The 56,883-nt window shown below is 66.4% G+C and carries 50 protein-coding genes and 2 tRNA genes (1 of these 52 cut by a window edge); 35 read left to right on the top strand and 17 right to left on the bottom strand.

What is annotated here, in order from left to right; translation table 11 throughout:
• The 4 genes from dprA to PKE80_RS02200 form a co-directional block, all read left to right on the top strand.
• Positions 1-665 carry the 3' portion of a DNA-processing protein DprA gene (gene dprA / locus PKE80_RS02215; protein ID WP_271181093.1) on the top strand. Its footprint begins 445 nt before the window's first position, so only the last 665 of its 1,110 coding nucleotides appear in the window; its start codon lies off the left edge, out of view; the stop codon is at positions 663-665.
• A 12-nt stretch (positions 666-677) separates the two neighbouring features.
• Positions 678-1,313, top strand: coding sequence for a hypothetical protein (locus tag PKE80_RS02210; RefSeq protein ID WP_271181092.1), 636 nt, complete (start codon positions 678-680; stop codon positions 1,311-1,313).
• Positions 1,314-1,423: 110 nt separating this feature from the next.
• Positions 1,424-4,060 carry a type I DNA topoisomerase gene (topA, locus tag PKE80_RS02205; RefSeq protein WP_271181091.1) on the top strand — a complete coding sequence of 879 codons (2,637 nt, stop codon included), beginning with the start codon at positions 1,424-1,426 and terminating at the stop codon, positions 4,058-4,060.
• A complete protein-coding gene (locus tag PKE80_RS02200) occupies positions 4,057-4,236 on the top strand; it encodes a hypothetical protein (protein WP_008828827.1) in 180 nt (59 codons plus the stop codon). The genes topA and PKE80_RS02200 overlap by 4 nt, the downstream gene beginning before the upstream one ends.
• A gap of 34 nt (positions 4,237-4,270) precedes the next feature.
• Here PKE80_RS02200 and PKE80_RS02195 read toward each other — a convergent pair whose 3' ends face one another.
• The 5 genes from PKE80_RS02195 to lepB all read right to left on the bottom strand — a co-directional run bounded on the left by PKE80_RS02195 (position 4,271) and on the right by lepB (position 9,392).
• The gene (locus tag PKE80_RS02195; protein ID WP_271181090.1) at positions 4,271-5,704 is read right to left on the bottom strand and encodes a glycosyltransferase family protein; all 1,434 of its coding nucleotides are present in this window, start codon (positions 5,702-5,704) and stop codon (positions 4,271-4,273) included.
• Between the two features lie 198 nt (positions 5,705-5,902).
• Entirely contained in the window at positions 5,903-6,994 is a 1,092-nt protein-coding gene (locus PKE80_RS02190; RefSeq protein ID WP_271181089.1) for an SGNH/GDSL hydrolase family protein, read from the bottom strand.
• Positions 6,991-7,884: a GTPase Era gene (gene era / locus PKE80_RS02185; RefSeq protein WP_008828824.1), complete on the bottom strand. Its 894-nt coding sequence runs from the start codon at positions 7,882-7,884 to the stop codon at positions 6,991-6,993. Before era ends, PKE80_RS02190 begins: the two co-directional genes overlap by 4 nt.
• Positions 7,881-8,549, bottom strand: a complete 669-nt coding sequence (rnc, locus tag PKE80_RS02180; protein ID WP_008828823.1) for a ribonuclease III — start codon at positions 8,547-8,549, stop codon at positions 7,881-7,883. Before rnc ends, era begins: the two co-directional genes overlap by 4 nt.
• Entirely contained in the window at positions 8,550-9,392 is an 843-nt protein-coding gene (gene lepB / locus PKE80_RS02175; protein WP_271181088.1) for a signal peptidase I, read from the bottom strand.
• 149 nt (positions 9,393-9,541) lie between these two features.
• On the opposite strand from lepB, the gene pgi reads away from it, so the two are divergent.
• A complete protein-coding gene (gene pgi, locus PKE80_RS02170; protein WP_271181087.1) occupies positions 9,542-11,062 on the top strand; it encodes a glucose-6-phosphate isomerase in 1,521 nt (506 codons plus the stop codon).
• A gap of 64 nt (positions 11,063-11,126) precedes the next feature.
• Here the strand turns inward: pgi and PKE80_RS02165 are convergent, their stop codons facing one another.
• Complete coding sequence (locus PKE80_RS02165; protein WP_271181086.1) at positions 11,127-11,789, bottom strand: RBBP9/YdeN family alpha/beta hydrolase; 663 nt, start codon at positions 11,787-11,789, stop codon at positions 11,127-11,129.
• 180 nt (positions 11,790-11,969) lie between these two features.
• Between PKE80_RS02165 and gor the strand changes: the two genes are divergently transcribed.
• From gor to PKE80_RS02115, 10 genes are all read left to right on the top strand, one after another.
• Positions 11,970-13,328: a glutathione-disulfide reductase gene (gor, locus tag PKE80_RS02160; protein ID WP_271181085.1), complete on the top strand. Its 1,359-nt coding sequence runs from the start codon at positions 11,970-11,972 to the stop codon at positions 13,326-13,328.
• 204 nt (positions 13,329-13,532) lie between these two features.
• A complete protein-coding gene (locus tag PKE80_RS02155) occupies positions 13,533-15,059 on the top strand; it encodes an acyl-CoA carboxylase subunit beta (protein WP_271181084.1) in 1,527 nt (508 codons plus the stop codon).
• A 93-nt stretch (positions 15,060-15,152) separates the two neighbouring features.
• Complete coding sequence (gene bktB, locus PKE80_RS02150; RefSeq protein ID WP_271181083.1) at positions 15,153-16,334, top strand: beta-ketothiolase BktB; 1,182 nt, start codon at positions 15,153-15,155, stop codon at positions 16,332-16,334.
• Between the two features lie 5 nt (positions 16,335-16,339).
• The gene (gene mce / locus PKE80_RS02145; RefSeq protein ID WP_271181082.1) at positions 16,340-16,780 is read left to right on the top strand and encodes a methylmalonyl-CoA epimerase; all 441 of its coding nucleotides are present in this window, start codon (positions 16,340-16,342) and stop codon (positions 16,778-16,780) included.
• Positions 16,781-16,831: 51 nt separating this feature from the next.
• Entirely contained in the window at positions 16,832-18,982 is a 2,151-nt protein-coding gene (scpA, locus tag PKE80_RS02140) for a methylmalonyl-CoA mutase (protein ID WP_271181081.1), read from the top strand.
• An 82-nt stretch (positions 18,983-19,064) separates the two neighbouring features.
• Entirely contained in the window at positions 19,065-20,117 is a 1,053-nt protein-coding gene (gene bioB / locus PKE80_RS02135) for a biotin synthase BioB (RefSeq protein WP_370424707.1), read from the top strand.
• Complete coding sequence (locus tag PKE80_RS02130) at positions 20,117-20,971, top strand: alpha/beta hydrolase (RefSeq protein ID WP_271181079.1); 855 nt, start codon at positions 20,117-20,119, stop codon at positions 20,969-20,971. The genes bioB and PKE80_RS02130 overlap by 1 nt, the downstream gene beginning before the upstream one ends.
• A complete protein-coding gene (locus PKE80_RS02125; RefSeq protein ID WP_271181078.1) occupies positions 20,953-22,974 on the top strand; it encodes an acetyl-CoA carboxylase biotin carboxylase subunit in 2,022 nt (673 codons plus the stop codon). The genes PKE80_RS02130 and PKE80_RS02125 overlap by 19 nt, the downstream gene beginning before the upstream one ends.
• A gap of 1 nt (position 22,975) precedes the next feature.
• Positions 22,976-23,347: a tRNA-binding protein gene (locus PKE80_RS02120; protein WP_271181077.1), complete on the top strand. Its 372-nt coding sequence runs from the start codon at positions 22,976-22,978 to the stop codon at positions 23,345-23,347.
• Positions 23,347-24,126 carry a thioesterase family protein gene (locus tag PKE80_RS02115; protein WP_271181076.1) on the top strand — a complete coding sequence of 260 codons (780 nt, stop codon included), beginning with the start codon at positions 23,347-23,349 and terminating at the stop codon, positions 24,124-24,126. The genes PKE80_RS02120 and PKE80_RS02115 overlap by 1 nt, the downstream gene beginning before the upstream one ends.
• Positions 24,127-24,130: 4 nt before the next feature.
• On the opposite strand, the gene PKE80_RS02110 is transcribed toward PKE80_RS02115, so the two are convergent.
• The 4 genes from PKE80_RS02110 to PKE80_RS02095 form a co-directional block, all read right to left on the bottom strand.
• Positions 24,131-24,307: a hypothetical protein gene (locus PKE80_RS02110; RefSeq protein WP_271181075.1), complete on the bottom strand. Its 177-nt coding sequence runs from the start codon at positions 24,305-24,307 to the stop codon at positions 24,131-24,133.
• On the bottom strand, positions 24,307-25,689 hold the full coding sequence (locus PKE80_RS02105) for a peptide MFS transporter (RefSeq protein WP_271181074.1): 1,383 nt from the start codon (positions 25,687-25,689) through the stop codon (positions 24,307-24,309). The genes PKE80_RS02110 and PKE80_RS02105 overlap by 1 nt, the downstream gene beginning before the upstream one ends.
• A 426-nt stretch (positions 25,690-26,115) precedes the next feature.
• Complete coding sequence (gene aroB, locus PKE80_RS02100) at positions 26,116-27,222, bottom strand: 3-dehydroquinate synthase (RefSeq protein ID WP_271181073.1); 1,107 nt, start codon at positions 27,220-27,222, stop codon at positions 26,116-26,118.
• Positions 27,213-27,797, bottom strand: a complete 585-nt coding sequence (locus PKE80_RS02095; protein ID WP_069707589.1) for a shikimate kinase — start codon at positions 27,795-27,797, stop codon at positions 27,213-27,215. Before PKE80_RS02095 ends, aroB begins: the two co-directional genes overlap by 10 nt.
• 57 nt (positions 27,798-27,854) lie before the next feature.
• Here PKE80_RS02095 and PKE80_RS02090 point away from each other — a divergent pair, with 57 nt between their 5' ends.
• The 4 genes from PKE80_RS02090 to PKE80_RS02075 all read left to right on the top strand — a co-directional run bounded on the left by PKE80_RS02090 (position 27,855) and on the right by PKE80_RS02075 (position 32,393).
• Positions 27,855-28,013, top strand: a complete 159-nt coding sequence (locus tag PKE80_RS02090; RefSeq protein ID WP_155986147.1) for a hypothetical protein — start codon at positions 27,855-27,857, stop codon at positions 28,011-28,013.
• A complete protein-coding gene (locus PKE80_RS02085; RefSeq protein ID WP_271181072.1) occupies positions 28,010-29,902 on the top strand; it encodes a hypothetical protein in 1,893 nt (630 codons plus the stop codon). The genes PKE80_RS02090 and PKE80_RS02085 overlap by 4 nt, the downstream gene beginning before the upstream one ends.
• A gap of 5 nt (positions 29,903-29,907) precedes the next feature.
• Positions 29,908-30,798: a tyrosine recombinase gene (locus tag PKE80_RS02080; RefSeq protein ID WP_271181071.1), complete on the top strand. Its 891-nt coding sequence runs from the start codon at positions 29,908-29,910 to the stop codon at positions 30,796-30,798.
• 89 nt (positions 30,799-30,887) lie between these two features.
• Positions 30,888-32,393: a M48 family metalloprotease gene (locus PKE80_RS02075; RefSeq protein ID WP_271181070.1), complete on the top strand. Its 1,506-nt coding sequence runs from the start codon at positions 30,888-30,890 to the stop codon at positions 32,391-32,393.
• Positions 32,394-32,498: 105 nt separating this feature from the next.
• Here the strand turns inward: PKE80_RS02075 and PKE80_RS02070 are convergent, their stop codons facing one another.
• Both PKE80_RS02070 and PKE80_RS02065 read right to left on the bottom strand, forming a co-directional pair.
• Complete coding sequence (locus PKE80_RS02070; RefSeq protein WP_271181069.1) at positions 32,499-32,672, bottom strand: Flp family type IVb pilin; 174 nt, start codon at positions 32,670-32,672, stop codon at positions 32,499-32,501.
• A gap of 122 nt (positions 32,673-32,794) precedes the next feature.
• Positions 32,795-32,983: a Flp family type IVb pilin gene (locus PKE80_RS02065; RefSeq protein WP_008829679.1), complete on the bottom strand. Its 189-nt coding sequence runs from the start codon at positions 32,981-32,983 to the stop codon at positions 32,795-32,797.
• A gap of 121 nt (positions 32,984-33,104) precedes the next feature.
• Here PKE80_RS02065 and PKE80_RS02060 point away from each other — a divergent pair, with 121 nt between their 5' ends.
• The 3 genes from PKE80_RS02060 (at position 33,105) to PKE80_RS02050 (ending at position 33,807) form a co-directional block, all read left to right on the top strand.
• A complete protein-coding gene (locus PKE80_RS02060) occupies positions 33,105-33,560 on the top strand; it encodes a (deoxy)nucleoside triphosphate pyrophosphohydrolase (protein ID WP_271181068.1) in 456 nt (151 codons plus the stop codon).
• 44 nt (positions 33,561-33,604) lie between these two features.
• Positions 33,605-33,681: transfer RNA gene (locus tag PKE80_RS02055), tRNA-Arg, on the top strand.
• A gap of 49 nt (positions 33,682-33,730) precedes the next feature.
• Positions 33,731-33,807: transfer RNA gene (locus PKE80_RS02050), tRNA-Arg, on the top strand.
• Between the two features lie 59 nt (positions 33,808-33,866).
• Here the strand turns inward: PKE80_RS02050 and PKE80_RS02045 are convergent.
• Together PKE80_RS02045 and PKE80_RS02040 are read right to left on the bottom strand one after the other, a co-directional pair.
• Positions 33,867-35,165, bottom strand: coding sequence for a chloride channel protein (locus tag PKE80_RS02045; protein ID WP_271181067.1), 1,299 nt, complete (start codon positions 35,163-35,165; stop codon positions 33,867-33,869).
• 195 nt (positions 35,166-35,360) lie between these two features.
• Positions 35,361-35,987: a hypothetical protein gene (locus PKE80_RS02040; protein ID WP_271181066.1), complete on the bottom strand. Its 627-nt coding sequence runs from the start codon at positions 35,985-35,987 to the stop codon at positions 35,361-35,363.
• Between the two features lie 561 nt (positions 35,988-36,548).
• Here PKE80_RS02040 and PKE80_RS02035 point away from each other — a divergent pair.
• From PKE80_RS02035 to PKE80_RS02020, 4 genes are all read left to right on the top strand, one after another.
• Positions 36,549-38,105, top strand: coding sequence for a phospholipase D-like domain-containing protein (locus tag PKE80_RS02035; protein ID WP_271181065.1), 1,557 nt, complete (start codon positions 36,549-36,551; stop codon positions 38,103-38,105).
• The gene (gene folE / locus PKE80_RS02030) at positions 38,080-38,700 is read left to right on the top strand and encodes a GTP cyclohydrolase I FolE (protein WP_271181064.1); all 621 of its coding nucleotides are present in this window, start codon (positions 38,080-38,082) and stop codon (positions 38,698-38,700) included. The genes PKE80_RS02035 and folE overlap by 26 nt, the downstream gene beginning before the upstream one ends.
• Positions 38,701-38,716: 16 nt before the next feature.
• On the top strand, positions 38,717-39,178 hold the full coding sequence (locus PKE80_RS02025) for a GFA family protein (RefSeq protein ID WP_036522685.1): 462 nt from the start codon (positions 38,717-38,719) through the stop codon (positions 39,176-39,178).
• Between the two features lie 220 nt (positions 39,179-39,398).
• Complete coding sequence (locus PKE80_RS02020; protein ID WP_271181063.1) at positions 39,399-40,853, top strand: hypothetical protein; 1,455 nt, start codon at positions 39,399-39,401, stop codon at positions 40,851-40,853.
• On the opposite strand, the gene PKE80_RS02015 is transcribed toward PKE80_RS02020, so the two are convergent.
• On the bottom strand, positions 40,816-41,496 hold the full coding sequence (locus PKE80_RS02015) for an SDR family NAD(P)-dependent oxidoreductase (RefSeq protein WP_008829671.1): 681 nt from the start codon (positions 41,494-41,496) through the stop codon (positions 40,816-40,818). The genes PKE80_RS02020 and PKE80_RS02015 overlap by 38 nt on opposite strands.
• A gap of 148 nt (positions 41,497-41,644) precedes the next feature.
• Positions 41,645-42,124, bottom strand: coding sequence for a peroxiredoxin (locus PKE80_RS02010; RefSeq protein ID WP_069707599.1), 480 nt, complete (start codon positions 42,122-42,124; stop codon positions 41,645-41,647).
• A 320-nt stretch (positions 42,125-42,444) separates the two neighbouring features.
• Here PKE80_RS02010 and PKE80_RS02005 point away from each other — a divergent pair, with 320 nt between their 5' ends.
• Entirely contained in the window at positions 42,445-42,957 is a 513-nt protein-coding gene (locus PKE80_RS02005; RefSeq protein WP_271181062.1) for an S-adenosyl-L-homocysteine hydrolase, read from the top strand.
• 132 nt (positions 42,958-43,089) lie between these two features.
• The gene (gene ahcY / locus PKE80_RS02000; RefSeq protein ID WP_271181061.1) at positions 43,090-44,499 is read left to right on the top strand and encodes an adenosylhomocysteinase; all 1,410 of its coding nucleotides are present in this window, start codon (positions 43,090-43,092) and stop codon (positions 44,497-44,499) included.
• 101 nt (positions 44,500-44,600) lie between these two features.
• Here ahcY and PKE80_RS01995 read toward each other — a convergent pair whose 3' ends face one another.
• A complete protein-coding gene (locus PKE80_RS01995) occupies positions 44,601-44,915 on the bottom strand; it encodes a helix-turn-helix domain-containing protein (RefSeq protein ID WP_271181060.1) in 315 nt (104 codons plus the stop codon).
• A 468-nt stretch (positions 44,916-45,383) separates the two neighbouring features.
• Here PKE80_RS01995 and PKE80_RS01990 point away from each other — a divergent pair, with 468 nt between their 5' ends.
• The 7 genes from PKE80_RS01990 to trxA all read left to right on the top strand — a co-directional run bounded on the left by PKE80_RS01990 (position 45,384) and on the right by trxA (position 56,777).
• Positions 45,384-47,735, top strand: coding sequence for a PAS domain-containing sensor histidine kinase (locus PKE80_RS01990; RefSeq protein ID WP_271181059.1), 2,352 nt, complete (start codon positions 45,384-45,386; stop codon positions 47,733-47,735).
• A 13-nt stretch (positions 47,736-47,748) separates the two neighbouring features.
• The gene (gene tsaE / locus PKE80_RS01985; RefSeq protein ID WP_069707601.1) at positions 47,749-48,195 is read left to right on the top strand and encodes a tRNA (adenosine(37)-N6)-threonylcarbamoyltransferase complex ATPase subunit type 1 TsaE; all 447 of its coding nucleotides are present in this window, start codon (positions 47,749-47,751) and stop codon (positions 48,193-48,195) included.
• Positions 48,192-49,190 (top strand): aminoglycoside phosphotransferase family protein, encoded by a 999-nt coding sequence (locus tag PKE80_RS01980; protein WP_271181058.1) that lies wholly within the window; start codon positions 48,192-48,194, stop codon positions 49,188-49,190. Before tsaE ends, PKE80_RS01980 begins: the two co-directional genes overlap by 4 nt.
• Entirely contained in the window at positions 49,187-49,906 is a 720-nt protein-coding gene (locus PKE80_RS01975; protein WP_271181057.1) for a nucleotidyltransferase family protein, read from the top strand. Before PKE80_RS01980 ends, PKE80_RS01975 begins: the two co-directional genes overlap by 4 nt.
• Positions 49,899-52,874: a PD-(D/E)XK nuclease family protein gene (locus tag PKE80_RS01970; protein ID WP_271181056.1), complete on the top strand. Its 2,976-nt coding sequence runs from the start codon at positions 49,899-49,901 to the stop codon at positions 52,872-52,874. Before PKE80_RS01975 ends, PKE80_RS01970 begins: the two co-directional genes overlap by 8 nt.
• Complete coding sequence (addA, locus tag PKE80_RS01965) at positions 52,871-56,377, top strand: double-strand break repair helicase AddA (protein ID WP_271181055.1); 3,507 nt, start codon at positions 52,871-52,873, stop codon at positions 56,375-56,377. The genes PKE80_RS01970 and addA overlap by 4 nt, the downstream gene beginning before the upstream one ends.
• Before the next feature lie 79 nt (positions 56,378-56,456).
• Entirely contained in the window at positions 56,457-56,777 is a 321-nt protein-coding gene (gene trxA, locus PKE80_RS01960) for a thioredoxin (protein WP_069707606.1), read from the top strand.
• The last annotated feature ends 106 nt before the right edge of the window (positions 56,778-56,883 follow it).

Raw genomic sequence — 56,883 nt, 5'->3', positions numbered from 1 at the left:
TTGCCCGAGGCATAGACGGCGCTGCACATCAGGGGGCGCTCGCGACGGACGGAGCGACGGTCGGCGTCATCGCCAGTGGCATCGACATCACGTACCCGCCGGAACATGGAGCCTTGCAGGAAAATGTCGCCACACGCGGCCTGCTGCTGGCGGAGCAGCCGCCCCGGGCAGAGCCGCTCGCCCGCCATTTTCCTGCGCGAAACCGGATCATCGCCGGGCTGTGCCTGGGGACCGTGGTGGTCGAGGCCGCGCCAAGGTCCGGCTCACTCATTACTGCCCGTTTGGCGGGCGAAATGGGGCGGCAGGTCATGGCAATTCCCGGATCGCCGCTCGATGCCCGATCGCACGGCTGCAACCAGCTTATCCGGGACGGCGCGACGCTGGTGCAGGGCGCGCAGGACGTGATTGAGGAACTAACCGACTTTTCGGGCATAGCGCCGACGAGCCTGCGCGAACCGCCTCGTCACTGGGCTGAGGAGATGTCGATCGCGCAATCGGGCGAGCCCGCCGATGTCGCGGGGCTGCTGACGACGGCCCCGGTCGGGGTGGATGAACTGATCCGTCAATCGGGGGCTGCCGCGTCCGCCGTACAACTGGCCCTGGTCGAATTGGAACTGGCGGGGAAACTGGTGCGCCATGCAGGCGGACGGGTCAGTCTGGGGTAAGGGGGGAATGGAGTGAATTCACGTTTCAGCGTTGGCGACCTGCTAGGCGAAATGGGTTTCGTTGCAAGACAACACCTGCCGTTCCTGGGACTGGTCGGCATCCTGCAAGTGGCGACCTACACTGCCTCGGACATGGTTTCACCAACGGCTTCGATATTCATCGGCGGCGTGGTCGGGCTGATTTTCGATTACGCTGTGCTGCAACGTCTACTGGGGCATTGGGGCGAGAGATGGCGGCTTGGCTCGCTGTTCGTGGCGCAACTGCTGTCTGGCCTCGGCATCATGTTCGGTTTTCTGTTGCTGGTGCTGCCGGGGCTGTTCCTCATGGCGCGCTGGTCGCTCGTTCCCACCTTCATCATCGTCGAGGATAACCGCTCGCAGGAATCGCTGTCGTCGAGTTGGAGCGCCACGGCGCAATGCTGGCTCCCCATCGCCGTCGCCTACGCGATCAATGCCGCGATTCTCGGCTCTGCTTTGGTGGCGCTTGAATTTGGGCAGGAACAGTTTGCCCAACTGCCGCCTTTTGCGGCGGCTGTGACGCCGAACCTTTTCGCGGCATTCTATGGCATCGTCGCCTCGCTGGTGGCGGTCGCTGCCTTCCGATTGTCAAGAACCGAGGCCAGTGACCTCGACAACGTCTTCGCCTGAATGCAGGGCGTAAGACGCACAAGGCTTGACGAACGCCCCCAAGCCTTCCCACCCTATGCGCATACACATGTGTGCGTACGTGCACGTGAGGGGCAGTAAGAAAGTCTGAAATGCAGTTAGTCATCGTAGAATCGCCCGCCAAGGCCAAGACCATCGAGAAGTACCTGGGCAAGGACTACAAGGTCCTCGCCAGCTACGGCCACGTTCGCGACCTGCCGCCCAAGGACGGCTCCGTCCGCCCGGACGAGGAGTTCGCGATGGACTGGGAACTCTACGGCGACAAGCAGCGCCAGGTGAAGGCGATCACCGATGCCGCCAAGACCGCCGACCGCCTGATCCTCGCGACCGACCCTGATCGCGAGGGCGAGGCGATCTCGTGGCACGTGCGCGAACTGCTGGCCAAGCGCAAGGCGCTGCCCAAGGACGTGCAGCGCGTCACCTTCAACGCAATCACCAAGGAAACCGTCACCAAGGCGATGACCCAGCCGCGCGAGCTGGATCAGGACCTGATCGACGCTTACCTCGCCCGCCGTGCGCTGGACTACTTGTTCGGCTTCACGCTTTCGCCGGTTCTGTGGCGCAAGCTGCCCGGCGCCAAGTCGGCGGGCCGCGTGCAGTCGGTGGCACTGCGCCTGATCGTCGATCGCGAGCGCGAGATCGAGGCGTTCACGCCGCAGGAGTACTGGTCCGTTGCCGCGCAGATGGCGCATGACGGGACCGACTTCACCGCCAAGCTGGTGACGTTCGAGGGCCAGAAGCTCGATCGCCTGAGCCTGGGCGAAGAGGGCATCGCCATGCGGGCCAAGACCGCGGTGGAGCAGGGCGCCTTCAAGGTCGAGGGCGTCGAGACCAAGCCGCATCGCCGCAACCCGCAGCCGCCGTTCACCACCTCGACTTTGCAGCAGGAGGCCGCACGCAAGCTGGGCTTCTCGGCCAGCCAGACGATGCGCGTGGCGCAGACGCTCTATGAAGCGGGTGCGATCACCTACATGCGTACCGATGGCGTGCAGATGGACCCGAGTGCGATCTCGGCCGCCCGCGCCGCCATCGCCGAGCGCTTCTCTGGCCACTTCGTTCCCGAAAAGCCGCGCCACTACGAGACCAAGGCCAAGAACGCGCAGGAAGCGCACGAGGCGATCCGTCCCACCGAGTTCACCAAGGACCGCTTCGGTTCAGGGGACGAGGCGCGCCTGTACGATCTGATCTTCAAGCGCGCGATGGCCAGCCAGATGGCTTCGGCCCAGCTTGAGCGTACCACCGTAACCCTGCGCGACGGAACTGGCCGCAACGAACTGCGCGCCACCGGCACCGTGGTGAAATTCCCGGGCTTCCTTGCCGTCTACGAGGAAGGCCGCGACAACAAGGCCGACGATGACGACGAGGCAGGCCTGCTGCCCTTCATGAAGGCGGGCGACATGCCGGCCAAGAAGGACGTGACCGCCGAGCAGCACTTCACCCAGCCGCCGCCACGCTTCTCGGAAGCCAGTCTTGTGAAGCGGCTGGAGGAACTGGGCATCGGGCGTCCTTCGACATATGCCGCGACGATCCAGGTCATCAAGGACCGCGCTTACGTGCGGACCGAGAAGAACCGTTTCTTCGCAGAGGAGACGGGGCGACTTCTCACCTCGTTCCTCGAACGCTTCTTCCCCCGCTACGTGGCTTATGAATTCACGGCGGGCATGGAGGACGAACTCGACGACGTTTCGGGCGGACGCCAGGAATGGAAGGCGCTGCTCGAAGCGTTCTGGCGCGACTTCAAGCCCAAGTCCGACGAGGTGATGGAGAAGAAGCCCTCGGAAGTGACCGAGGCGCTGGACGAATTCCTCTCCGATTACCTGTTCCCGCCCAAGGCGGACGGCACTGATCCGCGTGTCTGCCCCAAGTGCGGCGAGGGGCGCCTGTCCCTGCGCGGCGGTCGTTACGGCGCGTTCGTGGCGTGCTCGAACTATCCGGAGTGCAAGTTCACCCGCAAGTTCGCGCAGCCCGGAGGCAACGCCGAAGGCGGCGATGACGAAGGGCTGGGCAAGGACCCGGAGACCGGCATGGAGATCATGCGCCGTACCGGGCGCTTCGGTCCTTATATCCAGTTGGGCGAGGGCAAGGAGGCCAAGCGTGCCTCGATCCCCAAGGATATCGACGAACTGACGCTGGAATGGGGCATCAAGCTGCTCAGCCTGCCGCGCACCGTGGGTCCGCACCCGGAGACGGGCAAGGATATCACTGCCAGCATCGGGCGTTACGGCCCGTACCTCGCGCATGACGGCAAGTATGCACGGCTGCGTTCGACGGCGGAAGTGTTCGACACCGGCATGAACGCCGCGGTCTCGATGCTGGCTGACGCCGCCAATCGCGGCGGCGCGGCCTCGCGCACCAAGGCGGAACCGCTCAAGCTGCTGGGCGCGCATCCAACCAGCGGCGGCGAGATCAAGGTTATGGCGGGCCGCTATGGTCCTTACGTCACCGACGGCACCACCAACGCCACCCTCCCGCGCGACCAGAAGCCGGAGGACCTCACCGCCGAGCAGGCCGTCGTGCTGATCGACGAGAAGGCGGCCAAGGGGCCGGCCAAGGGTAAGAAGAAGGCGCCAGCCAAGAAGGCGGCGCCCAAGAAGACTGCCGCCGCCAAGACGGACGGTGCCAAGAAGCCGGCGGCAAAGAAGGCAACGGCCAAGAAAGCAGCACCGAAAAAGAAGGCGGCCGCAGATGCCGATCAGGACAGCGCCGCACCGTGGGATGTCGAAGCATGAGCGACAAGGTTGCCAAGCACAAGCAGCCCTGGAAGCCCGAGGAACTGCAGAAGCTGCAGACCCTCGCGGGCAAGGGCAAGGGCCTCAAGGAAATTGCCAAGGCCCTCAACCGAACCGAGGAATCGACCAAGGATGCGGCGCGCCAGCATGGCATGAACATCGCCAAGGCGCGGTGACGGTCTCCTGCCCCGGATCAGTTCCGGGGCGGCGTCATTTCAGCCGCCACAGCGCGAACCGGCGGGTGCCTAGGCTGGCCTGCGCATAAGTTTGGTAATCGCTGCGCAGCGCTTCCATGACGATGTCGCGCGTCTTTTCGTTGGCGCGGTTCGGACGCTTCGACAGCCCGATCACCACCACGCCGGGGCGGCTGGCCATGATGCGGCGTACTTCGCTCACCGGGTCGATGTTCAGCGCGCCCGCTTCATTCATCGCATTGAGGTGGCTTGGGTAGGCAAATCGCGTTGGAATGCAGGCGTTGGTGGTGCGATAGAGCGCGCTGTCGCCCTCGAAGACGTAAAGGCAGCGGCCGTGCAGTTCGCGGGTGATCGCGTGTGTCATGCTAGCGAATTGCGTGGCATCGCCTCTTTCGCGGACCTGCAGGGCGGGCGCCGCGACGGCACCGATCGCACCGAGCCCAAGTAGCAGTTGGCCGTACCAGCGCTCTCCCGGGCGGCTACGTGCGAGGGCCGGGGCAGCAAGCACGCTCAGCGGCACCAGCACGGGGCCGAGATAGTGGTCGTACCAAGTGCCGAAAACCAGGAACCCGCCGATGCTCGCCAGCGCCCAAATGCGCAGGGACGGCAGGGTTGCCGGGCGCTCTCCGCGAACGGGGCGCAGGTGGTGGGGTGCCAGAAGCAGGGCGAGCGCGAAAGGGATCAGCGCCAGGCATTCCTTGGCGAGCCGACCGAAGGCATCGGCCATGTCCGTCGTGCGGCCCAGGATCGAGGTGAAATTGGCTTGCACGAAGGCATCGCCGTGGCCGAGCCATGCATAGCCTGTCCAGACCGCCGCAGTCGGAGCCAGCGCCGCCGCGATCCATCCGGCGCCCGCCAGGACCAGTCTCCGGGGCGGCCAGCCGTCCGCCCAGCCGCGTCCCAGCAGCATCAGGCCAAAGGCAGCGCCTTCGAAGACCGCCGTGTACTTGATCTGCATCGCAAGCCCGAACAGCAGCATCGCCTCCAGGCCGCGGCGGGCAAGCAAGGGATCGTGCGCCCGCGTTCGCACATCGACGACGATCAGCGCGGCAAGGGCGACAGGCAGGTTGTAGAACACCGGCGACTGGCCAAGCGCCACGTTGAACACCGGCTGCCAAAGCAGATAGACCAGCCCCGCCCACTGCGCTGCGCGGGGCGGAGCGATGCGGCGGGCGATGCGTTCGATGACCAGCGCGGTGAGCACCGAGCAGGCAAGGCCGAGCAACTGATAAGTCAAGACCGGATCGAACGGCAGGGCGTAAACGGCGCGATAGAGCGCGAACAGGCCCCAGGGCTTGCGATCCCAGATGTCGACGTAGGGAAGGGCGCCCTGCGCCATGCGCTGCGCGACGAGGAGGTAGAACTGCTCGTCCGACTGGAATGCGGGCTTGCCCAGCATCAGCAGTCGCAATGCGAAGGCGATCGGCAGGTACAGCGCGAGCGAACCCAACCGAAGCCGGCCGCCGATAGGACGGCGAACGGCAATCGAAACATTCCGTTGCGCCGCGGCGGCACTCCGCGCGACCATGAGCGACCCTTTCCTCGTTCCGGCCGCGGGGGGAACGGCGGTTGTTGGGAAAGGGCGCTTAAGGCGTTTTGATTGCAGGAATGCGACGGCGGATCGCGCCGTCGCCAGACTTCTGCGGCGTTACGAGCGCTTCTTCGTCTCGTTCGACGGTTTGGCCGTCGGCGCCGGCGCAGGTTTGGCCGTTGGGGCGGCCGTCGGTGCCGGCACCGGGACGGCGGGGATCGGCTGCCCGGGGGCAGGCTTCGTCGGCGCCGGTCCCGGAGGATTGAGGCCGGGCTCGACCGTCACCGAAGGCTTCACCGGCCTTACGCCGCTCTTGATGAGCCAGGTCGAGATGCCGTCCGCCGTCGCCTGCATCCCGGCCTTGTTGAGGTGCCATTGCAGGCCCTGCCGCCCGTCGTAGCCCTGCGGCGAGCCGATCATCCACGGCTCCTTGTCGCAAGGGGTGTGCGTGGCCGACGATTGGTTCATCTCGACGACGATGGTGCCGTGCGCCTGCGCCACGCGGCCGGTGATCTCGGCAAGGCGGCGGCCGATCTCGCGCACGATCGCGGCGTCGGTCTCGCTGACCGGGGTGTCGGCGCAGAGCTTGCCCGGCGGCGGCACGGGGGTCAGGTACTGGACGAAGACGATCCGCGCCTGCGGGGCGGTGGCCTTGATGCGGCGGGCGATCTCGTTGAGCTGCGCCTCGTCGCGGACGTAGTCGGTCTCGGTGGGGATGCGGACCGGGCCGCAGGCCTTGGTCTTGGCGCCCGAGGCGGCGATGATCTTCGCGTTGAACGCGCAAGTCGCCGAGAACAGGTTGCCGATGTACGACAGGTCGTTGCCGCCGATGGTGATCGTCACCAGCCGGGTGTCGGGCGTGACGCTGTTGATCTGCGGCGGCACTTCGCCCCAGGGGCCGAGCACGTTGTCGGTCACCGCGCCCGAGCAGGAACGGTCGATCAGCACCATGCCGAAGCGTTCGGCGAGCAGCGTCGGGTAGTTGTTGAAGCTCTGACCGCAGCGTGCGGGCCAACTCGGCTTCACGGGCGGAAGCTGGGGGCCAGCCGCGAACGACGAGCCGATGGCGACGTAGCGTTGCCCGGCCAGGTTCTCTTCCACCAGGGTGACCTGCGCCTTCTCGGCGGCCACGGCCTTCATGTAAGGCGTGGCGCAGCCGCACAGCAGGAATGCGGTGGCAGTGAGGGTCGAGAATGCGGCCTTCATCATTTCACCCAGTCGAGTCCGATTTCCTCGTAGATGTCCTTGGTTTCGGCCCAGTTCTCCTCGACCTTCACGTGGAGGAAGAGGTGGACCTTCTGGCCGAGCACTTCGCTCAGTTCCTTGCGCGCGGCCTCGCCGATCGCCTTGATCTTCGAGCCGCCTTTACCGAGGACGATGGCGCGCTGGTTGTCTCGCGTCACGACGATCTGCTGACGAATCTCGACCGAGCCGTCCTTGCGCGGGGTATAGGCTTCGGGACGCACGGCGGCGTCGTAGGGCAGTTCCTCGTGGAGCTGGCGGTAGAGCTGTTCGCGCGTGATTTCGCAGGCGAGCAGGCGTTCGCTGGCGTCGGAAACCTGGTCCTCGGGATAGTGCCAGGGGCCTTCGGACATCTGCCCGGCCAGCCAGGTCTTGAGCTGCGGCACGCCGTCGCCGCTGAGGGCGGAGACGAAGAACACTTCGTCGAACTGCACTTCGGCGGTGAATTCCTGCGCCAGCACCAGCAGCTTTTCCTTGGCGCTTGCATCGACCTTGTTGAGCACCAGCACCTTGCGTTCGGTGCGGTCCTTCAGCGTTTCGAGCAGCGGCATCAGTTCGTGGCGGCGCAGCTTCACCGCATCGACGATCAGCAGGATCGCGTCGGCCTCCTGCGCGCCTTCCCAGGCGGCGGCGACCATCGCGCGGTCGAGGCGGCGGCGCGGCGCGAAGATGCCGGGGGTGTCGGCGAGGATGATCTGCGCCTCGCCCTCGAGCGCGATGCCGAGCAGGCGGGCGCGGGTGGTCTGCGCTTTGGCCGAGGTGATCGCCACCTTCTGCCCGACGAGCGCGTTGACGAGCGTGGACTTGCCCGCGTTGGGGGCGCCGATGACGGCGACGAGACCGCAGTGCTGGGTCATCCGAATTTCCTCATGAACTCTTCTGCGGCGCCGGTCTCGGCGTCCTGCTTGGAATGGGCGGTGGCCTGCGCCGAACCGACGTTGTGGACCGACACTTCGACCGTGAAGCGCGCGGCGTGATCCGGACCTGAACGCTCGATCAACTTGTATTCGGGCATCCGGCGGCGGTTGCCTGCGGTCCATTCCTGCAGCGCGGACTTGGGATGCTTGCGCTTGCCGGTCTTGCCCTGGAGCGTATCCGCCCAGAGGCCGAGTACCATATCGCGCGCCGCTTCGAAACCGCGCTCGGTGAAACAGGCGCCGATGATCGCCTCCATCACGTCGCCCAGGATGTTCTCCGAATCCTGCCCGCCGTCGTCGCGCGCCTGCTTGCCGAGGCGCATGTGCGGGCCGAGGCCGATGTCGCGGGCGATCGTGGCGCAAGTGGCGCGGCTGACGAGCGCGTTGAGGCGCTGCGACAGGCGGCCTTCCGCCTCGTCGCTGCCCCGGTAGAGCCATTCGGCCACCGAGAGGCCGAGTACCCGGTCACCCAGGAACTCCAGCCGTTCGTAATTGCGTTTCTCGCCTGTGGAGCCGTGCGTCAGGGCCGCTTGCCAGAGCGCTTCGTCGAGCGGCTCCTGGCCGGAATGCTTGATCAGAAAGGCGCGGGTATTTGCTTCAAGCACTCAGATCACGCTCCCGATGCGGCTCCAGCGCGCGGCGGTGAACCATGTCCAGGGCTTGATCCATTCGGCCGAACCGTCGGTCGAGAACATCATGACCGCCGCCTTGCCCACGAGGTTCTCCTGCGGGACCATGCCGACGCCGCCGCCCTCGACCGCCGGGAAACGGCTGTCCATCGAGTTGTCGCGGTTGTCGCCCATCAGGAACAGGTGGCCTTCGGGCACCACGAAGACGCCGGTGTCGTCCTGCGGGGTCGGCCCCATGTCGAGCACGGTGTAGCTCTTGCCGTTCGGCAGCGTCTCGCGGAACTGCGGGTAGGAGCAGACGTCCTTGCCGTTGTCCGTTGTCTCGAAGCCGGGGCCGCAGTCGGTGTTGGGGCTGACGGGCACGGTGAAGTTAGGGACTTTCACCTTGGGCACCGACTTGCCGTTGATCCACAGCTGGCCGCCCTTCATCTGGATCTCGTCGCCGGGCAGGCCGATGACCCGCTTGATGTAGTCGACGTCGTTGTCTGGCGGGGCCTTGAAGATGACGACGTCGCCGCGCTCGGGCTGGCTGGCGAGGATGCGGCCCGGGATCAGCGGCACGCTGAAGGGCAGCGAATACTTCGAGAAGCCGTAGGACCACTTGGTGGCGAACAGATAGTCGCCGGTCAGCAGCCGGGGCAGCATCGACTCGCTGGGGATGTTGAAGGGCGAAACGATGAAGCTGCGCAGCACCACCACGCCCAGCACCAGCCAGAACAGGAACGAGAAGAAGTTCTCGTCCTTCTTGGGCTTGGCATCGGGGGCTCCGGCGGGTGCCTGACCGGCTTCGATCTTTGTCGCGCTATGGGTGTCGCTCATGGGCAAACCCTTGCCCATGGCCGCGTGCTTCCGTCAAGAGCGATCCCGACCAACGTGAGGTACTGGCCGATAATTGCACAACTCGGGCTTGGATTTCGCAACTGCGGAACGCATAAGGCGCATCGAATGCTTACCAGGAGATGCGTTGTATGAGCGAAGCGGTATGGAACAAGCTGCAGGGCCTCGACAAACCCACCTTGAAGCAGCTTTTCGATGCCGATTCCGGCCGTCTGGATGCTTTCGCGACGCGCTTCGAACTGGGTGAGGAGGAGAACTCCACCGGAATCCTGTTCGACTGGTCGAAGACGCACCTCGACGCCGCGCATGTCGCCGCCTTCGAGGAACTGGCGCAGGCGCAGGACTTCGCGGGCCGCCGTGCGGCGCTGTTCGCGGGCGAGATCGTCAACCCGACTGAAGGCCGCGCCGCCGAGCACACCGCCCAGCGCGGCGTCGGCAGCGAGGCGAGCGTCCAGCTTGCAGCCGAGAACCATCACCGCATGGCCGCGATCGTCGAGGCCATCCATCGCGGCGCCATGGGCGAGGTGAAGCACCTGATCCATGTCGGCATCGGCGGTTCGGCGCTCGGTCCGGCGCTCGCGATCGACGCGCTGGCGCGTGAAGGCGCGATGGTGGACGTGCATGTCGTGTCCAACATCGACGGCTGCGCGCTGGAGCAGGCCTTTGCCAAGTGCGATCCGGCCACCACGATGCTCGCGGTCGCCTCCAAGACCTTCACCACCATCGAGACGATGACCAACGCCGACAGCGTGCTGATCTGGCTGCGCGAGAACGGCGTCGAGGATGCCTATGGCCGCGTCGTCGCGCTGACCGCCGCGCCGGAAAAGGCGATGGAGTGGGGCGTGGACGAAACCCGCATCCTGCCGTTCTCCGAGAGCGTGGGCGGGCGTTATTCGCTGTGGTCGTCGATCGGCTTCCCCGTCGCCATGGCTCTGGGCTGGCCGGACTTCGCCGAGTTTCTCGACGGTGCCGCCGCGATGGACGTGCATTTCCGCGATACCGACGGGCTGGCGAATCTGCCGCTGCGTGCCGCATTCGCCGATCAGTACTACACCCGCCTGCGTGGCTGCCAGACCCGCGCGGTCTTCGCCTATGACGAGCGCATGGCGCTGCTGCCCGACTATCTTCAGCAGCTGGAGATGGAATCGAACGGCAAGCGCGTAACTTTCGACGGCAAGCCGGTCGATGGCTCCACCGCGCCGATCACGTGGGGCGGGGTGGGCACCGATGCGCAGCACGCGGTATTCCAGCTGCTTCATCAGGGCACCAACCTGGTGCCGGTGGACTTCATCGCCTCGATCGCGCCCGGGCACGACCTTGCCTTCGATCACCATCGCATCCTGCTGTCGAACTGCTTCGCGCAGGGTGCCGCGCTGATGGCGGGCAAGGCGAGCGAGGATCCGGCGCGTGCCTATCCGGGCGACCGCCCCTCGGCGACAATCCTGGTGGATGACCTGACGCCCGCCACCTTCGGCGCCCTTGTGGCGTTTCATGAGCACCGGACTTTCGCCAACGCGGTGTTGCTGGGGATCAACCCGTTCGACCAGTTCGGCGTGGAACTCGGCAAGGAGATCGCCAAGCAGATCGAGCAGGGTGGCGTGGAGTTCGATCCTTCGACCACCGCGCTGCTGGCGCTGGCGGGCATCGCCTGAAAATAATACGCCGGGACGACCGTTAGGTCGCCCCGGCGCCCTGCAAGGGTAGGATGGCGCGCCGTCAGGCGCGGTGTTCGAGGCCCTCGGCCCAATCGGCATGAGCAGGCAGGGCGGATCCCGGCGAGGATGCGCCGATCTCGATCAACTGCGAGAGCAGGCGCTTGCCGTCCTCCCAGCTGCCGAGGCCGGAATCTGCATTGATATGCCCGCTGTTCCCGGCGTCGACGAACGTGCTGCCCCAGCGCCGCGCCAGGCTCTTGGATGTCTCGAAGCCCATCCACGGATCGTTGTGGCTCGCCACCAGCAGCGAAGGGAAGGGCAGCGCATCGGCAGGCGTCGGCGCGAAGCCGGTCACCCGTTCGTCGCGCGGAAAAAAGTCGACTTCCGGCGGCGCGACCAGCATCGCGCCGATCACCGGGGCGGACCAGCTCGGCTGCTCGAACTTGGACCACCACGCGGTCAGGATGCAACCGAGGCTGTGGGCGACGATCACCACGGGCCGTCCCGCGCGGTGCACGGCCAGGTTCAAACGGTTGATCCAAGTGTTGCGGTGGGGGTTGTCCCAGGTGCCCAGCTCCACCAGCTGGGCATTGTCGAACTCTTCCGCCCAGCGCCGCTGCCAGTGGCGCGGTCCGCTGCCGTCGAGGCCGGGGACGAGAAGGATCAGCGGTTCCTGCTTTTCGGATTCGCTCTGAAGCGAATGACTTTGAAGAGAACGGGGCATCGGCGATCTCCCTTGTGCTATGGGCTCGAATGTAAACTCAACTGATAAAGTTGACAATGCGTTCCGAGGTCAAAGCGGCAGGAAGAAATTCTTGAGCGCCGGATGGAAATGCGCGCCGAGTGTGCTGGCAATCACCCAGCCCATGTCCCATATGCCCCGCGACCAAAGGAGCTTCACCGCATGTCTGACCAAGGCGCCGACTACGACTACGACCTCTTCACCATCGGCGCCGGTTCGGGCGGCGTGCGCGCAAGCCGCGTTGCGGCTGCCTACGGCGCGCGCGTGGCGGTGGCCGAAGAGTACCGGGTCGGCGGAACCTGCGTGATCCGGGGCTGCGTGCCCAAGAAGATGCTCGTCTACGCCGCGCACTTCGCCGAAGACCTTGAGGACGCGCGCCACTTCGGCTGGGACGTGGGCGAGCCGAAGTTCGACTGGAAGACCCTGCGCGACAACGTGCTGGGCGACGTCGATCGCCTCAACGGCCTCTACACGCAGACGCTCGACAACAATAAGGTCGAGATATTCCACCAGCGCGCGACGATCACCGGCCCGCACGAGATTACGCTGGCGAACGGCGAGAAGAAGACCGCGAAGCATATCCTGATCGCCACCGGCGCGCGGCCGCATGTGCCGGAATGCCCGGGGCATACGCATGGCATCACCTCCAACGAAGCGTTCCATCTCGACGCGATCCCGAAGCGCGTGCTGATCGCGGGCGCGGGCTATATCGCGAACGAGTTCGCGGGCATCTTCCACCAGTTCGGCGCCCATGTGACGCTTATCAACCGCTCGGACCAGATCCTGCGCGGCTATGACGAAAGCGTGCGCGACCGCCTGCTCCAGATTTCGCTCGCGAAGGGCATGGAGTTCCGTTTCAACGCGAACTTCGAGAAGATCGTGAAGCAGGAGGACGGTTCGCTGGTCGTCCACATGAGCAATCACGAGCCGCTCGAAGTCGACCTCGTCCTGTTCGCCACCGGGCGCGTGCCCAATATCGAAGGCCTCGGCCTCGATGACGTCGGCGTGAAGCTGAACGCAAAGGGCGCCATCGCGGTGGACGAGAACGCGCGTACCAGCGTCCCGAGCATCTATGCCGTGGGCGACGTGACCGACCGCGTGCAGCTCACCCCCGTCGCCATCCGCGAGGGGCAGGCCTTCGCCGACCGCGTGTTCGGCGGCAAGGAGGCCAGCGTGGACTATTCGTGCATTGCCTCGGCAGTGTTCAGCCACCCGCCGCTCGCGGGCGTGGGCCTGACCGAAGCGCAGGCGACCGAGCAGTTCGGCACCTGCAAGGTCTACACCAGCGACTTCCGCTCGATGAAGAACGTGCTGGCGCAGCGCAACGAACGCTCGCTCTACAAGATGATCTGCCATGCCGAGACGGACAAGGTTCTGGGCATCCACATGATCGGCGCGGACACGCCGGAACTGATCCAGGTCGCGGCGATCGCGGTGAAGGCGGGGCTGACCAAGGCCGATTTCGACGCCACCGTGGCGGTTCACCCGACTATGTCGGAAGAACTGGTGCTGATGAAGTAAGGGGGGCGAAACCCTCTTTCGCCATTGCTTCGCTGCGCTCGCAATGGCGGGTGGGTGGGTTCGGTCATATCGCCTGACGGATAGATCGCAGACCCACCCCGGATAAGTTTAACCGGTCGATTAAAAACAGTTGACCAGAGGCCTTTCCCGGTCTTACGCGGATGCAGCAATTGACGCTGCATGCGCCGAGGCAAGGGAATCCGGATGTCCGCAAATATCGCCGAAATGGAGAAGCGCCGCTCCGCCGCAAAGCTGGGTGGTGGTCAGAAGCGCATCGACGCGCAGCATGCCAAGGGCAAGCTGACCGCGCGCGAACGCCTCGACGTGCTGCTCGACGAAGGCAGCTTCGAGGAGATGGACCTCTACGTCGAGCATGACTGCGTCGACTTCGGCATGCAGGACCAGAAGATCCCCGGCGACGGCGTGGTCACCGGTTCGGGCACCATCAACGGCCGCCTCGTCTACGTGTTCAGCCAGGACTTCACGGTGTTCGGCGGCTCGCTCTCGGCCCGCCACGCGCAGAAGATCTGCAAGGTGATGGACGCCGCGCTGAAAGTGGGCGCGCCGGTCATCGGCCTCAACGATTCCGGCGGCGCGCGCATTCAGGAAGGCGTCGCCTCGCTCGGCGGCTATGCCGACGTGTTCCAGCGTAACGTGCTGGCATCGGGCGTGGTGCCGCAGCTCTCGCTCATCATGGGCCCCTGTGCGGGCGGCGCGGTGTACTCGCCGGCGATGACCGACTTCATCTTCATGGTGAAGGACAGCTCGTACATGTTCGTCACCGGCCCCGAAGTGGTGAAGACCGTCACCAACGAAGTCGTCACGCAGGAAGAACTGGGCGGCGCGATCACGCACTCCAGCAAGACTTCGGTGTCCGACCTCGCGCTGGAGAACGACATCGAGGCGCTGCTGGCGGCCCGCGATTTCTTCGACTTCCTGCCTTCGTCCAACCGCGACGGCGTGCCGGAACGTCCCTCGGCCGATGCATGGGATCGTCTAGAACCCAGTCTCGACACGATCATCCCGCCTTCGGCCAACCAGCCGTATGACATGCACGAAGTCATCCGCAAGACGGTGGACGAGGGCGAGTTCTTCGAACTCCAGCCGCTCCACGCGGGCAACATCATCATCGGGTTCGGCCGGGTCGAGGGCAAGACCGTGGGCATCGTCGCCAACCAGCCGATGGTGCTGGCGGGCGTGCTCGACATCAACTCGTCGAAGAAGGCGGCGCGGTTCGTGCGCTTCTGCGATGCGTTCAGCATTCCGCTTATCACCTTCGTCGACGTTCCGGGCTTCCTGCCCGGCACCGACCAGGAGCACAACGGCATCATCAAGCACGGCGCCAAGCTGCTGTTCGCCTATGCCGAGGCGACCGTGCCCAAGATCACCGTCATTACCCGCAAGGCCTATGGCGGCGCCTACGACGTCATGAGTTCCAAGCACTTGCGCGGCGACCTCAACTACGCCTGGCCCACTGCGGAAATCGCGGTGATGGGCGCCAAGGGCGCGGTGGAGATCATCTTCCGCGGTCAGGATGCAGACGGCATCGCCGCCAAGACCAAGGAATACGAGGACCGCTTCGCCAATCCCTTCGTGGCGGCGAGCCGGGGCTACATCGACGAGGTCATCTATCCGCACTCGACCCGCCGCCGCATCGCGCTCGGCCTGCGCAAGCTGCGGAACAAGGAACTCGAGAATCCCTGGAAGAAGCACGACAACATCCCGCTGTGATGCGCGGCAGGTGGCCTTTTTGAGAGTACACTGACCGGATGCGAAGGCCGAATACGGCGCCCGGTCGAAGGATAAGGGATTGGAAGTCAGGTCATGGAAGAAGTCTACATCGTCAGCGGCGTGCGCACGGCAGTCGGCGATTTCGGCGGTTCGCTGAAGTCGTTCATGCCTTCGGACCTCGGCGGCCTCGTCGCTACCGAAGCGCTTGCCCGCGCCGGGATCGAGGCGGACGCGGTGGAGCATGTGGTCATCGGCCAAGTCATGCCCACCAGCGCGCGCGACCAGATGCTGGCCCGCGTGATCGGCATCAATGCCGGCATCCCGCTCGCCACTCCGGCGCTGACGCTGAACCGCCTGTGCGGCTCGGGCGTGCAGGCGATCGTCTCGGCCGCGCAGATGATGAAGCTGGGCGAGGCCTCGGTGACGCTGGCGGGCGGCGCCGAAGTCATGTCGAACGTGCCCTACCATGACCACGGCGTGCGCTGGGGCAGGAAGATGGGCGCCAACACGCAGGAAGACGCGCTGACGCTCGGCCTGTCGGACGCCATCGGCGGCTACCACATGGGCATCACGGCGGAAAATGTGGCGGAGCGCCACTGCGTCAGCCGCGAGGACATGGACGCGCTCGCCGCGACCAGCCACGCCCGCGCCGCGCATGCCATCGCCGAGGGCCGCTTCAAGGAGCAGATCCTGCCCGTCGAGGTGAAGACCCGCAAGGGCGTTACCGTCTTCGACACCGATGAGCACGTGAAGGCCGACACCACTGTAGAAGTGCTGGGCAAGATGCGCCCGGCCTTCAAGAAGGACGGCACGGTCACGGCGGGCAATGCCAGCGGCATCAACGACGGTGCCGCCGCCGTGGTGCTCGCCACGGGTGCTGAAGTCGAGAAGCGCGGCCTCAAGCCGCTCGCGCGTATCGTCGCCTGGGGCCACGCGGGCGTCGAGCCGGAATACATGGGCGAAGGCCCGATCAAGGCCGTTCCGATCGCGCTGAAGCGCGCCGGGCTGAGCCTCGACCAGATGGACGTGATCGAGAGCAACGAGGCGTTCGCCGCGCAGGCCGCCGCCGTCGCCAAGGTGCTCGGCTTCGATCCGGCGAAGGTCAATCCCAACGGTTCGGGCGTCTCGATCGGTCACCCCGTCGGTGCGACGGGAACCATGCTCACCATCAAGGCCATGTACGAGTTGAAGCGCATCGGCGGGAAGTACGGCCTCGTCACCATGTGCATCGGCGGCGGGCAGGGCATCGCCATGGTCATCGAGAACGTAGGATAACTGCCATGAAGCTCGGCCGCCTCAACCACATTGGCGTCGCCACGCCCGATCTCGACGCCTCGATCGCGTTCTACAAGGACGTGATGGGCGCTACCGACGTGACCGAGCCGTTCGTGCTCGAAAGCCAGCAGGTGCGCGTCTGCTTCGTGAACACGCCGGGCGAGGGCGGCACTGCGGGCACGCAGATCGAGCTGCTCCAGCCCACCTCGCCGGATTCGGCGGTGGGCAAGTGGCTGGAGAAGAACCCGCTCGGGGGGCAGCACCACATCTGTTATGAAGTGCCCGATATCCACGCTGCCAAGGTGTGGTTCGAGGGCCTCGGCAAGCGCGTGCTGGGTGAGCCGCGCATGGGCGCACACGGGACGCTGATCTTCTTCGTCCACCCCAAGGACATGGGCGGCCAGCTCACCGAGATCATGGAAACGCCCAAGGGCGACCACCACTAATTCGACCCGAAGACCCGGCCCTGCGGCCGGGCGATCCGAGGAATAGCGAACATGGCTGACATCAACGACTGGCAGGCAGCGGCAACCAAGGAAGTCAAGGGCAAGGACCTGACCTGGGACACGCCCGAGGGCATCGCGGTCAAGCCGCTCTACACCGCCGAGGACGTGACCGTCGATCCGGGCCTTCCGGGCTTCGCGCCCTTCACGCGCGGCGTGCGCGCCTCGATGTATGCGGGCCGGCCCTGGACCATCCGCCAGTACGCGGGCTTCTCCACCGCCGAGGAATCGAACGCCTTCTACCGACGCAACCTCGCGGCGGGCCAGAAGGGCCTTTCGGTCGCCTTCGACCTCGCGACTCACCGTGGCTATGACTCCGACCACCCGCGCGTGGTGGGCGATGTCGGCAAGGCGGGCGTGGCGATCGACTCGGTCGAGGACATGAAGATCCTGTTCGACGGCATCCCGCTCGACAAGATGTCGGTCTCGATGACGATGAACGGCGCGGTGATCCCGATCCTGGCATTTTTCATCGTCGCCGGTGAAGAGCAGGGCGTCGATCGCAAGCTGCTCGACGGGACCATCCAGAACGACATCCTCAAGGAGTTCATGGTCCGCAACACCTACATCTACCCGCCCGAGCCGAGCATGCGGATCATCTCGGACATCTTCGGCTACACCAGCCGCGAGATGCCCAAGTTCAACTCGATCTCGATTTCCGGCTACCACATGCAGGAAGCCGGCGCGACGCAGGTGCAGGAACTGGCCTTCACCATCGCCGACGGCGCCGAATATGTGAAATACGGCGTCGCCTCGGGCCTCGACATCGACAAGTTCGCAGGGAGGCTGTCGTTCTTCTTCGCCATCGGCATGAACTTCTTCATGGAAGTGGCCAAGTTGCGCGCCGCGCGCGTGCTGTGGCACCGCGTGATGACCGATCTGGGGGCCAAGGATGAGCGTTCGAAGATGCTGCGCACCCACTGCCAGACCTCGGGCGTGTCGCTGCAGGAGCAGGACCCCTACAACAACGTGATCCGCACCACGATCGAGGCGATGGCCTCGATGCTGGGCGGTACCCAGTCGCTGCACACCAACGCGCTGGACGAGGCGATCGCGCTGCCGACCGACTTCTCGGCGCGCATCGCCCGCAATACCCAGATCATCATCCAGGAGGAGACCGGCATGTGCAATGTCGTCGATCCGCTGGGTGGCTCGTACTACATCGAATCGCTGACGCAGAGCCTCGTCGATCAGGCCTGGGAGATCATCGAGCGCGTCCAGTCCGAAGGCGGTATGGCCAAGGCCGTTGCGGCCGGCTGGCCCAAGGCGATGATCGAGACCGCCGCCGCCTCCCGCCAGGCGCGCGTGGACCGGGGTGACGACGTGATCGTCGGCGTCAACAAGTACCGCCTCGCCGCCGAGGACGCGATCGAGACGCTCGACATCGACAACGCCAAGGTTCGCGAAGGTCAGATCGCCCGCATCAACAAGATGAAGGCGGAGCGCGACGAAGCCGTGTGCCAGGCCGCGCTCAAGGCGCTGGCCGATGGCGCCGCCGCGCCCGCCAGCATCGAGAACAACCTTCTCGCCCTTGCGGTCGAAGCGGCCCGCGCCCGCGCGACCCTCGGCGAAATCTCCTCCGCGATGGAGGAGAGCTTCGAGCGCTACGGCACCCAGCCGACCCCGGTGAAGGGTGTCTACGGCGCGCCTTACGAGGGCGACAGCCGCTGGCAGCAGGTGCTGGACGGCGTTCAGGCGGTGGAGCGCCGCCTTGGCCGCAAGCCCAAGCTGCTCGTCGCCAAGATGGGCCAGGACGGGCACGATCGCGGCGCCAACATCATCGCCTCGGCCTTTGGCGACATGGGCTTCGAGGTCGTCTCCGGCCCGCTGTTCCAGACGCCCGAGGAAACCGTGGTGCTGGCCTTGCAGAACGAAGTCGATGTCGTCGGTGCCTCCAGCCTCGCGGCTGGTCACAAGACGCTGATCCCCGAACTGATCCAGCAGCTGCGCGATGCCGGGCGCAGCGACGTCAAGGTGATCGCAGGCGGGGTGATCCCGGCGAAGGACTACGAATACCTGCGCAATGCCGGCGTTCAGGGCATCTACGGCCCCGGCTCGAACGTGGTCGAATGCGCCGCCGACGTGCTGCGCCTGCTCGGCCATAACATGCCGCCGGCCGGCTCCGAACTGCAGGCGGCCGAGTAAGGGGATGCTGGATCAGCACGGCATCGCGTTCTATGACAGGGCTTTGGCCCCGAGCCGCGCGCGTGCCGCCTGAGGAATGACTATGACCCAAACCCCCGCCTTCGCCCCCCGCACCGACTGGACCCGTGAGGAAATCGCGGCGCTGTTCGACCTGCCGTTCACTGAGCTGGTCTTCCGCGCCGCCGAAGTTCACCGCGCCAGCCACAAAGCGGACGAAGTGCAGCTTTCCACGCTGCTCTCGATCAAGACCGGCGGGTGCGTGGAGGATTGCGGCTACTGCTCGCAGTCGGTTTCGGCCAACAGCGGCGTCAAGGCGACCAAGCTGATGGAGGTACAGCAGGTTCTCCAGCGCGCGGCGCAGGCGGCGGACCAAGGCTCCACCCGCTTCTGCATGGGCGCGGCCTGGCGCAACCCCAAAGACCGCGACATGCCCGCCATCATCGAGATGGTGAAGGGCGTGCGCGCAATGGGCATGGAAACCTGCATGACGCTGGGCATGCTGACGCCAAGCCAAGCCGACATGCTGAGCGACGCGGGCCTCGATTATTACAACCACAACATCGACACTTCGCCCGAGCGCTACGATCAGGTCATCACCACGCGCACGATGGAAGACCGCCTCGATACGCTGTCGAACGTGCGCATGGCGGGCATCAACGTATGCTCGGGCGGCATCGTCGGCATGGGCGAGACGCGCGCGGACCGCGTGGGCTTCGTCCACACGCTCGCCACCTTGCCCGAGCACCCGCAGTCGGTACCGGTCAATGCGCTGGTGCCGGTCAAGGGCACCGTGCTGGGCGACATGCTGGCCGACACGCCGCTTGCCAAGATCGACGACGTGGAGTTCGTGCGCACCGTGGCGGTCGCACGCATTACCATGCCGGGCTCGATGGTGCGCCTCTCGGCGGGCCGCGAGTCGATGTCGGAGATGACGCAAGCGATGTGCTTCATGGCCGGCGCCAACTCGATCTTCACCGGCGACAAGCTGCTGACCGCGCCCAATGCGGGCGACGACAACGATCTGGCGATGTTCGCCCGCCTCGGCCTCAAGCCGATGGCCATCGAACTGACGCCCGCGCAAGTCGAAGCCCAGCGCATGCCCAAGGGCTGCGCCAAGCTGGAAGCGGCCGAGTGATGAAACGGGCGGGATCAATGCTGCTGGCGTTGTCCTGCCTCCTTTGCGTGCCGGGCGTTGCGGTTGCCGAAGCGCCTGCATCCACTCCGATCACGATCGGACAAACGCACCTCGTTGCCTTTGCCGACGGTGACCAGCGACAGGTCAACGTCTATCTGCCCGAAGGCTACGCGGAGGGGACCAAGCGCTATCCGGTGCTGTATCTCATCGATGGCGGCCTTTCGCAGGACTTCCTGCATGTTGCCGGGACGAGCGCGCTCAACGCGATCTGGGGCCGCTCGCTGCCGGTGATCGTCGTCGGCATCGAAAGCAAGGACCGCCGCGCCGAACTGATCGGCAGCGTGGGCAATGCCGCGCAGCACAAGCAGTACCCGACCGCTGGACAATCCACACGGTTCCGAGCCTTCCTGCGCGACACGGTCAAGCCGCTGATCGAGGCGGATTATCGCACCGATGGCGACGATGGCGTGATCGGTGAATCGCTCGCCGGTCTGTTCATCGTCGAGACGTGGCTGCGTGAACCCGGCCTGTTCCACCGTTACGCGGCCATCGACGCGAGCCTGTGGTGGGATGACGCGGGCCTCGCGAAAGCGGCCGCAGGCCTGATCGCGACGTCTCCCCGGACCGCTCCGCTGTACCTGACATATTCGAACGAAGGTCAGGAAACCGCTCAGGCCGCGCAGCGCGTCGCCGCAGCGGGCGGCTTGCTGGTCTGCCTCTCGCCGCGTGAGGATCTGACCCACGCTACGGCCTATCACGTCCTCTCGCCGCAGGCGCTGCAGTTCCTGTTTCCGACCGCCAACAAACAAGACCCCGAATGGGGCTTCGAGGTGCCATGTTCAAAAAAATCCTGATCGCAAACCGGGGCGAGATCGCCTGCCGCGTCATCAAGACGGCGCGCCGCATGGGTATCGCCACGGTCGCCGTCTATTCCGACGCCGACGCCCGCGCGCCGTTCGTGCAGATGGCGGATGAGGCTGTGCACATCGGCCCCGCGCCGGCCGCGCAGTCCTACCTGATTGCCGACAAGATCATCGCCGCCGCCAAGCAGACCGGCGCCGGCGCCGTGCACCCCGGCTACGGCTTCCTGTCCGAGCGCACCTCGTTCGCAGAGGCGCTGGCGGCAGAGGGCATCGAGTTCATCGGCCCTCCTGTCGGCGCGATCGCGGCGATGGGCGACAAGATCGAGTCCAAGAAGCTCGCCAAGGCCGCCGGCGTCAACGTCGTCCCCGGCTTCGTCGGCGAGATCGAGGATACCGAGCACGCCGTGCGCATCTCGGCCGAGATCGGCTACCCGGTGATGATGAAGGCCAGCGCGGGCGGCGGCGGCAAGGGCATGCGCCTCGCCTACAACGAAAACGACGTGCGCGAAGGCTTCGAGGCCACCAAGCGCGAGGGCCTGAACTCGTTCGGCGACGACCGCGTCTTCATCGAGAAGTTCATCCTCAACCCGCGCCACATCGAGATCCAGATCCTCGGCGACAAGCACGGCAACATCCTCTACCTGAACGAGCGCGAATGCTCGATCCAGCGCCGCCACCAGAAGGTGGTCGAGGAAGCGCCGTCGCCCTTCGTCACCCCGGCGATGCGCAAGGCCATGGGCGAGCAGTGCGTCGCCCTGTCGCGCGCGGTCGGCTATTATTCGGCGGGCACGGTGGAACTGATCGTCTCGGGCGCGGACCCGACGGGCGAGAGCTTCTACTTCCTCGAAATGAACACCCGCCTGCAGGTGGAGCACCCCGTCACCGAAGCGATCACCGGCGTCGACCTGGTCGAGCAGATGATCCGCGTTGCGGCAGGCGAGAAGCTGGAACTGACCCAGGACGATGTGAAGATCGACGGCTGGGCCATCGAAAACCGCGTCTACGCCGAAGATCCCTATCGGGGCTTCCTGCCCTCGACGGGCCGCCTCGTGCGCTACAATCCGCCGGTCGAAGGCTGGACGGATGACGGCGAAGAGAATGGCCGCCGCGGCGTGGACGGCATCCGCGTGGACGACGGCGTCTACGAAGGCGGCGAAGTCTCGATGTTCTACGACCCGATGATCGCAAAGCTGATCACCTGGGGCGAGACACGCGACGAGGCGGCGGACAAGCAGATCGCCGCGCTCGACGCCTTCGAGATCGAGGGCCTTGGCCACAACATCGACTTCGTCTCGGCGATCATGCAGCATCCGCGCTTCCGTTCGGGCGAACTGACCACCGGGTTCATCGCCGAGGAATATCCCGAAGGCTTCCACGGCGCACCTGCGTCGGACGAGCTGAAGGTGCAGCTGGCCGCCGTCGCCGCCTTCGTCGCCACCGCGCGCGCCGATCGTTCGCGCCGGGTCGAAGGCCAGCTTGGCGGGCCGCTCGATCCTCCGGGCGAGTGGACCGTGACCATCGACGGCGATGTCTTCGCGGTCGAACTCGACGAAGACCTGCTGACGGTCAATGGCGAGGAAGTCGAGCTGGAGCTGGAATACACCCCGGGCGACCGCTTCGTGGATGCCGAGGTCGATGGCGAGGATCTGACGCTCAAGCTGGACGTCACCCGCACCGGCTTCCGGATGACCACGCGCGGTGCGATCCACAAGGTCGATTGCCTGCCCGCGCACATCGCTGGTTACACGCAGCACATGATCGAGAAGATCCCGCCGGACCTCTCGAAGTACCTGATCTGCCCGATGCCGGGCCTCCTCGTTTCGCTGAGCGTAGGCGAGGGCGACAAGGTCGAGGCAGGGCAACCGCTGGCAGTGGTCGAGGCCATGAAGATGGAAAACATCCTGCGCGCCGAGAAGTCGGGCACGGTGAAGTCCGTCAACGCCAAGGCGGGGGAAAGCCTTGCGGTGGATGCGATCATCCTCGAGATGGAGTGACATGCATCTCGATCACGACCCCGCCGCGCCTCCGGGCGAGACCATAGGCTTCGACGACTTCCTCAAGGTGGACATCCGCATCGGCACCATCGTCGCTGCGGATGTCTACGAGGGGGCACGGAAACCCAGTTACAAGCTGCGGATCGATTTCGGTCCCGGCATCGGCGAGAAGAAGAGCGTGGGCCAGGTAGCGGCGCTCTATTCTCCCGAGGAACTGACCGGGCGACAGGTGGCGGCGGTCGTGAACTTTCCCGTCCGCCAGATCGGCAAGGCGCTGTCCGAAGTGCTGACGCTCGGCTTCGCGGACGAGGAGGGGCGGGTGACGCTGTTCTCGCCCGACAAGCGCGTGCCCGATGGATCGCGGCTGTTCTGATGGCGGGTCTGGGAGATATGCTTGTCGGGGTGGAGCCACTGGAAGGCGGTTTCGCGCTGGAAATCACCGAGGACTGGCTGCAGGGGCGTACCGCCTACGGAGGACTGACTTCGGCGATCGCACTGGCGGTGGCAAAAGGCGTTTCCGACGATCTGCCGCCGCTGCGCTCCGGTCAGCTTTCGATGGTCGGCCCCTTGGCCGGGCGCATCGAGGCTCGCGCGAAAGTGCTGCGGCAGGGGCGCAATGCAACCTGGGTTTCCGCCGAACTGACCGGTGAGGCCGGCGTGGGCTTTACCGCCGCCTTCGTCTTCATGCGCCCGATCGAGAGCGTGCTGTCGATCGATCACTATCCGCTGCCGGACGGCGTCATTCCGCTCGGCGATGCGAAGCCGGTGCCGATGGATCATGCGCCGGCTTTCCTGCGCAATCACTTCGAGGCGCGCTTCGCCATGCCGAAGACCGCGCTGGGCGAGGCGGACCTCGCCTGGTGGGTGCGGCCGCGCGAGCGGGGGGCCCTCGATACCGAAGTAGAGTGCCTGCTGTGCGGGGACGTACTGCCGGTGGCGGTCTGGCCGCTGCTGGGCTTCAAGGTTCCGATTTCCTCGATGCAATGGCACGTCAACATGCTGGACGCGAAGCCCTCGGCGGATGGCTGGTGGATGATCCGCTCGACCAGCCTGCATGCCGCACATGGCGGGGCGAGCGAGCACATCATGCAGTGGAACGCGGATGGTGTTCCGGCTGTTGCGGGCATGCAGTCGGTGGCCGTGTTCGGCTGAGCACTCAGCGGCCGCGCATGCCTTTGATGAAGGCGTAACTGCCGCCGCTGAACACCACCAGGGCAAGGGTAAAGCCAATCCCGGCGCCCCATTTCGCACCTTCGGCTCCCCAGAGAAAACCACCTGCCGCGAGGCCCAGAAGCGGCAGGACGATCAGCAGCAGGCAGCCGATGACGGGCATCAGGGGGTGCCCATCAATCGCTTTGCAAACAACAGCTTGAATAGCCCGAACCCGATTAGTGCGACGGCGGCCGAAGCCATGTGCAGCAGCCAGAACGTCGTCGTCGGCATTGTCGAGAACAGCGTGCCGATCTTGCCCACGGCCAGGTTCGCGCCGAAGAACGCAAGGTAGTAGATCCCCACGATCGAGGCGTTCAGCGCGCGCGGGGCAAGGCGGGTGAACAGCGCGAGGCTCACCGGCAGCAGGTGCGCGAAGCCGATCGAGTTCACCAAGTGAAACATCACGGGCCAGAATAGACCAATCTTTCCGGTACCTTGCGTCGCCGCAGCCATATAGAGGCACGCCGCGCCGCCGACGATGAACGCGCAGCCCAGGATCATCTTGCCCAGTTCGTCCGGCTCATTGCCGGTGCGCTTGCCGACGAAGGCCCAGAACGCGGCGACGGCCACCAGCATCGAGAAGCTGAGGGTGGCGTCAATGGTAATCATCCAGCTCGTCGGCAGCGTCTCACCCATGAAGCTGAGCTGGAACTGCTGATCGGCCCAGACGAGATAAGCGTTGAAAATCTGCTGGTTGGTCAGGAGCGAGATGCCCATGATCGGCACCAGTACCAGTACGGCCAGCAGACGCGGGCCGTCGCCCTTTTCGAACGTGGCGCGGGGCTCGGAGGACTTGGCGGCCTTGCTGTCGGCGGGCAGCCAGGGCTTTGCGTAGATGTATAAAAGCAGGCCGAGCACCATGACCACGCCGGCGCAGCCGAAGCCCCAGTGCCAGCCGACTTTCTCACCCAGCGTGCCGGAAATCAGCGGAGCCACGATTACCGAGACATTGATAAATATGTAGAAAATCTGGAACGCCATCGCGCGGCGGATGTCGCCGGGCTTGTAGAGTTCGCCGACCTGGCTGGCGATGTTGCCCTTGAACAGGCCGACGCCGACCACCAGCGATATCAGCGCCAGCAGGAAGGCGCTCTCGAACGCCATCAGGAAATGGCCGAGCGACATGACCACGCCGCCCGCGATCAGCGCGGCGCGGCGGCCCAGCAACAGGTCTGCCAGGATGCCGCCGAGGATCGGGGTCAGATAGACTAAAGCCGTGTAAAGGCCGAATATTTCGGAAGCCAGCGGCTGTCCGGACAGGCCCGGAAACACGTGCGTTGTGACCCAGTCCAACCCGATCACGCCCTCCTGCCGCCCCGGGACCAGCAGGTACTTGACCATGTAGAGCGTCAGCAGCGTCTGCATCGAATAGTAGGAAAACCGCTCGCAGCCCTCGACCAGGCCGAGTAGGCCTAACCCCTTGGGATGGCCCAGGAAAGCGCGGTCTTCTCGCGCCGCTTCTTCGGGGAAGTCGAGGTTGGGCGTCGCTTCGGGTGCGGTCATGTCTGTCCCGTAATTATCTTGTGCATCGGCGTAATCGCCGTTCCTGCGCGAGCAATGTCATGTCGATGTAACAGGGTCAAACCTGAATGCGTGGCTAATGAAAAGGCGGCAGGCCGATCGACCTGCCGCCTTCCGCAACGCCCCGGGGGATTCGCACGGGGCGTCTTGGCCCCCCGGCCAGCGTGACAAACGCCTACTCCGTTGAAAGAGCGTGCAAATATATAACGTTCGCGAGCCCGTCGCGATCCGGGCTTCGTCGCTGCACGGCCACGAAGCGGCGCACAAACACGGCGTTTTGCACGGTGCACTCAACGGCACCCAGCGGCACTCAAACATGCCACAAGGCGCCAAGAGGTGCGTGTAGCGATGAAATGGCAGTGACTTACCACAGCCATCGTTGAAAAGACGGTGCTCAGAGCACTGCGATCAGCGCGCAAGTTCCTCGTCGAGGAACGCCGACACGTCTTCCAGCGAGACCTGCTTGTCGAGGTAGGTCTGGCCGATGCCCTTCATCAGCAGGAAGGGCAGGGTGCCCGCATCCATCTTCTTGTCATGGAGCATGTGCTGCACGAGAGCGGCACCGTCGCAGTCCAGCCCGAGCGCCTTGAGGCTGGCAGGCAGGCCGATCTCGCCGATATGCTGCGCGACATGTTCGGCGCTCGCCTGCGGCATCAGCCCGCGCCTTGCCGAGTAACGTGCCGCCAGCACCATGCCCAGCGCGACGCCCTCGCCGTGGAGCAGGCGGTCGCCGAAGCCGGTCTCGGCCTCCAGCGCGTGGCCGAAAGTGTGGCCGAGGTTGAGCAGGGCGCGGCGGCCGGTGGTCTCGAACTCGTCCTCGGCGACGATGCGCGCCTTGGCCGCGACCGAATGCGCCACCGCATATTCGCGAAGCGCGCTGTCGCCCGCCAGCATCGCGGCGGCATTGCCGTCGCACCAGGCGAAGAAGTCGGCGTCGTCGATCAGCCCGTACTTCACGACTTCGGCATAGCCCGCGCGCAAGTCCCGCTCGGGCAGGGTCTCCAGCGCCGAAAGGTCGGCCAGCACCAGCGAGGGCTGGTGGAACGCGCCGACGAGGTTCTTGCCGGCCGGCGTGTTGATCGCGGTCTTGCCGCCGACGCTCGAATCGACCTGGGCCAGCAGCGTGGTGGGCACCTGGATGAAGTGGCACCCGCGCTTCAGCACCGAGGCGCAGAAGCCGGTGAGGTCGCCGATCACGCCGCCGCCCAGCGCGATGATGTGATCGCCGCGCTCCACTTCGAGGCCCAGCAGCCAGTTCACCGTGGCGGCCAGTTCCTCCCACGACTTGGTCGCTTCGCCTGCCGGAAGGATGCGCCAGTGCGGTTCGTGGCCGTTGTCGCGCAGGGACTTTTCCACCACGTCGCCCCAGGCCGCGTGGACGTTGGCGTCGGTGACGATCGGCACGCCGCGCTTGCGCAGCTTGCCCCGGCAGTTGGGGGCGAGTTCCGCGAGCAGCCCGGCGCCGACGCGCACTTCGTAAGGGCGACCGGCGATATCGACGGGGATCACAGCCATTGGGAAATTCCCTGAAGTACCTTGTTGATCGTCTGGACGTGCGGGCCTGCGCTGCTCAGCACGTGGATGGGCGCCTGGCAATAATGCTGCGCCCGTTCCTCGCGCAGGCGGCCGAGAATTTCGCGCGGGTTGCCGCCGCGCAGCAGCGGGCGGTTCTCCTTTCGCGCAGTGCGCTCGACGAGGGTATCGACCTCGCTGTCGAGCCAGATCGTGATCGCCTTGTCGAGGATCAGCGCGCGGGTTTCGGCATTGACGAAGGCGCCGCCGCCGGTGGCGATGACGATGCGCTGCCGTCTGGTCTCGCTGTCCGTGATCAGGCGGGAAATCACCCGGCGTTCGCCATCGCGGAAATAGTCCTCGCCATAAGCGTCGAAGATTTCCGGGATGCTCATCTGCGCGGAGCGTTCGATCTCGTCGTCGGCATCGACGAAGGGGCAATCGAGCAGGTTCGCAAGCCGCTTGCCGACACTGGACTTGCCCACGCCCATCATACCGACAAGCACGATGGGCCGGTCGATACGGCGGGCGAGCGCTGCAATTTCCTGCGCGGAAAACCGGGTTTGTTGAACGTCCATTGCCCGATCGCCTATAGTTGCGCTAGGTCGCAGCGCAAGCATGGTGAAGGAAGCCGAGTGAACATCGTAAAGCGCAGGCGCCGTATAGCGTCGGCCGTTGCCATTCTCCTGCCGATTGCCGTGGTCGGCCTTGGTATTGCCGCATGGAATGACGCGGGCGTGCAGCCGGTGACGCAGCAGACCGTCTCGATCCCGCTGCCGGAACTGTCGAAATGAGAGCGGTGCACCTGCTCGCGGGAGGCGCGCTGGCGCTGACCTCGGTGTGGGCGGTGGCGCAGGACAGCCCCGAATCGCTGCTGCCCAAGATGTTCGACGAGCCCGCACCCGCGCGCTCGGCCACCCCGCGTCCGCAGGCGCCGCGCACCCAGGCACCTAAGCCGCAAACTTCCTCCGCGCCGAGTGCTGCGGCGTCGAGCGCTCCGCGTCCCGCCGCGACCTCGACCCCGGTGGTGCAGGCGATCCCGACCGGTACGCCTAGCGCGATGCCTACCGTGATCGCGCAGGACGACGGCACCTTGCGTCGTATCCCGAGCCTCGAGGAACTCGAGAAGATGTCGCCTGAGGATTTCGAGGCGCTGCTCGGGGCCAAGGTGGTGATCGATATGCCGCCCGCCGCGCGGCGCTCCGCCGACGAGGCGGGGATGCTCGGTGCCGACGAAGGGGGGCTGCCGCTGGCCTCGCTCGCCGGGCAGAACGGCAGCCTGATCCGCGTCGCGCTGGAAGGCAACCGGGGGCAGCTTGTTTCGCGCTGGGGGCATATCCTGTTGCGCCGCGCGCTGGCCTCGCGCCTCAATCCGCCGAGCGGGATGAGCGCGGCCGACTTCATGGCGATGCGCGTCGGCCTGCTGCTGCGCATGGGCGAGACCGATGCGGCGCGCGTGGTGCTGCAGGACCTCGACATCGCCGATTACACCCCGGCGTTCGGGCAGGTGGCGTTCGACGTCTATGCCCGCAATGCCGACTTCACCGGCATGTGCCCGGTGATGGCGACGCAGGGCTCGCTGCGTGACGATGCCGCGTGGAATACCTCGCGCACCATCTGCGAGGCGTTTCGTGGCAACAGCACGGCGGCGATCTCGAAGCTGGAGCGCGACCGGGTTCGCGGCAAGATGGACCAGATCGACCTGCTGCTCGCGCAGAAGTACGCAGGCGCGGCCGGCAAGGCGCGGCGTGCGGTGACGATCGAGTGGGACAAGGTCACGACGATGACGCCGTGGCGCTACGGTCTCGCGATCGGCACGGGGCTGGAACCGCCGACCGCGCTGATGGCCACGGCGGGGCCGTCCTACGATTACGCGACGGCGCTGGCGCCGATGGTCAGCCTTGGCCGCCGGGCGGCGGCGGCGGATCGTGCCGCGGCGGCGGGCGTGCTGTCCAATGCGGCGATGGTGGACCTCTATTCGCAGATCTTCGCCGATCCCGACGTCACCGGCGAGTGGCAGGACCGCGCGGAATCGCTGCGGGATGCTTATGTCCAGCAGGACCCCGCCGCGCGGCTGGCGGCGATGCAGGCGCTGTGGAACGTGACCGGGTCGGCGCTCTATGCCCGGCAGGTGCTGACGGCCGCTGCCGCCGCGCGCATGGCGCCCAGCGCCGACATGGCCGACAGCGCGTCCTCGCTGATCGCCTCGATGCTGGCGGCGGGATACGACGCCAATGCGCTGCGCTGGTCGAGCGTGGTCGAGGCCGGATCGCGGGCATGGGGCATGCTGATCCTTGCTGCTCCGGGCCGCGTGGCGACGGTCGGCAGTTCGACGCTCAACAGTTATGTCGATGACGACGACAGCACGCAAAAGCGCCGCTCGGCCTTCCTTGCCGCCGGTCTTGCCGGGCTGGAGCGCGTCGATCGCGCCGACGCCGAGCGGGTCACCCGCGATGCCGGGATGGACATGGGCGGCAGCACGCGCTGGACTCAGGCGATCGACCATGCCGCCAGTCGCGGCGATGAAGCCAGTGTCGCGCTGCTCGCGGCCTTCGGCATGCAGGGCGACAACTGGCAGCGCATGACGCCGCGTCACCTCTATCACATCGTCTCGGCGCTGCGGTCGGTGGGGCTCGACGCCGAAGCGCGGATGATCGCCGCCGAGGCGGTCGCGCGGGTCTGAGGCCGATGAGCGGGGGCGCAGACGACCTCGCCGAGCGGTTCCTGGCGATGCTGGCGGCGGAACGCGGCGCGGCGGCCAATACGCTCGCCGCCTATCGCCGCGACCTCGAAGCCGCGCGCGAGGTGCTGGGCGATGTCGCCAATGCCACGCCCGAGGCATTGGAGGGGCTCGGAGGCGCGTGGAGCGGACTGGCGGCGTCCAGCCTCGCCCGGCGGTGTTCGGCGCTGCGGCAGTTCTATGGTTTCCTGATCGATGAGGGGCTGCGCAAGGACGATCCTTCCGGTGCGCTGCCCAAGGGGCGCGTGCGCCGCCCGCTGCCGCGCCTGCTCAGTCACGAAGAAGTCGAGCGGTTTCTCGCGCAGGCGGACGAGGAGGCGGTGTCCGAGCGGTCCGACGCGGTGCGGCTGCTGGCACTGCTCGAACTGCTCTACGGGTCCGGCCTGCGCGCGACCGAACTGGTGTCGCTCCCCGTCACCGCGGTGCCGCGGGATGCGCCGTTCCTCCACATCACCGGCAAGGGCGGGCAGCAGCGCATGGTGCCGGTCAGCACCCGCTCCCGCGCGGTGCTGTCGCGCTGGCTGACTTTGCGGAAGGGGACCTCGCGGTTCCTCTTTCCGTCGAGCGGGGCGAGCGGGCACCTGACGCGCGTGCGGTTGTTCCAGTTGCTGCGGGCACTGGCGGGCAGGGCGGGTCTCGATCCGGAGCGCGTCTCGCCGCACGTGCTGCGCCACGCCTTCGCAACTCACCTGCTGGAAGGCGGCGCGGATTTGCGCGTGCTGCAGATGCTGCTCGGCCATGCCGACATCGCGACGACGCAGATCTATACGCATGTGGACAGCGCGCGGCTGGTGGAACTGGTGAACTCGCGCCATCCGCTCGCGAAGGGGCAGATGTAGGGCGCAAGGGAACAAGCCCGCCGTGCGACTCGTTGCGCGACGGGCAAGAATCGCGGGTGGCGGCCCGCAGAATGGAGGAAGGGAGCGACATGGTATCCAACGTGAAGCGCGTGGTTCGGGCCGGAGTTCGGGGAGGCGCGGTCGTCTCGGCGCTGGGGCTGCTGGTGGTCTCGGCGGGGCCGGCGCGACTGGAGGCGCAGGCGTCGAAGGCGCCGCGCGTCTATGCGATCAGTGCTGCCGACAAGTCGCAAGGGGCCAAGGCCCATCCCGAACTGCTGGCCGAATTCGGCGGCGCCCTGACCGGCCCGCAGGCAAGCTACGTCGAGCAGGTCGGCAAGCGAATCGCGGTGCAGTCCGGCCTGTCGAATGCGACGGGGGATTTCACCGTCACCCTGCTCAATTCGCCGGTGAACAACGCTTTCGCGATTCCCGGCGGCTATATCTACGTGACGCGCCAGCTGACCGCGTTGATGAACAACGAGGCGGAGATGGCGGGCGTGCTCGGCCACGAGGTCGGCCACGTCGCCGCGCGGCACTCGGCGCAGCGGCAGAAGGCGGCGCAGCGCAACCAGATCCTCGGCGTGCTGGGCTCGGTGCTGGCGGGCGCGGTGCTGGGCGACAACGCTTTCGGGCAATTCGGGCAGAAGCTGTTTTCGCAAGGTTCGCAGCTGCTTACGCTGAAGTTCTCGCGCTCGCAGGAGCTGCAGGCGGACCAGCTCGGCATCACCTACCTCAAGCGTGCGGGCTACGATCCGCGCGCCATGTCGAGCGTGCTGGAAAGCCTCGCGCGGCAAAATGCGCTGGAGGCGCAGTTGCGCGGCAGCACGAATCAGACGCCGGAATGGGCCTCGACTCACCCCGATCCCGCTTCGCGCGTGCGCTCTGCGCTGACATATGCGGGGCAAGGCAGCGGCGGCACCACGAATCGCGACACTTTCCTCACGCGAATCGACGGGCTGGTCTACGGCGACGACCCCAAGCAGGGCGTGGTGGATGGCCGAAAGTTCACGCATCCGACACTGCGATTCGCCTTCGAGGCCCCCGACGGCTTCTTCATGGTCAACGGAACGCAGGCGGTGACGATCAGCGGATCGTCGGGGAAGGCACAATTTTCCGGCGGGAAGCTGAGCGGCAGCCTCGATTCGTACATCACCAGCGTCTTCGCCGGGCTGACCGAATCGAATCAGGCGCGAATCACTCCCGCCAGCATCGAAAAAACCACGGTGAATGGCATCCCCGCCGCTTACGGAGTCGCGCGGGTGCAGCAGCAGAGCGGGGCGGTGGACGTCGTCGTCTTCGCCTACGACTTCGGCAACGGGCAGGCCTATCACTTCCTGACGCTGGCGCAGGCGGGCGGGGCGGAAGTGTTCACGCCGATGTTCCGCTCGATCCGTCGGATCTCGGCGACCGATGCGGGCAGCGTGAAGCCGCGATTGCTGCGTGTCGTGACTGTAAGGCAGGGCGACACCGTGCGGTCGCTGGCGGCGAAGATGGCCTATACCGACGCGGCGGTGGACCGTTTCCTGGTGCTCAACGGGATGGATGCGAACACGGCGCTGACGCCGGGGCAGAAGGTGAAGATCGTAACCTACTGATATCGGGGCTTTATGGTTTCGGCGGGCCACAAAGCGAAAGGGGCGGCAGGTTTCCCTGCCGCCCCCGAAACTTTAATCTGTAAGTACAGATAAAGTATTCACCTATTAGGCAACGCCCTTCGACATAGCCGACGAGGTCTTCGAGAAGGTCGAAACGAGCTGCGAGCCCATGCCCTGCATGGCGGCGATGGCGGCAACTGCGATGAGAGCGGCGATCAGGCCGTATTCGATGGCGGTTGCGCCCTTTTCGTTGCGGCGCAGCTTGGCGAGAAACTTCATGAGTGGTCTCCTGATAAAGCAGTCTAGTGTACCCGGTCCGCCTCGCTTCAGTCTCTCTTCTGCGCCTTGGACAATCTCTTTTTAGCCTGCAATCGTTGATAAACGCTTAAGGCTGTTTCACCCTAGTTTTTGGACATCGCAGCCGACGACTTGGCGGCTACGTTGTTCCACATAGATACGGTCTCGCTGGCCACGCCCTGCAGCGTGGCGAAGATGGCCAGTACGATGAAGGCGAGGATCATGCCGTATTCGACCGTGGACGCACCGTCCCGGTTTTCGATGATCGTCTTGAGAAGGCGATGAAGGCGCATGGTCACCGTGCTAGTTCGCGCGAGGGACGTCTGATCCCACGGCAGCGTTAATTAGGCATTAAGGCAGGAGGCACAGCTGGAAAGTCCACCGACACCTTTACTCGTCGTCGCAGGCGCACTCGTGCGTCCCGATGACAGCGGGCGCGACGACGGGCGTTCCGGCACAGTGCTTATGCAGCAGCGCGATTTCATCGGAGTGCATGGCGGCCTATGGGAATTTCCCGGAGGCAAGCTGGAGCCCGGCGAAAGCCCCGAAGCGGCGCTCGTGCGTGAGTTGGAAGAGGAATTGGGTGTAAGCATCGCGGCAGGCGATCTGGAGGCGGTGGGCTTCGCCAGCGGCCGCACCGCTACGGTCGAGGAAGGCGGGAAGGGGCCGCCGCGTCCGCTCGTCATTCTTCTCTATATGTGCACCCGCTGGCAGGGCGATCCGCGCGCCATCGAGGCCGCCGACGTGGCATGGGTCGCGCCCGGCGCGATCGCGGGACTGCGGATGCCGCCGCTCGATTACCCGCTGGCCGATGCGCTCGAACGGCATCTGGGGGCTGTGGAAAACAATATGCAAAAAAGCGGAACATAGGCGTTGACCGATCCCGATTCCCCCCCTAGAGGCAGCCCTCCAAGGCGCCCGTAGCTCAGCTGGATAGAGCATCAGACTACGAATCTGAGGGTCGGACGTTCGAATCGTTCCGGGCGCACCACTCTTCCTTCCGGGGGTGATGTGGTCCTTGTTTGGGTTGAAAATGGTAGGCGCCCGTAGCTCAGCTGGATAGAGCATCAGACTACGAATCTGAGGGTCGGACGTTCGAATCGTTCCGGGCGCACCACCATTCAAAACGAAAAACCCCGCCCTAACCGGCGGGGTTTTTCGTTTTGCGATGGAAGGTCAGCCCTTCGCCAGAAACCCGCGCGACAGGCCGTGATAGAGCTTTTCGCGGCAGACCAGCGTGCTGGCGGCGTCGGCGATGATCGCGGTCAGGAACAGCGGCAGGATCATTCCTCGGCTGGCGGTGGTCTCCATGAGGATGATCACGGCGGTCAGCGGCGCACGCACGACGCCGACGAAGTAGCCGGTCATGCCGAGCAGGACGACGGCGGGCATGGGATCACCTGAGAAGACGTAGGACAGCAGTTCGCCGAAGCCCGCGCCGACTGACAGCGATGGCGCGAAAATGCCGCCCGGCGCGCCGGAGATCGCCGTCGCGGCGGTGGCGACGAACTTGGCCGGGCCGAACCACGGCGAGGCGCTTTGCTGGCCGTCGATCATCAGGCGGGTGGTCTCGTAGCCGGTGCCCCAGGTCGAGCCGCCGGTTACGACGCCAAGCACCGCGACGATCAACCCGCAGACCAGCGCCGTCGTTACCGGCCGCGAACGCATTGCCGCGAGAAGGGGATGTTCGCCGCGCGCACAGGCCAGCAGCAGGCGCGAGAACAGCCCGCCGAGGATGCCGCCCAAGATCCCCGCGACCGGCGCGATCATCACGACCGAGCCGACTTCCAGCGTCTGTCGCATCGCTCCGAAGTAGACGTAGTCCCCGGCGATCCCGAGGCTGACGAGACCCGAGACGACGACCGCGCCCATCACCAGCACCGCGACGCGCTGCTCGAAGGCGGCGGCGAGTTCCTCGATGGCGAAGGCGACCCCGGCCAGCGGCGTGTTGAAGGCGGCCGCGACCCCGGCCGCGCCGCCTGCGATTAGCACGCCCGCCGTCATCGGCACGCGCAGCATGCGGTGGCAGGCGACCATGATCGCGGCGCTGACCTGCACCGTCGGCCCCTCGCGCCCGACCGAGCCTCCAGCCAGCAGCATCGTCACCGTCAGCAGTAGCTTGGTGATCGCGGTGCGCATCTGCAGCAGCGGCGAGCGCGCGAGTTCGAGGTTCTCGCCCGCTGCCATGACCTGTGGAATGCCCGAGCCGCGCGCAGCGGGCGCCCAGCGCCGGGTGATGAAAACGACGGCGGCGAAGATCGCAGGCGTCATGACCAGCGGCGCGTAAGGGTGGACGGCGGTGAACCCTCGGAACACTTTCTGCGCGGTGTCACCCGCCCACGCGAAGGCGATGGCGATCAGGCCCAGCAGCACTGCGCCGCCGATCGTCGCGGCCCTTCGGCGGGCGAGGTCGAGCGAGGCGTCGATGCCCGGGACGGCCTTGAAAAAGGCCGTGAAGCGTTCCGAGATGGTCAATGCGGACCCCAAGATGGTCTGGCGGCGCGCTTGTTGCGCGTCTGGACGGGCTCGCGCCTCTATTGGGGCAACGGGTGCGCGAATCGCAAGACCTTTTTGACCCGGATAAATAGAGAGGGCCGGAAGCGACCTCGATCGCTTCCGGCCCTCGGCCACTTTTCCGGTCACCCTGCCAAGGCAGGATGAGGCAGAGGCTTACTGGCCTTCGGGCGTGGTCGCCGCAGCCGCACCGCCTGCGGTCGCGGCGGCGTCCGCGCCCGGCTGGCCGCCGGCGGCCGACTGGGTCGCCTTGGCGAAGTCGGCAGCGCTCATGCCCAGAGCCAGCGAACCGTCGGCACCGAGGCCGAGGTAGGACTTCTTGAGCTGCGCGGCCGAACCGCCGCTGAGGGCCACGGTGACGTTGTCACCTTCGACTTTGCTGACGGTGCCGAGTACGACGCCGTCGCTGCTCTTGATCGGCGCGTCGGCGACGATCGCGGCATCCTTGGCGGCGGTGTTCTCGGCCTTGGCGCCGTTTACGGCCGATTCCAGCTCGGCCTTGGTCATGCCGATGGTGAGGCCCTTGTCGCGCGTCACGAAGGCGTTCTTGGGGAGACCGGCGCGGGCGGTGCCGGTGGAGACGGTGACGATGTCGCCCTGGACGGCCTCGACAGTGCCGACTTCAGCGCCTGCGGCGTCGAAGACCTTGGCGCCGGTGGTCGGGTTGGCCGTTGCGGTCGCCGCCGCGGCGGGAGTGGCAGCCGGTGCAGCGGCCTGAGCCATCACGGCAGCAGGAGCGAGGGCGGCCGCAGCGATGGCGGCGGTGATGAGGGTTTTCTTCATGGCGTACTCCTTGTTTGCGGGACCCGTGGGAGGACGAGCCCGGAACAAGCCCCCCTGAAGGGGCGAGAAATGCGGCCCGGCGAAACCGGGCTGGGGTTACCCCGTCCGACTTTCGCCGGCCCCGCCGTGGCGAAACTTCGCACACGGCAGACGGGGTGAGGGACAGGTATAGTCAGGCAAATCCATCGCAGGGTGAACGGTTGCGTGTACAAGGGGCGAGTCGAGCCATTCCCGCGATGAGCCGGTCAACCCTTGTGGAAAACTGCGGATTCCCGCCGTTCTCGCCATCGGGTGATGTACGAGTGGTTGTTGGGATGACCACCACGCGGTCACGAATGGCCAAATCCTCGCGTTGGCGCAAACCGGGCGGCAACCACTTCCGACGCGAGCGGCGGAGCGAAATCTGGTCCTTGCCGCCCGCGCCCGCAAAGGTTGCTGCGACGAATGCCGGGAGGGATCGGGCGAACGCCTCCTTCGTGTGCACAAGTTGACATTCGAGGGGAACTTTCGCGGCCTTCGGTGCTTGAACCGGCCGTGGTGGAAGCTCCGGCAGGATGGACGATGCAAGATCAGAACGACGAGGGTGTAGCGCCTTCGGTATGGCGCTATGCCAAGGCTTCGCGCGCGCACGTGGTCGTGGACGCGGCCGATTACTTCGAGGCCATTCGCGAGACGATGGAAGGCGCGCGGCAGCGCATCTTCATGATCGGGTGGGACTTCGATTCCCGCATCCTGCTGACCTCCGGGCGGCGCTGGTGGCAGCGTGGCCGCAAGCGCAAGTTTCCCGCGCGCCTCGGCTCGTTCATGCTCTGGGTGGTGAAGCGCAATCCGGAGCTTGAGATCAGGCTGCTCAAGTGGAACGTCGCCATGCTCAAGTACCTGTTCCGGGGTACGATGCTGTTCGACGTGGTGCGCTGGGCGAAGCATCCGCGCATCGACTTCAAGTTCGATTCCGCCCATCCGGTCGGCTGCAGCCATCACCAGAAGATCGTGGTGATCGATGACAAGGTTGCGGCCTGCGGCGGCATCGACATGACCTCCGACCGCTGGGACACGCCCGACCACCTGCCGCAAGACCCGCGCCGCAAGCGGCCGACCGGGCGGCTCTACGGTCCCTGGCACGACGTCACGATGATGCTGGAGGGCGACGTCGCCGTGACGCTCGGCGAACTGGGGCGCGAGCGCTGGAAGGTCGCCGGCGGCGAAGACCTCGCGCCCTGTCGCCCGCGCGAGGGGACGCCGTGGCCGGAGGGGCTGACCGCCGAGTTCGAGAACGTCGAGATCGGCATCGCCCGCACCCGCGCGGAGTACAACGACTGCCCGCAGGTCGCCGAGATCGAGAAGCTCTTCGTCGAGCAGATCGCCCGCGTGAAGCGCTTCATGTATGCCGAGACGCAGTACTTCGCCTCGCGCGCGATCGCCGAAGCCATCTGCAAGCGGCTGACGGAGGACAATCCGCCCGAGTTCTTCATCGTCAACCCGGTCACCGCCGACGGCTGGCTGGAGCAGCAGGCGATGGATACTGCCCGCGTCGAACTGGTCGAGACGCTGCAGGCGGTGGACACCCAAGGACGTTTCCGCATCTTCACCCCCTCCAACGCCGAGGGCGAGCCGATTTACGTCCACGCCAAGCTGACGATCATCGACGACGAGGTGCTGCGGGTCGGGTCGGCGAACATGAACAACCGCTCGATGGGCCTCGACAGCGAGTGCGACGTCTTCATCGACCTTGCCCGGCCCGGCAATGCCCACGTCGATCCCGCCACGATCACCGAATTGCGCCTGCGCCTGCTGGCCGAGCATTGCGGTATCGCCGAAGGTGAAGTGGCCGCCGGAATCGAGCGGCACGGCTCGATGGCGGCGATGGTGGACGCACTCAACCGCGACGGACCCAAGGCCGGAAAGAAATATCTCGAACCCTTGCCCTTGAAGAACTTGTCGGAAGCTGAAAGAGCACTCGGCCAAAGCGGGGTGCTCGATCCGGAACGCCCCGGCGAAATGTTCGAGCCCATCGCGCGACGCGGGTTGTTCCGGGGCAAGGGACACCTGATGCGTGTGCGCCTGATGAAGAAATTGAGAAGGAGCAAGTCGGATGAGCAGCCAGGTAAGTCCCGCTGAGGATAGCCCGCGCCATGACCCCTTGCGCAAGCCGGATGTGCCCGACAACGTTCAGGACGCAATCCGCACGCTGATCCAGTGGGCCGGTGACGATCCGACGCGCGAGGGCCTGGTCGACACCCCCAAGCGTGTCGCGCGCGCCTGGCTGGAATACTGCCAGGGCTATCAGGAAGATCCGGCGGTCCACCTGTCGCGCATCTTCGAGGAAGTGGGCGGCTACGACGAGGTCGTGCTGCTGAAGGACATTCCCTTCCAGTCGCACTGCGAGCACCACATGGCGCCGATCATCGGCAAGGCCGCGATCGCCTACCTGCCGCGCAACCACGTTGTCGGCATCTCCAAGCTGGCGCGCGTGCTGCACGGCTTCGCGCGCCGCCTGCAGATTCAGGAGCGCCTGACCGCCGAAGTCGCGCAGTGCATCTGGGAACACCTGAGGCCGCAGGGCGTCGCCGTGGTGATCGAGGCGAACCACGCCTGCATGACCGCGCGCGGCGTGCGCACGCCGGGCGTCGGCATGATCACCAGCCGCATGATGGGCACTTTCCTGGAGGACGAACGTTCCCGCAAGGAAGTGCTCAGCCTGATGGGCTACTGAATATCGGAGAGGCGTCATGGGTCATGCGCAGGTACTCGAGGGCGGTTGTCGCTGCTCGCGCCTGCGCTTTCGCCTGACGGCGCCTCCGCTGATCGAGGGGCTGTGCCACTGCACCGGCTGCCAGCGGATGACCGCCAGCGCCTTCTCCACCACGATCTCGGTGCCGGTGCAGGGCTTCGAGGTCGTCACCGGCGAGACCGAGATCGGCGGCATTCACGGCGACGAGGCGCATCACCATCACTGCGTCTGGTGCAAGTCCTGGGTCTTCACCCGGGTCGATCCGTCGATGGGCTTCGTCAACGTGCGCGCCACGCTGCTCGACGATCGTTCAGTGTTCACCCCCTACATCGAGATGCAGGTGGCGGAGAAGCTACGGTGGGTGGAGACGAAGGTGGAGCGTCGCTACGACCGCTTTCCGGAGCTGGAGGAATATCCGCAACTGATCGCCGACTATGCAGCGTGGCGGGCGGTGCGGTGATCCTGCCCGACCGACTGGGCACCCGCACCACCTTTCGTCATTGCGAGCGCAGCGAAGCAATCCAGGGCAGTCTTGAGTCGCCCTGGGTTGCTTCGCTACGCTCGCAATGACGATGGAGGGGGAAAGACCTGCTTCCCTGAAAGATAGCGCTTGAACCCCGCCGCGCCTGAGGCCAGAGCCGCTGCCATCCGGTCCGGGCAGGCCGGAGGCGGACAGGCAGATGATCGAGCACAATAGCGGGGCATTTCATGGATCGGCGCGCGTGCGCCTGCTGCTGGCGCTCGTCCCCGCGGTGACGTTGCTGGTCCTGCTGCTGCGGCCGGTGTGGGACGTCGATATCTTCTGGCAGCTCAAGCTGGGCGAACTGATCGTCGATCGCGGCGGCCCGGTGCCGACCGAGCCTTTCGCCGCGCTCCATGCCGGAGAGCCGCTGCCCGCCGTCGCATGGGCCGGGCAGGCGGTCATGGCGACGGTGCGGCGGATCGGCGGCTGGGACCTGCTGCGCGTGTTCGACGCCTTGTGCTGGCTCGGCGGCTTCTGGGCCGTCGCCGCCGCATGCCGCTGGAAGGGCGCTAGTCTGCAGGCCGTGATGCTGGCGCTGGCGCTGGTCTTCGTCGCGGCGCTGCCGACCGCAAGCGTGCGCCCGCAGAGCTTTGCCTGCCTGTGCTTCGGGCTGCTGCTCGCGCTGCAGCGGCTGGACTTGCGGCCGCTGCCGATGGTGGCGTTGGGTCTGCCGGTGCTGATTGCGTGGCAGAACCTGCATCCTTCGGTGAGTGTCGCGGTGGCGGCGCTGAACCTTGCCGCCGGGGCCGGATGGTATCGCTGGACAACCGGCCGCGCCGCCGCTCGTCCATGGGGGCTGAGCGCCCTCGGCGTGCTTTCGGTGGCGGCGATGTTCGCCACGCCCGACGGCGCCTCGATACTCGCGACCTCGGCCGCCAACGCGCAGGCGAGCATAGCCATCGGCGCGAGCGAGTGGTTCCCGATCTGGACACCCGCCAACCATCCCAATGCCCTGCCGGTGCTGGTGGTGACCTTGCTGACGCTCTGGCTGATCGTGCGTCGGGGCGGGTGCGTCGATCTGGCGGAAATCGCCGTCGTCATCGGCCTTTCGGTGATGACGCTGACGGCCTATCGCTTCGTGCTGTTCTGGGCGGTGGCGATGGTGCCGGTGATCGCCCGCGCTGCCGGAAAGGAGGGCGCGAAACCCGCCCGTTCGGAATGGCTGACGGTGCTGGCTCCGCTCGCGCTCGTCGCTGTGGTCACCCCGCTGCTCGCGCCGACGCGCTTCGCGCCGACTCTGCCGCTGAAAGCGGTGGAGCACTTGCGCAAATTCGGGGTGCGCGGGACGGTCTATGGTGATTTCCCGTTCGGCGGCGTCATCATCGACACCGGCTACCCGGACTGGAAGGTCGCTTACGACGGCCGCTACTACCGCTACGCGCGCGAGGAGTGGCAGTACAACGGCGGGATCGAGAACGGTATCGTCCCGCTCGTCGACGTCGTGCGCAAGTGGAACCCGGCCGCCTTCGTGCTCGACGAGGACCACAATGCGCCGCTCGCCGAGGCACTCGCCCGCAGCCGCGCATGGCAGCGCATCTATGCGGGTGAGGGCGTCGTCGTCTACGTGCCGCGCATCATCCGCCGCGCGTCACCGGGATCAGCGCCCCGCTGATCGCCCGCGCCTGTGCCGAGGCGAGGAACACGATCACATCCGCGATGGCCGAGGGCTGCACCCATGTCGCAAAGTCCGAGTCCGGCATGTCGGCGCGGTTGGTCGGGGTGTCGATGGTGCTCGGCAGGATCGCGTTGACGGTGACGGCGGTGCCGGAAAGCTCCTCGGACAGCGCCTCGGTCAGCCGGTGGACGCCCGACTTCGACGCGGTGTAGGCACCCATGCCGGCCGCCGCCTTCCCCGCCGCGCCCGCACCGATGTTGACGATCCGGCCCGCAGCCGAAGCCTTTAGTGCGGGCAGGGCGAGCTTGGTGATCGTTGCGCCGGTGAGCACGTTCATCGCCTGCATCTTCACCCAGGCATCGATCGAGCCGTCCTCCAGCGTCTCCCAGGTGAAGCCGCCGGCGACGTTGACCAGCACGTCCACCCCGCCATGCGCCGCCGCGACCGTGTCGAGCGCGGCCTGGGTGGAGGCCGCATCGGTCAGGTCGACCCCGCCGATGTCGAGCGCGCCGTCCAGCGGCTCATGCGCGGTCTTCGCGAAGTCCACGCGGGCGACCTTGTCTCCCGCCGCAGCGAAGGCCTGCGCCACTGCCTGCCCCAGAACCCCGAAACCACCGGTGACGATAACCGAGCGCGCCATGATCTAACCCCTGAGATGAATTGTTCGCACAAGTGCTACCCGCGCACCCCGCCAAGGCCAAGGTGCGAGGCCATTCCACCGCCCCGCCGATACGAAAAGGGCGCCCCTCCGCATGGAAGGGCGCCCTTTTGCCGAATATGCCTCAGGCTCAGAGCTGGCCGAGCATGTGCTCCGCCGAGCTGACCTCGAACGAGCCGGGCGCCTCGACGTTGAGCTGCTCGACCACGCCGTCGTTGACGACCATCGAGTAGCGCTGGCTGCGCGTGCCCATGCCGAAGCCCGAACCGTCCATGGTCAGGTCCACCGCCTTGGCGAAGTCGGCGTTGCCGTCAGCCAGCAGGGTCACGTCCGATGCCTCGGCGGCCTTGCCCCAGGCGCCCATCACGAAGGCGTCGTTGACCGAGGTGCAGACGATCTCGTCGATGCCCTTGGCCTTGAACTCTTCCGCCTTGTCGACGAAGCCGGGCAGGTGCTTGGCCGAGCAGGTCGGAGTGAACGCGCCGGGAACCGCGAAGAACGCGACCTTCTTGCCCGCGAAGTATTCGGAGGACTGCACCGGCTCGGGGCCGCTTTCGCCGACCTTGATGAGCTTTACGTCGGGCAGCGTGTCGCCAACGGAGATGGCCATGGCATTCGTCCTTTCATGACAGCAAAACGGCTTTGCCGCGCAGATATAGGCCGAGCGCTCGGATGGGCAACGCCGCACCTGCGGGAATTTCGATTCGCGCCGTGAGCCGGGCGCCGAGCAAGGCGTGTCGCGGCGGCGTCCGGGGATACGTTCACTCATGCTCTCAAAAGGCGTCCGATGTGGTCATTCGTGATCGTTCAACCGGCCATTTTGCGGGGATTTTCATCGTGAAAATGCGTTAACCGTGGTTCTTCAGATCGCGGTATGCAATCGATGACATTCCCGTTCGGTCAGGCAATTTGCCTGCGGGGAACAGGGCAATGATCAGGATCGGAATCAAGCGGCCGTGGCTGGCCGTGACAATCGCGTGCGGGCTCGGTTCGGCAACACCGGCACTCGCGCAATCGGCAGTACCGGAGGCACCTCATACCGTCGTCACACCGCCGACGGCTCGCCCGAGCGAGGCGCAGAAGCTGCGCCGCATGGACATCATGCTGATGGTGACCGGCCTGCGCTGCCGCACCACGGCGGACGACTTCATGGAGGACTACGGCAAGTTCACCAGCAGCCACATGTCCGAACTCAACGAGGCGAATGCCCAGCTACGCGCCGAACTCGGCGATGCCGCCGACGCCTCGGGCGGGCCGCTCGACCGCATGAGCGTGGTCATGGCCAACGAGTACGGCGGCGGCCATCCCTGGCTCTCGTGCCACCAGTTGCGCTCGATCACGCAGGGACTCGCCACGGTGCAGGGCCGCGCAACGCTGGTGGAAGTCGCGGGGCAGCTCTTGGAGCGCCAGCCGCCCATCCTCATGGCGCTGGCCATGCGTTGAACAGAACATATAAAGCTATCTTTATATTTGCCTCGCTGATGCGGAGCGGGTAGGGACGCGGCAGTACCGGCGCCGCTCGCGGGGGGTTTTCCGCGCGCGGCGCCGGCGTGACGCAATCTTCAGGAGTCCCACGTGGCCACCACCCCCGACTACGCCATCACCGACATCGGCCTCGCCGACTTCGGCCGCACCGAAATCGCCATCGCCGAGACCGAAATGCCGGGCCTGATGGCGCTGCGCGAGGAATTCGGCGCGTCGCAGCCGCTCAAGGGCGCGCGCATCACCGGTTCGCTGCACATGACGATCCAGACCGCCGTGCTGATCGAGACTTTGGTGGCTCTCGGTGCGGAAGTGCGCTGGGCCACCTGCAACATCTTCTCGACGCAGGACCACGCCGCCGCCGCCATCGCCGCCGCCGGTATCCCGGTCTACGCGATCAAGGGTGAATCGCTGGCCGATTACTGGGACTACGTCGGCAAGATCTTCGACTGGTCGAGCGAGGGCAATCCCGACCTCACCGCCAACCTGATCCTCGACGACGGCGGCGACGCCACGATGTTCGCCCTCTGGGGCGCACGCGTCGAAGCGGGCGAGACGCTGTTCGAACCCTCGAACGCCGAGGAAATCGAGTTCGTCCGCGCGCTGAACGCCTTCCTCAAGGCCAAGCCGGGCTATCTGACCGCTTCGGTCAAGGCGATCCAGGGCGTCTCGGAAGAGACCACCACCGGCGTCCACCGCCTCTACCACCTCGCCAAGGACGGCAAGCTGCCGTTCCCGGCGATCAACGTGAACGACAGCGTCACCAAGTCGAAGTTCGACAACCTCTACGGTTGCCGTGAATCGCTGGTCGACGCGATCCGCCGCGCCACCGATGTGATGCTGGCCGGCAAGGTCGCCTGCGTCGCCGGTTTCGGCGACGTCGGCAAGGGCTCGGCCGCCAGCTTGCGCAACGGCGGCGCGCGCGTCCTCGTCACCGAGATCGACCCGATCTGCGCGCTGCAGGCGGCGATGGAGGGTTACGAGGTCGTCACCATGGAGGACGCGGTTTCGCGCGCCGACATCTTCGTGACCGCCACCGGCAACGAAGCCGTCATCACCGGCGAGCACATGGCCGCGATGAAGGACAAGGCGATCGTCTCGAACATCGGCCACTTCGACAGCGAGATCCAGATCTCGGCGCTCGACAACTACGAGTGGAAGGAAGTCAAGCCGGGCACCGACCTCGTGACGTTCCCGGACGGCAAGCAGATCATCGTGCTCGCCAAGGGCCGCCTGGTGAACCTGGGCTGCGCCACCGGTCACCCCAGCTTCGTGATGTCGGCCAGTTTCACCAACCAGACGCTGGCGCAGATCGAACTGTTCACCAAGAGCGACGACTACAAGAACGAAGTCTACGTTCTTCCCAAGCACCTCGACGAGAAGGTCGCCGCGCTGCACCTCGAAAAGCTGGGCGTGAAGCTCACCAAGCTGTCGAAGAAGCAGGCCGACTACATCGGCGTGCCGGAAGCCGGTCCGTTCAAGCCGGACCACTACCGCTACTGATCACCGTTTGATGTCAATGCAGAAGGGGCGTCTCTTTAAAGGAGGCGCCCTTTTTGCATTTCTGCAGTCATTCGAGGCGCAAATTGCTAAATAACGGCTAATCAATTCTTACATATGAATACGGTGAACGGTCCGATGTCATCAAGGCGGACGAGTGACATCGCGCGGGGTAAATGATCTCCCGGCAAACGTTCGGATTGATCCACCTGGCGGTGCGCAGACGCGAAATCGCGCGCGGCCTCCTGCCGATTGTTCTTTCCCATACGCACAATGGCTTCTCGCAGGTGATTATCCACCGTCGATGGGGAAAGATCGAGTTGTCGGGCGATCTCCTTTGAGGTCATTCCCTGATTTACCAGGGCCAGGCACTGGCTTTGCCGGCGTGTCAGGCCGTTGTAGCCGCGGTTGTTTGTCATTACCCATGGGGTTCCCTTATGATTTTGGGAACATTGGAAATTTTTATCCGTGAGACACAGTGAAGATTTATTAACTGTTCTATCAAAATGAAAATTATCTTTTGATGATATAGTCTTATTTCGATTGCCTAGTTATTTTGCCTATTCATTTGGGCAGCCGCAGGCTTCGACGCCGCACCATGCTTTCTCCATATTGTCCGTGGCGATCGGCGGATTGGCCATAGCTCCGGAGGGGTAGGAAAGGCGGGGGCGTCTTCCTGACCTGCTATCCGTGGGAACCTATTTTCCCACCCGCCCTAACCTGTCGCCGATAATTTTCGTGAATGTCACGCATGATGAACGGAGGGGCTTATGACCGCGTCGTAACAAGAGGGCGTGAACGTCCATCCGTCGGCCAACCCGCGTATCTACCGCTTTCGCGCCATCCCCCATTGTCAGGGCCATCCGCGCGCATCATAGCCTAGCGCGATGGAATTCTCGCGTTTCCTGCCTCTCCTGATCGGCCTGCTGCTCGGCGCCTGGACGATTGCCGCCGCCTGGGCGGTGCTGTCCGCGCGTTCGCGCCAAAACCGCGCCGAGGCGCAGTTGCGCTCCGCCCGCCGCCTCGGCCGCATGGTCGAGGAATCACCGGCGCTGCCGCTGCTGGTGCGCACGGACGGCCGGATCGAGGCTTCGCCGCGCCTCGCGCAGTGGCTGGGGCTGGACGAAGTGCCGCAGTTCCTCTCCGAACTGGATGGAAATGATCGCGGCCTGCCCGCCGAGAAACTCGCCGAACTGACCGAGGCCGTTCGCCGCTGCCAGAAGACCGCTGCGCCTTTCCGCATGGCGGTGACCCCGCATGGCTCCAGCCGCAGCCTCGCCCTGCGCGGGCATCTTTCCGACCCTCAGGTCTCGCCCGGCGGCGCCGCGCTGGTATGGGTCTTCGACTTTTCCGACAGCGAGACCGAACTCGTCCGCCTGCGTGACGAAGCCGCCCGTGCGCGCGGCGACTTCCACGCGCTCGTCTCGCTGATCGAGGCCGCGCCGATGCCGATGTGGTTCCGCCGCCCGGATGGCGAACTGCAACTGGTCAACCATGCCTACGTCGCCGCCGTGGGCGCCAAGAACGCCGACGACGTGGTCGTCAAGGGCATCGAACTGATCGAATCGGTCGATGGCCTCGCCCCGGGACAAGTCGCCCGGAAGGCGGCGGAAAAGGGCATCCCGATCGAGCGTATCGTCTCGACTACCATCGACGGCCAGCGCCGCGCCCTGCGCGTCAGCGACCTGCCGCTGGGGGACGACGGCGTCGCGGGCTACGCGGTGGACATCGAGGACCTGGAGGAGATGTCGCGCTCCTTCCGCGCCTTCCGCGAGGCGCAGCGGGCCCTGCTCGACCAGCTTTCCGCGGGCGTGGCGCAGTTCGACGCCAAGCGGCGGCTCGCTTTCGCCAACCAGCCGTTCCAGCGCCTGTTCAAGCTCGACGGGCGTATCCTCGTCGATCCGCCCGCCTTCGAGCGCCTGCTCGATGCCGCGCGCGATGCGGGCCGCGTGCCTGAGGCGCGCGACTTCCCGGCATGGCGGCGCGAGAAGGCGGGCTGGTTTTCGGCAGGCTCGACGCAGGAGGAAAGCTGGACGCTCGCGGACGGCACGCACTTGCGCATCGTCGCCCAGCCGGTCCCTGATGGCGGGCTGCTGCTGATCGTCGAGGATCGCACCGAACAGCTGCGCCTTTCCGCCGTGCGCGACACCCTGCTGCGCACCCGCACCGCCACGTTCGACAGCCTGTTCGAATCGGTCGCGGTGTTCGCGCCCGATGGCCGCATGCAGATCTGGAACCGCCGTTTCGCCGCCGACTGGGGGCTGGAGAGCGAATTCCTCGACACCCATCCGCATGTGGAAGCGCTGCTCAAGAAGATCGCCTCGCGCCTCAAGCGCCCGGTCGAGGCGGAAACCGTGGGCAACGTCGTGCGCGCCGCGACGCTCGACCGCGCGCAGACGGGCGGGCGCATCGGGCTCGCCGACGGGCGTGTGCTGGAATATGCGGGCGTGCCGCTGCCGGACGGCAATGGCCTGCTCGCGGTGCTCGACATCACCGATTCGATGAAGGCCGAGCAGGCGCTGCGCGAAAGCAATGCCGCGCTGATCGAGGCGGATGCGATCAAGACCCGCTTCCTCGCCAACATGAGCAAGGAACTGCGCACGCCGCTGACCTCGATCGGCGGTTTTGCCGAGATGCTGGACCTCGGCATCGGCGGCGACCTCAACGATTCCGGGCGCGACTATGTCGGCTCGATCATCGAGGCATCGCAGCAACTGGGCGACCACATCGACAGCCTGCTCGACCTGTCGCAGAGCGAGGCGGGCCTGCTGCCGCTCAAGTTCGAGGAAATCGACCCGATGCCCTTCGTGCGCTCGGTGGTCGAGGAACGGGCAGGTCGGCTGCAGAAGGCGGGCCTGACGCTCGACCTTCAGGCCAAGGGCCTGCTGCGTCCGCTGGTGGCCGACCGGCGAAGGCTGGCGCGGGCGCTGGGGCACATCGTCGACAACGCCATCGCCGCCTCGACGCGCGGCGGGCGCATTCTCGTGCAGCTGTCGCGGCGGAAAACCGGAGAGGGGGATGCGATCCAGATCCTCGTGCAGGACAAGGGAGCCGGAATGGAAAGTCGCACGCTCGCCCGCGCGCTCGACGGGATGAAGGTCAGCGCCGACGGCAAGGTGGAGAGCCGCGACGGCCTCGGCTTGCCGCTCGCCCGCCAGCTGGTGGAGGCGCACGGTGGCAGCCTGCGGCTCGAATCGGAGCCGGGCAAGGGCACCAGCGCGCTGATCGAACTGCCATGAGAGGAACATTGGCATGAGATTGCCGCTGCCAGACCTCGCGGCGATGGACGCATGGGGCCGCAAGCTCGCCGATGCGCTGCTCCCCGGCGACGTGATCGCACTGACCGGCGGTCTCGGCGCGGGCAAGACCACGCTGGCGCGCGCGATCATCGCCGGGCTTGGTCATGAGGGCGAAGTGCCGTCACCCAGCTTCGCGATCATCGAGCCTTACGATCCGCCGGCGGTCAGGTTGCCGCTGGTCCACGCCGACTTCTACCGCCTGAACCATCCCGACGAGGCGCAGGAGATCGGCCTCGACGATTACCGCGAAGGCGCGGTGCTCATCGCCGAGTGGCCCGATCACGCGGGCGGCTTCGCACATGAGCCGGGCTGCCTCTCGATCACGCTGGAAGTTGTCGAGGACGGTCGGATCGCCATTGTCGAAGGCGGGGCGGATTGGCTAGGGCGTATACCTGTATGACGCTCGAACACGCGAACTTTCCCGAGGGCCTTGATGCCTTTCTCGCCGCCGCCGGTTGGGGAGGCGCGGCTGTCGAGCCGCTGCCGGGCGATGCCTCGTTCCGCCGCTATTTCCGTATCCGCAGTGTCGATGGCGCCACCGCGATGCTGATGGATGCGCCGCCGCCGCAGGAGGACATCGGCCCGTTCCTGCGCGCCGCGCACTGGCTCGACGACAACGGCATGCGTCCGCCGCGCATCCTCGCGGAGAAGCCCGACAAGGGCCTCATCCTGATGGAGGACTTCGGCGAGGCGCGCATGCGCGACTACCTCGACCAGTGGCCAGCGGACGAGGCGGCGGTCTACTCCGCCGCGATCGACGCGCTGGCGAAGCTGCACCAGTTGCCCGCCGGGCCGTTCCTCGATTACTCGCTGGCGGAATATATCCGCGAGGTGAAGCTGTTCATCGACTGGTACTGCACCGCGCAGAGCCTCTACGTCGATGCCGCAGGCTTCGTGAGCGCGTGGGAGCAGGCGCTTTCGCCGATGCTGCCGCGCCAGCGCCCCGGCGTCACCGTGCTGCGCGATTACCATGCCGAGAACATCATGCTGCTCGGCAGCCTCGAGAAGCAGGGCTTGCTCGACTTCCAGGACGCGCTGGTCGGTCATCCGGCCTACGACCTCGTCTCGCTGCTGCAGGATGCCCGGCGCGAAGTTGCGCCCGAGCTGGAGGCGCAGATGTTCGATCGCTACGTGCAGAAAACGGGTACGGACGTCGATGCCTTCCTCGCCGATTACGCGCGGCTCGGCGCGCAGCGGAACGCCAAGATCGTCGGCATCTTCGTGCGGCTGTGGCGCCGTGACGGCAAGCCGCGCTACCTCGACCTGATCCCGCGCGTCTGGGCGGCGATGGAGCGCGACCTTGCCCATCCCGCGATGGCACCGGTCGCGGCATGGTTCGACGCCAACATCCCCGCCGCCTTGCGCGAGGCGAACGGCGGGGAGTTCGCCCGATGAAGCCTCTCGCCAGCGACACCGCGATGGTGCTCGCCGCAGGGCTGGGCAAGCGCATGCGCCCGCTCACCGCGACCCAGCCCAAGCCGCTGGTGCGCGTGGCGGGCAAGTCGCTGATCGACCATGCGCTCGACAAGCTCGGCAACGCGGGCGTGACGAAGGCGGTGGTCAATGCGCACTACATGGCCGACGCGCTGGAAGGCCATCTCAAGGTCCGCAAGACCGCGCCTGCCGTCACCCTGTCCGACGAGCGCGAACTGCTGCTGGAAACCGGCGGCGGCATGGTCAGGGCGGCCGATCTGCTGCCCGACCCGTTCTTCTGCCTGAACAGCGACAACATCTGGCTCGACGGCCCGCAGGACGTCTTTGCCGAACTCTCGCTGGCCTGGGATGCGGAGCGGATGGACGCGCTGCTGCTGATGGTGCCGCACACCCGCGCGCTCAATTATCGCGGCGAGGGCGACTTCCACCTCGATCCCAATGGTCGCGTCGCGCGCCGCCGCCAGGGGCGGGTGGCGCCGTTCATCTACACCGGCATCCAGCTCGTGTCGAAGCGCCTGCTGCGCGATGCGCCCGAGGGCGCGTTCTCCACCAACATCCTGTGGAGCCGCGCGATCGAGGAAGGTCGCCTCTACGGCATCTCGCATCAGGGCCTGTGGTTCGAAGTAGGCGAGCCCGCCGCGATCAGGCCGACCGAGGAATGGCTGACCCGTGCCTGACCGGACGGGTCCGAAAGTCTACTCCATTGCTGCGCATCGTGGTTTCGCCGACGCTCTCGTCGCCGGGCTCATCCCGCGCTATGCCAAGGACGAGATCGCACTTGCGCGGCTGACCCTGCTGCTGCCGAGCCGCCGCACGATCCGCACGATGACCGAGGCTTTCGTGCGTCATTCGGGGAGCGGCATGTTGCTGCCGCGCATGGTCGCGGTGGGTGATCTCGATCTCGACGAAGCGCTTGGCCCGCTGCTCGATCCGCTCGGTGCGGCCGATATTGCGCCTGCCGCCGATCCGACCCGCCGCTGGCTGCGCCTTGCGTACTACTTGCGTGAGGTCGAAGGTGATGCTGCAGGAAAGGGCGCGGCATTGCTGCGGCGTGCTTTTGAGATCGGCCGCACCATGGACCGCCTGATGGCCGAGGAGATCGCCCCGATCGATCTCATGTCGGAGCGCGTCATCGGCATCGTCGGCGATCTTGCCGGGCACTGGAGCAACAATACCCGCAGCTTCCTCAAGGTGCAGCAGCACTGGATCGCGGAGCTGGCCGCGCGCGGCGAGATTGACGCGCCTGACCGCCGCAACCGGCTGTTTGACCACGCTGCCACGCGCTGGCAAGGCCAGCCTCCGCCGCACCCGGTCATCGCGGCGGGCGTCACCGGCGCCTCGCCCGCGCTGGCGCGATTGCTGCGCGTCGTCAGCGAGATGCCGCAGGGCCTCGTCGTCTTGCCCGACCTCGACTTGTCGCTGGCGGACGAGGTCTGGGGGGAACTGGGCACCGCTGGCGCTCCTGCGCAGCCGGATGACCCGCCGTTCGGCCGCGCCGATGCGGTGACGCACCCGCAATACCACCTCAAGCTGCTGCTCAATCGGATGGGGGTCGCGCGCGCCGAGGTGCAGCCGTGGCACCGCTCCGGGCTTGCCGCTGCGCCGCCCGAGCGCAGCCGCGCGATCTCCAACCTGTTCTTGCCGCCGCGCGCTTCCGCCGCATGGGTCGATCTGCCGCCCGAGCAGCGCCGCCTGAGCGGCGTGCGCCTGATGGAATGCACGCATCCCGGCGAGGAGGCGCAGGCGATCGCGGTGCTCATCCGCGAGGCGCTGGAGATACCCGAGCGCCGTGTCGCGCTCGTCTCGCCCGACCGGGGGCTGGCGGCGCGCGTGGTCAGCCATCTGGAGCGCTGGGGGATCGAGGCGGACGACACTGCCGGTCGCCCGTTGCCGCAGACCGCCGCCGGTCGCCTGCTGCTGTTGCTGGCCGAAGTGGTCGCGCAGCAGGCCGCGCCGGTGCCGCTCGTCGCGCTGCTCGTCCATCCCCTCGCCGGGAACGGACCGGGGCGTCCGCGCTGGCTGGAGAATGCGCGCAAGCTCGACCTCGCGCTGCGCGGGCCGCGCCCCGGTGCCGGACTGGCACCGCTGGCGGCCAGGGCGGACGCCGCGAAGCTGGGCGAATGGTGGGCCGGGATCGAGACGATCCTGACGCCGCTGTCGATACTGGGCGAAGCGGAGCCGCTCGAACGCCTGCTCGGCCTGCTTGCGGATGCCGCCGAGGCCCTTTGCGGAGAGACGCTGTGGGGCGGTGCGGATGGCCGCGCGCTCAGCGCCTTCGTGGAGGAATTGCGCGGGGCAGCGGGAGCGGCAGGCACCTTGCTCGACCCGCGTGAGATCGGCGCCGTGTTGCGCGATGCTATGGACCGCGTTTCGGTGCGCCCGCCCTGGGGCGGGCATCCGCGCGTCTCGGTCTACGGCCTGCTCGAAGCGCGCATGAGCCGCGCCGACCTCGTAATCTGCGGGGGCCTGGTCGAGGGGGTATGGCCGGGCAGCGCGGCGCTCGATGCGCTGTTGCCGCCCGCCGTCCTGCGCGCGCTCGGAGTGCCGGGCGCGGACTTCCGCATCGGTCTTTCCGCGCATGACCTTGCCGCCGCACTCGGTGCGCCGGAGATCGTGTTGAGCTGGGCGCAGCGGGATGAGGGCGGGCCGGTGATCCCCTCGCGCTTCGTGCTGCGGGTGCGCGCGATGCTGGGCGACCAGTTGGAGCGCCACCTCGAGCGTGATGCCGTGAACCTCGCCCGCCGGCTGGACGACGCCGCGCAAGTCGCAGCCCATCCCCGGCCACAGCCGATGCCCTCGGCGGAACAGCGCAAGGTCGATGTCTCCGTCACCGGTCTCGATCGGCTACGCGGCGATCCCTACCAGTTCTACGCCAGCGCCATCCTGGGCCTGCGCAGCATGGATGGCCTCGACGCCGAGCCGAGCGCGGCATGGAAGGGTGAAGTCGCACACCTCATCATGCAGCGCTGGCACGAGGCCGGCGAGCCCGAGGGTGGCCTCCACGCCATCGCGCAGGGCGTGCTTACCGAGCAGAACGCGCACCCGCTGATGCGCGTGTTGTGGTGGCCGCGTCTTTCCGCCGCGCTGGAAACGTTCGAGAGCATGATCCTTGAGGCAAAGGCAGGTGGTCGCAAAGTCGTCGCGGTTGAGAAGTGGGGCGACATGCGCCGCCGCGACGTGCGGATCCACGGCCGCGCCGACCGCATCGACCGGCGCGAGGACGGGAGCCTCGCCGTGGTCGACTACAAGACGGGCCAGCCGCCGACCGGCAGCCGCGTGCAGGAGGGCTTCGCGCTCCAGCTCGGCCTCATCGCGCTGATTGCGAAAGACGGCGGTTTCGATGGTGTCGAGGGCGTGGCCGATTCGTTCGAATACTGGTCGATGGCCAAGGCCAAGGACGGGACCATGGGCTACATGTTCGAGCCGGTTCTGGAAGGCCGCAAGAAGTCCGGCATCCCGCGCGAGGACTTCCTGCCCGAGACGCTGCGCTACCTCGACGACGCGCTCGACCGCTGGATTCTGGGCGATCAACCCTTCACCGCGCGCCTTAACCCGGAACTGGGCAGCTACGCCGATTACGACCAGTTGATGCGGCTGGACGAATGGATCACGTCGCTTGGCAACAGATCGGAGGGTGCAGCATGAGCGGTCCTGCTGCCGTCCATCCGCTTCACGGGAACCAGATGCGTGCGGTCGATCCGCAGGAGACGGTGTGGCTTTCCGCGTCGGCCGGGACCGGCAAGACGCAAGTGCTGTCCTCGCGCGTGCTGCGGCTTTTGCTGCAGCCGAACGTGGACCCCTCGCAGATCCTGTGCCTGACTTTTACGAAGGCCGGCGCCACCGAAATGGCGGCGCGCATCAACGGTACGCTGGCCGAATGGGTACGCCTTGGCGAGTTCGACCTGCGGGCGCGCCTTGCCGCGATCGGCGCGCAGGCGAGCGACGAGAACCTCGCTCGGGCGCGTACGCTGTTCGCCTCGGTGCTAGACAGTCCGGGCGGTGGGCTGCGGATCGACACGATCCATGCCTTTTCGCAGTGGCTGCTGGCGACTTTCCCGCTGGAAGCCGATCTTATTCCCGGCAGCCGGCCGATGGAGGATCGTGAGCGCGACCTCCTGGCACGGCAAGTGCTGGCCGACCTGCTTGTGGATGCCGAGAACGGTCCCTTCGGCGATCCTGCCCTGCTGCAGGCTGTGGAGCAATTGTCGCTGCGGCATGGCCCTGATGCGGTGATGGCCTTCCTGCTGCGCTGCGCCTCGGCGCGCGAGGCGTGGTTCGGTCCCGGCAGCTGGCAGGCGGGGGACATGCGGCTCAACGTGCTGCGCCTGCTCGGCCTGCCGTCTGACGCGGATCGCGAATGGCTCTGCGCGCGATGCGAGGATGCGGCGTTCGACGTGCGCTCGCTCCGGCACTGCATGGCGGTAAACAATGAGTGGGGCACCAAGACCGGGCTCGGCGCCGTCGATGTTATCAGCGAGTGGCTGCTGGGCAACGGGGCGCAGCGCCTGGACAGCCTCGACGCGCTGGCCAAGGAGTTCCTGACTCAGAAGGGTGAGCCCAAGGCCAGCAAGTCGCAGGATAAGCTTGACCCCGGCTACGCGGATTCCGCCGCGCGAGTGGTCGATTGCATCCTTGAGATCAGAGCGATGCGGTCACTGCTGGCGCTGGCGGATCGGCTGGTTCCGGCGCTGCGGCTGGGGCGGGTTTTCGCGATGGCCTGGGATGCCGCCAAGCAGCGCGAGGGGCTGATCGACTTCGACGACCAGATCCGCCGTGCCGCCGATCTCCTTGCCAATCAGGCGCAGGCGGATTGGATTCGCTACAAGCTCGACCGCCGTTTCGACCACATTCTCGTCGACGAGGCGCAGGATACCAACGCCGCGCAGTGGGACATCATCTTCGCGATGGCCGGCGAGTTCTGGGCCGGCTTGGGTCAGCACGAGGACCTGATGCGTACCCTGTTCGTGGTCGGCGACTACAAGCAGGCGATCTTCCGGTTCCAGGGCACCAGCCCGGAGAACTTCCGCCGCGCCGCCGATCGCGTGCGGCGCGAGATGGGCGAGGCGGCGCAGAATGCGGCGATGCTGCGCGACCGGTTCGATCCGCCGGAGTTTCGCGAGTATGGGCTCGACCGCTCGTTCCGCACCGCACAGACGGTCTTGGACTTCGTGGACCGGGCCATCGCCGGGATCGGGCACGAGAATTTCGGCCTCGACCGCCCCGCCGAACGGCATCAGGGGCAGGAGCGTCCGGGCTACGTCGCGCTGTGGCGACCGGTGAGCGATCTTGCCGACGACGAGGATGACGACTCTTCGGGCGACGAGGAGGGCACTGCGCCGGACTGGCTCTCGCGCCCCGACCGCCAGATGGCCGAGCGCATCGCACTGCAGGTGCGCGACTGGCTGGACGATCAAGGGCCGGGCTTCACGCTCGTCAAGGGCGCGCCGCGCCGGGCGCGGGCGGGCGACATCATGGTGCTGGTTCGCCAGCGCAAGGAACTGGCCGGGCTCATCGTCGCGCGGCTTCATGCAGCCGGTGTGCCGGTGGCGGGGGTCGATCGCCTGCGCCTGGGTGCGCCGCTGGCGGTCAAGGATCTCGTCGCCGCGCTGCGCTTCGCGGTGCAGCCGCTGGATGACCTCAACCTTGCCGCGCTGCTGGTCTCGCCGCTGGTCGGGTGGAGCCAGGAACAGCTTCTCGCGCATGGCTATCGGGAAAAGCACACGCGGCTGTGGGATCACTTGCGTCGCTCGCGCGAGCCCGAGGTGGCGGCGGTGATGGAGCAACTGGGCGAGGCGCTGCGGCTGGCGGATTACGAACCGCCGCAGGACTTGCTGCAGTGGCTGCTGGTAGGCCCCTGGCAAGGGCGGCGGCGACTGGTGGCGCGGCTGGGCTCGGAGGCGAACGATCCGATCGACGAGCTGATCAATGCCGCCAAGGCCTATGCCGTCACCGACACGCCGAGTCTTGCGGGCTTCCTCGCATGGTTCGATGCGGGCGATGGCGAACTGAAGCGCGAGGCAGACAATGCGGCAGGCCTCGTCCGGGTGATGACGGTGCATGGCTCCAAGGGCCTGCAGGCGCCGATCGTTATCCTCGCCGATGCGACCAGCAATCCCGACAACGCGCGCGAGCGGGGCATCGACTTGCCCGATCCCGCCAACGAAGCGCGCACGATCCCGCTGCCGCCGCTCTCGAAGGACGAGAAGCAGGGCCGCATCGCCGACCGTCTGGAGGAGGGCAAGCGCGGCGACGAACAGGAGCATTGGCGCCTGCTGTACGTCGCCATGACCCGGGCGGAGGAAGCCTTGTTCGTCGGCGGGGCGCTGAGCAATCGAGACAAGGGCGAGCCTAGTCCCAAGAGCTGGTATGCCCGGCTGCGCGCCCTTTTCCCGGTCGAGGCGGAACTGGGCGATCCCATTTGGGGTGCGCGCTGCGAACATGGCGAGCCGGCCGCTCCGGTGCCGGTTCGCGCGGCGAAGGGCGCGGGCGGGCCGATGCTCGACTTGCGCGAGCCGCTGCCGCGCTGGCTCGAGCGTGCGTCGCCAGCCGAGCCGCGTCCGCCGCGTCCGCTGGCGCCGTCATCGCTGGGTGAGGAAGACGCTCCCGATCCCCCGTTCCCGCCGGGCGCGGGGCGCGATGCGGCGCGGCGTGGTACGCTGGTCCACAAGCTGCTGGAGCGATTGCCGGATGTGGCGGCAGCCGCACGCGAGGGTGCCGGACGGGGCTGGCTGGAGCGCCACGCCGCCGACCTTCCGGCGCAGGATCGCGATGCACTGCTGGGGAGCGCGCTGGCGGTGCTCGGCAATCCCGACTGGGCAGACCTCTTCGGCCCCGACAGTCTCGCCGAAGTGCCCGTCGCGGCAGTTGTCGGCGGTCAGGTCGTGGCGGGCACGATCGACCGGTTGGTGATAGAACCGGGCCGCGTGCGTCTGGTCGACTACAAGAGCGCGCGGCGTCCTCCCGACCGGATCGACGCGGTGCCGCGTGGTGTGCTGCGCCAGATGGGCGCCTATGCCGCCGCTCTGGAAGCGACTTTCCCGGGGCGCGCGGTGGAAGTGGCGCTGCTCTATACCGCCGTACCGCGCCTGATCGCCGTTCCCGTCGAGGTTCTCGCAGCCCACAAGCCGGACTTGGCGCCGCGCGAGTAAAGCTTTCACCGTTCCGGCGTTGCGTCGCCGGGTTTCATCCCTAAGTTGTCGCCCAATTCTAAAGTTCAGGAGTCAATCGATGTCCACCATTGCCGTCACCGATGCCAGCTTCGAGGCCGACGTCCTCAAGTCCGACAAGCCCGTCCTCGTCGATTTCTGGGCGGATTGGTGCGGCCCGTGCAAGATGATCGCCCCCGCCCTCGAGGAAATCGCCGAGGAACTGGGCGAACAGGTCACCATCGCCAAGATGGACATCATGGCCAACACCGAGACGCCCTCGGCCATCGGTGTGCAGTCGATCCCGCTGCTGGTGCTGTTCAAGGATGGCCAGCCGGTGGCCAAGAAGCTCGGCGCCGCTCCCAAGAGCGCGCTGAAGGGCTGGATCGAAAGCGAACTCTGATCGCTTGAGATTTGAGGTTGTAGAGGCCCCTGCCGTGGGAACGGCGGGGGTTTTCTTTTGCGTCGCGCGCGCTGGGGCTTCGACAAGCTCAGCCTGAGCGGGTTGA

This window comes from Novosphingobium resinovorum (assembly GCF_027922145.1).
Taxonomy (GTDB): Bacteria; Pseudomonadota; Alphaproteobacteria; order Sphingomonadales; family Sphingomonadaceae; genus Novosphingobium; species Novosphingobium resinovorum.
This window is presented reverse-complemented; position numbering and strand designations above follow the sequence as displayed.

What these genes read in the sequence shown, in the direction of transcription:
- PKE80_RS01980 (WP_271181058.1), top strand. Translation starts at nt 48,192, where the DNA reads ATGACGCTCGAACACGCGAACTTTCCCGAGGGCCTTGATGCCTTTCTC.
- addA (WP_271181055.1), top strand. Translation starts at nt 52,871, where the DNA reads ATGAGCGGTCCTGCTGCCGTCCATCCGCTTCACGGGAACCAGATGCGT.
- pgi (WP_271181087.1), top strand. Translation starts at nt 9,542, where the DNA reads ATGAGCGAAGCGGTATGGAACAAGCTGCAGGGCCTCGACAAACCCACC.
- PKE80_RS02200 (WP_008828827.1), top strand. Translation starts at nt 4,057, where the DNA reads ATGAGCGACAAGGTTGCCAAGCACAAGCAGCCCTGGAAGCCCGAGGAA.
- PKE80_RS02115 (WP_271181076.1), top strand. Translation starts at nt 23,347, where the DNA reads ATGGCGGGTCTGGGAGATATGCTTGTCGGGGTGGAGCCACTGGAAGGC.
- PKE80_RS02120 (WP_271181077.1), top strand. Translation starts at nt 22,976, where the DNA reads ATGCATCTCGATCACGACCCCGCCGCGCCTCCGGGCGAGACCATAGGC.
- era (WP_008828824.1), bottom strand. Translation starts at nt 7,884, where the DNA reads ATGACCCAGCACTGCGGTCTCGTCGCCGTCATCGGCGCCCCCAACGCG.
- PKE80_RS02005 (WP_271181062.1), top strand. Translation starts at nt 42,445, where the DNA reads ATGATCAGGATCGGAATCAAGCGGCCGTGGCTGGCCGTGACAATCGCG.
- PKE80_RS02190 (WP_271181089.1), bottom strand. Translation starts at nt 6,994, where the DNA reads ATGATGAAGGCCGCATTCTCGACCCTCACTGCCACCGCATTCCTGCTG.
- bktB (WP_271181083.1), top strand. Translation starts at nt 15,153, where the DNA reads ATGGAAGAAGTCTACATCGTCAGCGGCGTGCGCACGGCAGTCGGCGAT.
- lepB (WP_271181088.1), bottom strand. Translation starts at nt 9,392, where the DNA reads ATGAGCGACACCCATAGCGCGACAAAGATCGAAGCCGGTCAGGCACCC.
- PKE80_RS02105 (WP_271181074.1), bottom strand. Translation starts at nt 25,689, where the DNA reads ATGACCGCACCCGAAGCGACGCCCAACCTCGACTTCCCCGAAGAAGCG.
- PKE80_RS01995 (WP_271181060.1), bottom strand. Translation starts at nt 44,915, where the DNA reads ATGACAAACAACCGCGGCTACAACGGCCTGACACGCCGGCAAAGCCAG.
- PKE80_RS02010 (WP_069707599.1), bottom strand. Translation starts at nt 42,124, where the DNA reads ATGGCCATCTCCGTTGGCGACACGCTGCCCGACGTAAAGCTCATCAAG.
- trxA (WP_069707606.1), top strand. Translation starts at nt 56,457, where the DNA reads ATGTCCACCATTGCCGTCACCGATGCCAGCTTCGAGGCCGACGTCCTC.
- PKE80_RS02075 (WP_271181070.1), top strand. Translation starts at nt 30,888, where the DNA reads ATGGTATCCAACGTGAAGCGCGTGGTTCGGGCCGGAGTTCGGGGAGGC.
- folE (WP_271181064.1), top strand. Translation starts at nt 38,080, where the DNA reads ATGAGCAGCCAGGTAAGTCCCGCTGAGGATAGCCCGCGCCATGACCCC.
- PKE80_RS02095 (WP_069707589.1), bottom strand. Translation starts at nt 27,797, where the DNA reads ATGGACGTTCAACAAACCCGGTTTTCCGCGCAGGAAATTGCAGCGCTC.
- PKE80_RS02015 (WP_008829671.1), bottom strand. Translation starts at nt 41,496, where the DNA reads ATGGCGCGCTCGGTTATCGTCACCGGTGGTTTCGGGGTTCTGGGGCAG.
- bioB (WP_370424707.1), top strand. Translation starts at nt 19,065, where the DNA reads ATGACCCAAACCCCCGCCTTCGCCCCCCGCACCGACTGGACCCGTGAG.
- PKE80_RS01990 (WP_271181059.1), top strand. Translation starts at nt 45,384, where the DNA reads ATGGAATTCTCGCGTTTCCTGCCTCTCCTGATCGGCCTGCTGCTCGGC.
- aroB (WP_271181073.1), bottom strand. Translation starts at nt 27,222, where the DNA reads ATGGCTGTGATCCCCGTCGATATCGCCGGTCGCCCTTACGAAGTGCGC.
- PKE80_RS02035 (WP_271181065.1), top strand. Translation starts at nt 36,549, where the DNA reads ATGCAAGATCAGAACGACGAGGGTGTAGCGCCTTCGGTATGGCGCTAT.
- scpA (WP_271181081.1), top strand. Translation starts at nt 16,832, where the DNA reads ATGGCTGACATCAACGACTGGCAGGCAGCGGCAACCAAGGAAGTCAAG.
- topA (WP_271181091.1), top strand. Translation starts at nt 1,424, where the DNA reads ATGCAGTTAGTCATCGTAGAATCGCCCGCCAAGGCCAAGACCATCGAG.
- PKE80_RS02040 (WP_271181066.1), bottom strand. Translation starts at nt 35,987, where the DNA reads ATGAAGAAAACCCTCATCACCGCCGCCATCGCTGCGGCCGCCCTCGCT.
- gor (WP_271181085.1), top strand. Translation starts at nt 11,970, where the DNA reads ATGTCTGACCAAGGCGCCGACTACGACTACGACCTCTTCACCATCGGC.
- PKE80_RS02020 (WP_271181063.1), top strand. Translation starts at nt 39,399, where the DNA reads ATGATCGAGCACAATAGCGGGGCATTTCATGGATCGGCGCGCGTGCGC.
- PKE80_RS02110 (WP_271181075.1), bottom strand. Translation starts at nt 24,307, where the DNA reads ATGCCCGTCATCGGCTGCCTGCTGCTGATCGTCCTGCCGCTTCTGGGC.
- PKE80_RS02065 (WP_008829679.1), bottom strand. Translation starts at nt 32,983, where the DNA reads ATGCGCCTTCATCGCCTTCTCAAGACGATCATCGAAAACCGGGACGGT.
- PKE80_RS02070 (WP_271181069.1), bottom strand. Translation starts at nt 32,672, where the DNA reads ATGAAGTTTCTCGCCAAGCTGCGCCGCAACGAAAAGGGCGCAACCGCC.
- mce (WP_271181082.1), top strand. Translation starts at nt 16,340, where the DNA reads ATGAAGCTCGGCCGCCTCAACCACATTGGCGTCGCCACGCCCGATCTC.
- PKE80_RS02165 (WP_271181086.1), bottom strand. Translation starts at nt 11,789, where the DNA reads ATGCCCCGTTCTCTTCAAAGTCATTCGCTTCAGAGCGAATCCGAAAAG.
- tsaE (WP_069707601.1), top strand. Translation starts at nt 47,749, where the DNA reads ATGAGATTGCCGCTGCCAGACCTCGCGGCGATGGACGCATGGGGCCGC.
- PKE80_RS02085 (WP_271181072.1), top strand. Translation starts at nt 28,010, where the DNA reads ATGAGAGCGGTGCACCTGCTCGCGGGAGGCGCGCTGGCGCTGACCTCG.
- PKE80_RS02080 (WP_271181071.1), top strand. Translation starts at nt 29,908, where the DNA reads ATGAGCGGGGGCGCAGACGACCTCGCCGAGCGGTTCCTGGCGATGCTG.
- PKE80_RS01975 (WP_271181057.1), top strand. Translation starts at nt 49,187, where the DNA reads ATGAAGCCTCTCGCCAGCGACACCGCGATGGTGCTCGCCGCAGGGCTG.
- PKE80_RS02125 (WP_271181078.1), top strand. Translation starts at nt 20,953, where the DNA reads ATGTTCAAAAAAATCCTGATCGCAAACCGGGGCGAGATCGCCTGCCGC.
- PKE80_RS02155 (WP_271181084.1), top strand. Translation starts at nt 13,533, where the DNA reads ATGTCCGCAAATATCGCCGAAATGGAGAAGCGCCGCTCCGCCGCAAAG.
- PKE80_RS02130 (WP_271181079.1), top strand. Translation starts at nt 20,117, where the DNA reads ATGAAACGGGCGGGATCAATGCTGCTGGCGTTGTCCTGCCTCCTTTGC.
- PKE80_RS02025 (WP_036522685.1), top strand. Translation starts at nt 38,717, where the DNA reads ATGGGTCATGCGCAGGTACTCGAGGGCGGTTGTCGCTGCTCGCGCCTG.